This window comes from Streptosporangium sp. LJ11, assembly GCF_051918945.1.
Classification (GTDB): Bacteria; Actinomycetota; Actinomycetes; order Streptosporangiales; family Streptosporangiaceae; genus Streptosporangium.
This window is the reverse complement of sequence record NZ_JBPXMB010000017.1, coordinates 171542-229212: the sequence shown is the minus strand read 5'-3', so window position 1 is coordinate 229212 and position 57671 is coordinate 171542. Positions and strand designations below refer to the sequence as shown.

Here is a 57671-nt window from a genome sequence, read left to right as displayed (position 1 = left end):
GGTCGAGCACGTCCGCCGCCTCGCCCGGTCCCGGCGGGACCCGCCCGGCCTCCACCGCCTCCACCGCCGCGGCGGCGACCGCCGCGGTCAGCTCGTAGCCGTCGGCCGCACGCGCGAGGAGCGTGCGGGTCACGGTCGCGCCACCGGACTCCCCGGACATCTCGAAGACCAGCTGGAAGTACGGGGAACGCCCGAACGCCTCCAGCCGGGAGACCCGCACCAGTTCCGCGGCGGCCTCCTCGGCGTCCATGTCCTGGAGCCTGCCGAGCGCGGCGGCCGTGAGGTCGCCGTCGAACACGCTCGCCCACTCGACCTCGGCGAGGCCGAGTTCCCTGGCGAGCCGCTCGGTCTCGGCGGCGAGGTAGGGGTAGGTGTCGACCCTGCCGGGGAAGTGCGGCACCCGCACGCCCATGCCGGGACGCAGCGCGCGCGGGATCACCTGGTGGCCGCGCCAGGCGGCCAGCGGCGTGGCGTACCCGCCCGACAGCGAGGCCACGTAGTCGAGCGCGGCCGCCGGCGTGAACAGGTCCAGGCCCCCGGTGTACGCCCGCAGCCGCTCGGGCCGGTCGAATCCGGCGGCGAGGTGGCGGGGCAGCAGCGCCGACAGGCCGGGCATCATGCCGGCCGACAGGAGCGCGACCAGTCCCGGGCTGTCGCGGGCCGCGCGGGAGACGCCGTCGAACGCGGCGGCGTCCCCGGCGACGTCGACGTAGTGGGCGCCCGCGGCCAGGGCCGCGCGGGCGGCCGTGTCGAGAATCACGCATGACGGCCCGGCGCAGTTGAGCACCAGGCGGCAGCCGTCGCAGAACGCGGCGAGCGAGGCGGCGTCGGCGATGTCCACGGCCACGGCCTCGTCGGCGGGGCCGGAGGCGTCCCGCTCCGCCAGCTCCCCGACCCTGCCGGGATCCCTGCCGCCCAGCCGGAGCGGGCCGATGCCCGCCTCGCGGAGCCTGCGCACGGCGGAGCGGCCGACCGCCCCGTAGCAGCCGAGGATCCCGACGGCTCTCATCGCTCCCCCTGTATCCGGTCCAGCACGTCCGCCACCTGGTCGACGTTGGGCGGCTGCAGGCAGGAGAAATGGTCGCCGGGGATGTCGACCACGTCCAGGTCCCCCAGGCACAGGTCGCGCCAGAAGCCGGTCATGTCGTCGCGCAGCCACGGCAGGAACCTGGTGTCGCCGAGCTGCCGCAGGAAGGTGATGTCCCCCGCGTACGGCTGGGGGACGTGCCTGCCGACGGCGTCCAGGCTGTGCTTGACCACCCGGAAGAGGGAGTTCACGTGCCGCTCGACCTCCCGGTCGGAGTGGGCGGCGGTGGCGGCGCGGCCGATGGCGGCCAGCCTCTCCTCGGGGGCGACGGCGGCGAGCCGCCGGAAGTCGGCGGCGGCGGCCTCCACGGCCGGGTCGCCGGTGAGTTCCGCCACCCGGCCCCTGGGCACCCGCTCGGGGTTCTCGCCGAGCAGGAGCTCGAACACCCTGGACATCACGTCCTCGTCGCCGGGGTAGCCGGCGTCGGCGGGGTCGACGCCCATGACGCGGGCGAAGACGTACTCCGCGACCAGCTCGTCCTCGATGACGCGAGGCAGGGTGTAGCTGCTGATCACGGTGAGGGTCTCCACGTCGGCGCCCGCCTCGGTGAGGTGCCTGGCGACCTCGGTGGCCAGCAGCCCGCCCATGCAGTAGCCGACGATGTGGAAGCGGGTGGAGCCGCTGTCGAGCAGCGTCCTGGCGTAGCGGGCGGCGCGACGCTCGATGAGCCCCTCCGGATCCTCGGCGAGATAGGGCTCCACCTCCGTGACGGCCAGGCCCGCCAGCGGGCCTCCCTTGTCCGCCAGGCGCCGGGCGAGCGCGCGGTACGGGGCCAGTGTGCCGCCGCCCTCGTGGACCAGCACGCGCAGGGCCTCGCCGCTCTCGCCGCCGCTTTCGCTCCCGTCGTCGCCGAGGCGCACGAGCGGGGAGGCGGCCTGCCGGGTGCCCTGCTCCCCTTCGTCGTGCGAGCGGCGCAGGTGCTCGGCCAGCGCGGCCACGGTGGGCCGGTGCAGGATCTGCCGGACGAGGTCGTCCCAGAACACGTCGCGGGTGGCGGGGACCTCCTCGCGCAGGCGCGCGGCGAGCTTGGCGATGACGAGGGAGTCGCCGCCCAGCTCGAAGAAGTCGCCGTCCCTGGTGACCTCGGGCAGGCCGAGGACCTCGGCCCACACCGTGGCGAGCGCGCGTTCGAGGTCGTCGGCGGGGGGACCTCCGGCCGCGGCCCGCCCGGCGACGGCGCGGGGCAGCCAGGAGCGCAGCGTGTCGTGGTCGATCTTCCCGTTGCCGGTGAGCGGGAGGGCGTCCACGACCTGGATGTGTCCGGGGATCATGTACTCGGGGAGCCGCTCGGCCAGGTGCCGGGTGAGGCCGGGCGCGTCCAGCCGCGCGCGGTCGTTCTTGAAGCGGGCCGCGAAGACGCTCTGGCCGAGGGTGACGGTGGCGTCGCCGGGTCCCGGCAGGCAGAGGGTGGCGTCGGCGCCGGCCTCGGTGAGGAGTTCCAGCCACTGCTCGCGCCCCAGGAACGTCTGGTCGCGGCCCTTGCGGAGGTCCTCGTAGTCCCACTTGCGCGGGTCCTTCTCCGGCATCATGAACTCCATCGAGGTCATGATCTGGTAGCTGTCCTTGGTGGTGTCGATGAAGACCAGCCAGCCGCCGGGCGCCAGCATCTCCCTGAGCCTGGCCAGCACCCGGCCCGCGTGCCGCGCGTTGTGCAGCACGTTGGCGCAGAGGATGACGTCGAAGGAGCAGGCGGTGTAGCCCTGCTCGCGGTAGTCCTGGTTGATGTCGAACAGGCCGTAGCGCACCCAGGGACGGTCGCCGAAGCGCTCCCTGGCCTCGTTGAGGAAGAAGGGCGAGACGTCGCTGAACAGGTAGTCGACGTCGAAACCGGCCAGCGCGGGGATCATCTGCGCGCTGGTGCCGCCCACACCCGCCCCGACCTCGAGGACGTTCAGGCGTCCCTCGTGGCGCCCGGCGATGTCGGTGAGGATCGCGATGGCGGCGTGGTTGACGTAGCGGCTGATGATGTTCTCGCGGTAGGCGGCCTCGGATATCTCCAGGCGGCCCTCGGGGAACAGCAGCGGCAGCGGGTCCATCTCGTCACGGACGAGCTCGGGCAGGTGCTCGGTGCTGGTCCTGAAGTAGTCGATGAGCTCGGCCTTGTAGCTGTCCTCGCGCTGCAGCTCGCCGACCTGCCGCCAGGCCTGTTCCAGGTCGTCGGCACCGGCCGTGCGCAGCGCGCGGAAGCGGCCGGACTCGCGCTCCAGCAGCCCCTCGTCGACCAGGACCCGCAGCCACCTGCGGACCAGGCGGTGGTGGCGAGGCGCGGCCCCGGTCGCGGCCAGGATCTCCTCCAGGGTCGCCTCCTGCCCGGCCGTCTCGAACAGTCCCCGGCGGCGCAGCGCCCACATCATGCCGAGCACCGCGGCCCGGTCCAGGCGGCCGAAGAACTCCAGGAGCTCGGCGCGGTCGATGTGCCGGGTGTGCACGTCGCCCGCCGCCGATCCCGCGGCGGTCATCTCCGGCACCGGGTCGTCGGCGTCCGGCGTCCGTTCGAGGCGGACCGGTTCCACGAACGCGGCCAGCCGCCGGTCCAGGCCGGTGCCCTCGACGAGCACGTCCGCCGCGGCGACCGCCGGGTGGGCCTGGACGGCCGCCTCGACCTCGGCGAGCTCGATCCGGTGCCCGCGGATCTTGACCTGCCGGTCCTCGCGGCCGAGGAACTCGATGGTGCCGCCGGGGTGGTAGCGGCCCAGGTCGCCGGTGCGGTAGAGGCGCTCACCGGTGACCGGGTGCGTGACGAACCTGTGGGCGGTCTTCTCCTCGTCGCCGAGGTAGCCCAGGGCCAGCCCCGCCCCGCCGATGTACAGCTCGCCGGGGACGTGGTCGGGGCACGGGCGCATGTCCTCGTCGAGGACGTGGAAGGTCTGGTTGGCCAGGGGCGTGCCGTACGGGATGCTCCGCCAGCCCTCGGGGACCTCGCCGATGGGGTGGTGGATCGACCAGATGGCGGCCTCGGTGGCCCCGCCGAGGCTGACCAGCTCCAGCCCCGGCAGGCGGCCCCGCACCCGGCCGGGGAGGTTGACCGGGATCCAGTCGCCGCTGAGCAGCGCCAGCCGCAGCGATGTCAGGCCGGGCTCCGGCTGGGAGCTGAGGTAGTGGTCGAGCATCTGGAGCTGCGCGGGGACGGAGTTCCAGAGCGTGACACCGTGCTCGTCGATCAGCCGGGCCCAGTGCGCGGGGTCCCCGCGGCTGCCCGCGTCGGGAAGCACGAGGGTCCCGCCGAGGGCGAGCGGGCCGAAGATGTCGTAGACCGACAGGTCGAAACCCAGGCCCGCCAGGCCCAGGACCCGGTCCTCGGCCGTCACCGCGAAGCGCCGGTTGACGTCGGCGACGGTGTTGAGCGCGGCCCGGTGGGAGATCATCACACCCTTGGGGGCACCGGTGGAGCCCGACGTGTAGATCACGTACGCGAGGTCCCCCGGGTCCACGGCGGACGCGACGCCGTTCGGGCCGGACGGGGCGGAAGCGGCATCGCTCGGACCGGGCACGGAGAATCCGGCACCATTCGGACCGGACGCGATGCCGTTCTGACCGGACGCGCCGGGTCCGGCGCCGCTCGGACCGGACGCGCCGGGCAGGAGGTCGACGTCGATCGCGCCCTCCGGACGGTCGCCGATCCGCGACTGGGCGAGCACGTGGCGGACGCCCGCGTCGGTGAGGATCCTGTCCCGTCTGGCGGGTGGCTGCCCGGTGTCCACCGGCAGGTACGCGCCGCCGGCCAGCAGCGTGCCGAGCACCGCGACGACCTGTTCCCACCCCTTCTCCATCATGACCGCGGCCAGGTCGCCCCGGCCGAAGCCGCGCGAGGCCAGAACCCGCGCCACGTCCTCCGCTCTGCCGAGCAACTCGCCGTAGGTGAGGGTCCGGCCGCCGGAGACGACGGCCGGCCGCTCGGGCGTGCGGCGCGCCTGGGCGACCACCGGCTCGTGCAGCAGTCCCGAGGGCATCGGCGCGGCGGTGTCGTTGACCTTCTCGCGCTCGCGCGCCTGCGCGGCGGGCAGCTCGACCGGGCAGGTGGCGTCCCACGCCTCGTCCGTGTCGGCCAGCTCGCCGAGCAGGCCGGACAGGGCCTCGAAGGCGCCCTCCACGACCCCCTCGGGGAACACGCCGTCACGGACGTCCCACCTGACCTCCAGCGCGCCGCCCTCGACCACCGCCTGGCAGTCGATCCACACCTGCGGCGTCTGGCTCGCGCCGTACACGACCTCGGCGAGACCGCTCATCCCCTCGTGCCCGGCGGCCTCGTCGCTGAGCCCGATCGTGCTGGTGAACACCACGGGCATCAGCGCGGCACCCCGGCCCCGGCGGCGGGCGATCTCCCGCATGAGCTCCACCCCGGAGTAGAGGCGGTGATCGAGGTCCTCCCAGAGCCGGTCCTGGATCGCGCGGGCCCGGTCGCGGAACGCGGTGCCCCGCCCGCCCTCGACGGCGAGCAGGCTGACGGTGGTGAAGTCACCGACCAGCTCCCCCACCTGCGGGTGCAGCGGCTGCCGGTTGAGCAGTGTCAGGTTCAGCGAGAAGCGGGGGCGGCGGCTCCAGCGTCCGACGACCTCGGCGAAGGCGGCCAGCACCGCCGTGGACGGGGTCACGCCGTGCGCGCCCGCCCGGGCGCGGAGGCGCGCCCACCGCGGCGGGTCGAAGGTGACCTGGTGGCGGGTGAAGCGACGGCCGGCCTCGGTGGCGGCGTTCTCCCGTACGGGCAGCTCGGGCGGGCCCGGCAGGTCGTCGGCGCGTCCCTCCCAGTAGTCGCGGTCGCGCTCGTAGGCGGCTCCGTCGCGCTGCCGCCGGGCGGCGAGCAGGTAGTCGCGGAAGCCGATCTCCAGGGGGGGCAGCTCGTGGCCCGGATCGAGGTAGAGCCGCTTGAGCTGGGTCAGCAGCAGCTGGATGCTGAGGTAGTCGGCGATCAGGAAGTCGATGGACACGTGCAGCACGGCCCGGTCGCCGGCCTGGGTGACGCGCAGCTCGAACAGCGGCCAGGTGCCGGTGTCGTAGACCCGGTGGTCCATCTCGGCCCTGACGGCCTCCAGGTGGGCGTCCACCTCCCGGGCCGGGCGCCCGCGCAGGTCGGTCACGCGCACCCGGTAGGCGGGGACGTCGGGCTGGATCCGCTGGTAGCCGTCGACGTGGACGACCGCGCGGAGCATGTCGTGGTGGCCGACCAGCCGCTGCCAGGCGGCCTCCAGGCGGGGCGGGTCGAGCTCGGCGAAGGCCAGCTCGGCGTAGACCTGGCAGGCGGTGCCGCCGAAGTCGAAGGCCTCCCTGCGTCCCAGCATGTAGGCGGCCTGGACGTCGGTCAGCGGGAACGGCTCGTGCCGGTCCGCCGGTTCCGGGGTCAGTGCCCCGGCGGGCTCGCGCAGGCACTCCAGCAGGTCGTCCCGGTACGCGGAGAGCTGTGCCCTCCGCTCCTCGGTCATCACGCCCTGCGGTGCCCGGAAGCGCAGCCGCCCTGATTCCTCCCACAGGCGTACGCCCAGGTTCTCTAGTTCCGCGATGAGCTGACCGGCTGTCATACGACGCCCTCCTCGAAGGCTCCTGTCTCCTGCTGTTCGATCAGGACCGCGTGTTCGGCGACGGTCGGACCGGCGAATATCTGCCTCAGGGCGAGATCCGCGCCGAAGGCGCGGCGGATCTCCTCGGCGAGGCGGGCGGCCAGGATGCTGTCGCCGCCCAGGGTCACGAAGTTCTGGTGGCGGCCGACCCGCTCCATGCCGAGCAGCTCGCACCAGATGCGGCCGAGCCTCTCCTCGACGGGGCCGGACGGCGGCTCGTCCTCGGCCGCCGCGGGGACGTCCCGCTCGGCGAGCCTGGCCAGCGCGGCGCGGTCGACCTTGCCGTTGGCGCTGAGCGGGAACCGCTCCAGCAGGGTGACGGTGGCCGGTACGGCGTAGGCGGGCACGCGCTCGGCCAGCCATTCGGTGAGCGCCCGGGGATCCGCGTCGGCGACGACGAGGGCGGCCAGGCGGCGGGCCGGCCGGCCGACGGTGGTGACCACGGCGTGGCGTACGGCGGGGTGGGCGTGCAGGGCGGTCTCGATCTCGCCGAGTTCGATGCGGTGCCCGCGGACCTTGACCTGATGATCCACACGGCCCAGGAACTCCAACGTGCCGTCAGGCCAGTACCGGCCCATGTCACCGGTGCGATACCAGCGCACCCCACCCACCTCGACGAACTTCGCCGCCGTGGTCTCGGCATCACCCCGATACCCCTTCGCCACCCCCGCACCACCGATCCACAACTCCCCCGGCACCCAGTCCGGGCAATCACGCCCCCGCCCGTCCACCACCCGGAAACACTGGTTCGCCAACGGCGTCCCGTAGGGCACCGACCGCCACGACGACGGCACCGACGCCGGCACCTCGAAGAAGTTCGACCAGATCGCCGCCTCCGTCGCACCCCCCAACGCCACCAACCGGCACCCCGGCGCCGCCGCCCGCAACCGGCCCGGCAGATCCAGCCCCACCCAGTCACCCGACAACAACGCCAGCCGCAACCCACCCGGCAACCGCTCCGGCTCGGCCACCAGCAGCATGTCCAGCAACGCCGGGACGGTGTTCCACACCGTCACCCCGTGCGCCTCCATCAGGGCGACCCAGCGATCCGGGTCGCGTCGCTCGCCCTCGGCGGGCAGGACGACGGAGCCTCCGGCTCCCAGCAGGCCGAACAGGTCCCAGACCGACAGGTCGAAGTCCAGCGCCGACAACGCCAGCACCCGATCCGACTCCCCCACCCCGAACCGCCCGTTGACGTCCACCACCGTGTTCAACGCCGCCCGATGCGACACCTCCACACCCTTCGGCTCCCCCGTCGACCCCGACGTGAAGATCACATACGCCGACGACCCCGCGTCCACCACCACCGGCGCCTCCAACGGCACCGCACCCACCGCCACCCCCACACCGACCCGCTCGACACCACCCTCCGAACCGCCATCAGAACCGGCGGACGAGTCGTCGTCGCCGGTCAGCACCAGCCGCACCCCGGCCCGGCGATAGATCCGCTCCTTGCGGGTCTCCGGCTGGTCCACCCCCACCGGGACGTACACGCCCCCGGCGGCCAGCACGCCGAGCACGGCCACGGCCTGGTCCGGCCCCTTGGGCAGGGAGACGGCGACCGCGTCGCCCGGCGTGACGCCGTGCCCGCGCAACCACCCGGCCACCCCCAGCGCCCGCCCCGCCAGCTCCCCGTAGGAAAGCTCACCACCGTCCCACACCACCGCCGTACGACCCGGCTCCCGAGCCGCCCACCCGAAGAACCCCGAATGCAGCAACCCCTCCGGCACCGCACCCGCCGTCGCGTTCACCCCCGCCCGCACCAGCAACTGGTCCGCGGGCACCGGGCACGGCGCCGTGGAGTCCCAGCTTCCGGCCGACAGCCATTCGAGCATCCCGGCGAAGGCGCCGAACATGGCGTCGAGCACGCCGGGCGGGAAGAGCTCCTCGACCGCGTCCCAGTTGAAGAACAGGCCGCCGCCGATCTCCATCACCTGGTGGTCCAGCCACACCTGCGGCGTCTGGGACACGCCCCAGACGGGTTCGGCGAAGATCTGGGAGTCCGCGTCCCAGAGGTCACCGTCGCCGGTCACGCCGAGCGTGCTGGTGAACACCACCGGCATGGAGACCTCGGCGGAGCCGGTGCGCCTGGCCAGCTCGCGCATCACCCAGATGGCGGAGACGTCGCTGTGCTCCAGGTCGCGTACCACCTGCCGTTGCAGGCGCCGGGCGCCGTCGAGCCAGGTCTCCCCCGCGGCGGGCTCGTAGGCGACGAGCAGCAGCGAGGTGAAGTCGCCCAGGACGCGGTTGATGTCGGGGTGGACCTCCCTGCGGTCGAAGAGGGTGAGGTTGATCGTGAGGTCCTGCCGGGCGCTCCAGGCGCCGAGGACCTCGGCGAAGGCGGTGGCCAGCACCGTGGAGGGGGTGAGCCCGTGCTCCTTGGCCGTGGCCTTGACGGCTCGCCACTGCTCGGGGGACAGGCGGCCCTCCCTGCGCGTGAAGCGGGGGCGGCCGATCTGCGAGGGGTCGGCGGCGAGCGGCAGCTGCGGCCCCGGGGGCAGATCGGCGACCCGCTCCGACCAGTACCGCTGCGAGCGCTCCAGCGCGGCGGGTTCCGGGTGGACGCCGAGGACGTAGTCACGGAAGGACAGCTCCACCGGGGGCAGCTCCGCGCCGGGGTCGGCGTAGAGGGTCTCCAGTTCCCGCAGGACGATCATCGAGCTGAGCGCGTCCAGGACGATGTTGTCGAAGCTGACGCCGACGCGCGTGCGGCCGGCGCCGTAGCGCACGGCGCGCACGTCGAACAGCGGCCAGCGGGTCGCGTCGATGAGCTGGTGCGACATGTCCTCGCGCAGCCGGGCCAGCGCGGTGTCCGCGTCGTCCTCGCCGTCGGCGCCGGCGTCGACGACGGGGATCGTGAAGCGCGGCACCTCGGGCAGGATGCGCTGCCTGCCGTCGGGGAGGAACTCCGCGCGCAGCATCTCGTGCCGGCGGATGAGCGCGTTCCACGCCTCCTCCAGCCGGGGGATGTCGGTGCCGACCGTGTCGTACTCGGTGTAGAAGTGGCAGCCCACGCCGCCGAGCGCGAAGTCGTCGGTCCGCCCGACCCAGTAGGCGCGCTGCACGTCGGTCGGCGGGAAGGGGTCGTGGCGGTGTTCGAGGTCGGGGACCAGGGCGGGCAGGGGGCGCTCGGGGTCGCCGGGTTCGAGGGTCGCCGCGAACTCGGCGAGGACCGGCGTCTCGAAGAGAGTGCCGAGCTCGGCCCCGGCGATCCCGGCGGCGCGCAGCCGGGTCACCAGGCGGGTCGCGAGGAGGCTGTCGCCGCCGAGCGTGAAGAAGCTCTGGTCGCGGCCGACGGCGGGCAGCCCGAGCAGCTCGGACCAGATCTCCGCCACGGCCGTCTCCATGCCCTCCTCGGGCGGGTCGAGCCGCTCGACGCGACCGGCGAGCCGGTCTGCGAGAAGGGTCCGCACCGCGCCCCTGTCGACCTTGCCGTTGGCGCTCAGCGGCAGGCTCTCCGCGACGGTGAGCTGCTCGGGAACCATGTAGGCGGGCAGGCGCCCGGCCAGCCAGTCGTGCAGGGCCGTCTCGCCGGTCCCGTCGCGGGTGACGGCCAGCGCGGCCAGGCGCCGGGTCGGCTCCCCGACCGTGACGGCGACGGCGCTCTCCACGGCGGGGTGGGCACGCAGGGCGGTCTCGATCTCGCCGAGTTCGATGCGGTGCCCGCGGACCTTGACCTGATGATCCACACGGCCCAGGAACTCCAACGTGCCGTCAGGCCAGTACCGGCCCATGTCACCGGTGCGATACCAGCGCACCCCACCCACCTCGACGAACTTCGCCGCCGTGGTCTCGGCATCACCCCGATACCCCTTCGCCACCCCCGCACCACCGATCCACAACTCCCCCGGCACCCAGTCCGGGCAATCACGCCCCCGCCCGTCCACCACCCGGAAACACTGGTTCGCCAACGGCGTCCCGTAGGGCACCGACCGCCACGACGACGGCACCGACGCCGGCACCTCGAAGAAGTTCGACCAGATCGCCGCCTCCGTCGCACCCCCCAACGCCACCAACCGGCACCCCGGCGCCGCCGCCCGCAACCGGCCCGGCAGATCCAGCCCCACCCAGTCACCCGACAACAACGCCAGCCGCAACCCACCCGGCAACCGCTCCGGCTCGGCCACCAGCAGCATGTCCAGCAACGCCGGGACGGTGTTCCACACCGTCACCCCGTGCGCCTCCATCAGGGCGACCCAGCGATCCGGGTCGCGTCGCTCGCCCTCGGCGGGCAGGACGACGGAGCCTCCGGCTCCCAGCAGGCCGAACAGGTCCCAGACCGACAGGTCGAAGTCCAGCGCCGACAACGCCAGCACCCGATCCGACTCCCCCACCCCGAACCGCCCGTTGACGTCCACCACCGTGTTCAACGCCGCCCGATGCGACACCTCCACACCCTTCGGCTCCCCCGTCGACCCCGACGTGAAGATCACATACGCCGACGACCCCGCGTCCACCACCACCGGCGCCTCCAACGGCACCGCACCCACCGCCACCCCCACACCGACCCGCTCGACACCACCCTCCGAACCGCCATCAGAACCGGCGGACGAGTCGTCGTCGCCGGTCAGCACCAGCCGCACCCCGGCCCGGCGATAGATCCGCTCCTTGCGGGTCTCCGGCTGGTCCACCCCCACCGGGACGTACACGCCCCCGGCGGCCAGCACGCCGAGCACGGCCACGGCCTGGTCCGGCCCCTTGGGCAGGGAGACGGCGACCGCGTCGCCCGGCGTGACGCCGTGCCCGCGCAACCACCCGGCCACCCCCAGCGCCCGCCCCGCCAGCTCCCCGTAGGAAAGCTCACCACCGTCCCACACCACCGCCGTACGACCCGGCTCCCGAGCCGCCCACCCGAAGAACCCCGAATGCAGCAACCCCTCCGGCACCGCACCCGCCGTCGCGTTCACCCCCGCCCGCACCAGCAACTGGCCGGAGGGGGTGAGCGTGGGGAGCCGGCGGTCCCAGTCGCCCTCGGCGAGCCAGTCGAGCAGGCCGGCGAAGGCGCCGGACATCGCGTCCAGCATCCCGGCGGGGAAGAGCTCGTCGACCGCGTCCCAGTTGAACAGCAGCCCTCCGTCCACCTCGACCACCTGGTGGTCCAGCCACACCTGCGGCGTCTGGGAGAGCATCCAGCCGAGCGCCCCGAGGCTCCGCTGGACGTCCTGGCCCACGAGGTCGCCCATTCCGGCGGCGCTGGTGAGCACCACCGGGGCCGTGACCTGCCCGCCGCGGCGGCCCCGGTTGAGGTCGCGGAGAACCTCGACGCCCGAGTAGGCCGAGTGGGCGACGTCCGCGATGAAGCGGTTCTGCAGGGCCGTGACCCGGTCCTGGAAGGTCTCCTCCCGCGTCAGGTCGACATCGAGGAGGATCAGGTTCGTGAAGTCGGCGACCATCAGGGGCACGTCGGGGTGGAGCGTCTGCCGGTCGAACAGCGGGAGGTTGAGCAGGAAGCGCGGCTGGGCGCTCCAGGCACCGATGACCTCGGCGAAGGCCGCCGCCAGCACCATGGGCAGGGTCACCCCGCGCGTGCGGGCGTGGTCGGCGAGCAGGTGGCGCCCCTCGGGCGGCAGCCAGTGGCCGCGGCGGACGACGCGAGGCCGCTCGACGCGCTCGGGCTCGACCGCGAGCGGGAGCTGGGGCCCCTCGGGCAGGTCGGCGAGCCGCTCCCGCCAGTAGGCCCGGTCCTTCTCGCGCGCCTCGCGTCCGCGCAGCTCGTGCTCGGCGAGGTAGGTGGGGAAGCCGTACCGCAGGGGCGGCAGCGAATCGCCCCGCCCGGAGTAGAGCGCGGCCAGGTCCTCCAGGATGATCTGGATGCTGCGCACGTCGGCCACGAGCAGGTCGAAGTTGACGTGCAGCCGGTGGGCGCCACCGGGCAACAGCGAGAGCCGGATGTCGAACACCTCCCCGCGCTCGACCTCCAGGCGCCGGTGCGAGAACGTCTCGCGCAGCTCGTCGAGACGTCCGCCGTCGTCCAGGCGCAGGTCGTGTACCACGAGGCCCGGCCAGGGGCTGCGGTCCAGGATCTGCTGGGTGCCGTCGTCGAGGAACCTGGCGCGCAGCAGCGCGTGCCGCTCGAACAGGGCGCGCACGGCGCCTTCGAGGGCCTCCGCGTCGACGCCCGCGCCGTCGAACTCGGCGTAGAAGTGGCAGCCGACGCCGCCGAGCACCTGCCGGTCCTGCCGGCCGATCCAGTAGGCGTGCTGGACGGGGGTGAGCGGGAAGGGCGCGCTCTCGTCCACCTCCGGCGCCCGAGGCCCGGCCGCCGTCGCGCCGGCCGTGTCCTGGCCGGCGGAGAGCAGCTCCCACCAGTCGTCGAGCGTGGGAGCCTCGAACAGGTCGGCGAACTTGACCTCCACACCGCCGCGCCGCCACTCGTTGGCCAGCTGCATGACCCGCATGGAGTCGAGGCCGTGGCGGATCAGGTCGTCCCCGCCGTTCAGCCGGGACGCGTCCAGGCCGAGCACGGTCGCGGTGGCCTGCCGGACCGCCTCGTACGTCAGCGGCTCGGCGGGCCGCGCGCCTCCGTCGGCCGCGTCCACCGAGGACGGGAGGGAGGGTGAGGCCGGGTCCGGCGACGGGGAGGCCGGACCCGGAGACAGGGAGTGGCTGTGGCGCACGTCGAGTTCGCCGCGGCGGTACCCGTTGAGGACCGCGAGCCGGTCGTCACCGAGCCGCCGGAGCTCGCCGGGGGCCACGAGCGTGACGACGTCGGCCACCAGCCCGTGCTCCCGGATCACGGCGGCGCGCATCCGCCGGACGAGCTCGGCCGGCCCGTTCTCCGAGAGCTCCCCGGAGATCTCGGCCAGCAGCAGCAGGCCGCCGTCGAAGGGCGTCTGGAACGCGCGGCACTCCTGCCCCGTGACCTCGGCCACGGTGCTCTCCAGCGGCTCGGGGCGGCGGATGCGACCGCGAATCGACATGTCCCACATAGCGATTCACGTTGTCACGGGCCACGAAATGCGGCAATTCACGAAATCGCCTTCTGCCGGCGGAATGCTCGACGATGTAGCCGGACAGCGATTAAGTATGCCTTACCTAACTACCCATCAGGGCGGCCGTGCTCCTGCGAAGACACGCCGGAGGCACTTACCAATTGCCCGTCCGGACATTCCGGAAAATATTCAGGCACCTATTTCGAGGTGCCCGATCGGCTACTTGCCGCCCCCTGTGACCCGACCTAGCGTCGGCAGGGTCCATGGGAGAGGAGACCGCAAGTGGCCAGCACACTGGAGGTTTCGCCGGACCGTGTGATAACGGGGCCGGAGGAGGCCCGCGCGCTCGGAGACGAGTACGTCACGGCGGTGGGCAAAATCCTCAACAGTCACGTCCGCAACGAGGCCGTCGGGGCGGCCGTCTTCGACGAGCCCTCCATCGCGCTCGCGCCCACTCCACGCGATAAGTGGCTGGCCTGCAGAATGGCGATGGAGGAATACGGCCACCATTTAAAATTCAACAAACTCGCCGCCGAACTCGGCCTTGAGGACGCGAATGCCAGGGGACCTCTTTCGATATTCGAGTACGAGGTGCGGAGCTGGACCGAGTACGTGATGACCAAGGCGATCGTCGACCTCGCCGAGGTCGTGCTGATGGAGGACCTCTGCGACTGCTCCTACCTGCCCCTGCGTAAGCTCTGCCGGTCGTTGATGCCCGAGGAGCGCTTCCACGTGGGGTTCGGCGCGACGAGCGCGCGCCGGCTGGTGGCCGACCCCGCCCAGCGCGACAAGGTGCGGCGGGCCGGGCACGAGCTGCTCGCGATGACGATGCCGTTCTTCGGCCGCAGCGACTCGAAGAACAACGAGGTGTTTCGCCGCCTGGCCATCAAGCGGATGACCAACGACGAGTGCCGCGCGGAGTTCGTCCGGCGCACGCGGGAGCTCTTCGAGTCCGACCTCGGTCTCGACTACCCGGAAGTGGATGTGCGATGGTACGGCACTTCGAGCTGACCGAACCGCCCGAGGGGCTGGCCGCCGAGCTGGGGCCCGGCGGCGACAGGGTGGAGCGTCTCCTGCGCGGCATCTGCGCCGCCGGCCGGGCCCCAGCTCGGCGGCGCGCCCCGAGTCCCTCTCTCACCGTCGTGCGCGACCCGGCCGTCGCGGCCGCGGCGATGGACCGGGTCGACCCCGGCTGGCTGGAGGCGCTCGACCGGCGGCGCGGCGCGGCCCGCGAGCGGCTCGTGGCGACCGGCCGCGAGAAGCAGCTGGACACGGCCGAGCATGTGGCCATGCTCGTCGCGACGCCCCGCCTCGACCCCGCCGACCAGACCGACCCCGACGCGCGCGCCGTGTCCGGCGCCCTGCTGTGGCTGATCGGCACGGTCGTCGCGGACGCGCTCGCGGACCCCGGCGGCGCCCCCGCCGCGAACGGCGACGGCCCAGGCCACGACGAAGACGATGACAAAGACAAAGACGAAGACGAAGACGATCCGCTGTCCGGGCTCGCCGAGCTGCTGGCCTCCGGCTGGTGGCCCATCGGCCCCGTGGACGGCGCCTTCCTGATCTCCCCCTACGCGGCCGACGGAGGTGAACCGCATGCCCGATGACTCTTTCGGCACGCGCCAAGGAACCACCACGGCGCCTCCCGCGCCGGTGGCGCCCGGCGTCCCGGCTCAGAGAGCACGGATTCCCAGGACCGGCGGCGCCGGAGCGCTCCCGATCACCGGCGTGGGCCAGGCCCCCGCCCCCTCACCCGGCACGGAGAACCCGGGGACGGGGAACGTCGCCGGCGAGCTCGCCCGCCTCGCCGGAGACCGCGGCTGGAACGCGGCGCCCGCCTTCTACGAGGGCGACCGCGTCTGGACCCACGGGGAGGTGCACGACCTGGCGGCGCGGGTCACGATGGTCCTGGTCGACCTGGGCGTGCGGCCGGGCGAGCGCATCATGATCGCGCTCGAGGACTGCGTCGCGTGGGTCGCGGCCTTCCTCGGAGCCGCCCGGCTCGGCGTCACGGCGGTGCCCGTCAACCCCGAGCTGACGGAGGCCGACCACGCCTTCGTCCTCGCCGACTGCGACGCCAGGCTCGTGGTCGCCACCCGGGAGATCGCACCCCGCTTCGACGGCGTACCGCACCTGACCGGCGAGCAGTTGCTCTGCCTGGCCGGCCGCGTCCCGCCGGGGCCCGTCGCCCAGGTCGGCGCCTCGGCCCCCCTCTACGCGCAGTACACCTCGGGCACGACCGGGCGGCCCAAGGGCGCGCTGCACCGCCACGGCGACCTCGCGCTCTACCACCGCGCGGCCGGCGAGGGCGTGGTCGGCATCCGCGAGGACGACGTGACCCTGTCGGTCTCGAAGATGTTCTTCGCCTACGGCCTGGGCAACACGCTGGTGTTCCCGCTGTTCTCCGGCTCGTCCGCCGTCCTGCTCGCGGACCGGCCGACCCCGGCGCTGATCGCCGAGGCGGTCGCCCGCCACGGCGTCACCGTGCTGTACGCGGTGCCCTCCGCCTACGCCAACCTCGTCGCCGAGTGCGAGCCGGCCGCCTTCTCCTCCGTGCGGGTCGCCGTGTCGGCGGGCGAGACGCTCAACGAGACCCTGGGCGCCCGTACCCGGGAACTGCTCGGGGCTCCCGTCCTCGACCAGCTGGGTTCGACCGAGGCCGGCCACGCCTTCTGCTCCAGCACCCTGGCCCGTGACGAGCCGGGCACGATCGGCCGCGCCCTGCCCGGCTACGAGCTGCAGGTGCGTGACGAGCGTGGGGAACCGGCCACCGAGGGAGAGCTCTGGGTGCGGGGCGAGTCGCTGCTCCTGGAGTACCTCAACCAGCCCGACCAGACGGCGTACGCCCTGGTGGACGGGTGGCTGCGCACCGGCGACCGCGTCGAGCGCCTGCCCGGCGGCGCCTACGTCCACCGCGGCCGCTGTGACGACATGGAGATGGTGGGTGGCATCACGATGTCGCCGGTCGAGGTCGAGAAGGTCCTGTCGGAGCACCCGGCCGTGGCCGAGGTGGCCGTCGCCGTCATCGCCGACGAGCGCGGAGCGCGCAAGCTGCGGGCGTTCGTGGTGCCCGCCACGCCCGGCCAGAATCCGGCGCGAATCGAGAAGGAGCTGATCGAGCTGGCCCGCGGGCGGCTGGCACCGTTCAAGGTCCCGCGTAGCGTGAAGCTGTGCCAGACCCTGCCGCGGACGCACACCGGCAAGCTGCGCCGCTTCGCCGTCCGCGACGGGGACTGGTGATCGCTGGTGCGCACGCTGCTCGTCGACAACTACGACTCCTACACCTACAACCTGTTCCAGCTGGTCGCGGAGACCTACGGCGTGGAACCGGTCGTGATGAGCAATGACGACGAGGCCTGGCACGACCTGCCCCTGCACCGGTTCGACGCGCTGATCATCTCCCCCGGTCCCGGCCGGCCCCAGGTGGAGCGGGACGTCGGTGTCTCCCTCGACCTCATCCGCGCCTCCGGCCTGCCCGTACTGGGCGTGTGCCTGGGACACCAGGCGCTGGGCTGGCTGTCCGGCGCCGACGTGGTGCCGGCGCCCGCGCCGATCCACGGGCACGTCGAGCGGATCCGGCACTGCGGGCGGGACCTCTTCCGTGGTCTGCCGCAGAACTTCCATGCGGTCCGCTACCACTCGCTCTGCGTGGCCACCCCGCCACCCGACGAGCTGGAGATCACGGCGTGGACGGGCGACTCGGTCGTGATGGGCCTGCGGCACCGCACGATGCCGTGGTGGGGTGTGCAGTTCCATCCCGAGTCGATCTCCACCGAGCACGGCCCCGCGCTGCTGCGCAACTTCCGCGACCTCGCCCTGGCGGCGGGGCCGGTGCCCGGTGCGGTGCCGCCCGTCGCGCACGTCCCCTCGTGGTCGCTGGAGACGGAGCGGATCGACGGCGCCGCCGACGCCGAGGCGGTGTTCACCGGCCTCTTCCGTTCCCAGCGGTACGCCTACTGGCTGGACAGCAGCCGCGTCGAGCCCGGCGGGGCGCGTTTCTCCTTCCTCGGCGACGCGGGCGGCCCGCACGGTGAGGTGCTCTCCTGCCGTCCCGGCGCGGGCAGCGTGCGGATCCAGGACGCCTCGGGTGCGGGCATGGCGATCCATGTCCCGATCTTCGACCTGCTCGACGAGCGGGTGGCCGCCCGCGCGATGGAACCGGACCCGGCGCTCCCTTTCGACCTGGACGGCGGCTACGTCGGCTACTTCGGCTACGAGCTCAAGCGCGAGTGCGGGGCGCGGGCCGAACACCTGTCGTCGATGCCCGACGCGGTCTGGATGTCGGCGACGCGGTTCGTCGCGATCGACCACGAGACGCGCCAGACGTGGGCGGTGGCGCTCACCGACGGCGGCTCCGGCAGCCGCAAGCAGGCCAGGCGCTGGGTCGAGGAGACGGCCGCGGCGTGCCGGGGGATGGTCTCCGGGCGTGACGTCCCGGTGGTGGAGGTGGAGGGGGAGGAGTTCAATCCCGAGCCCTGGCTGGTGCGGCCCCGCGAGCGCTACCTGGCCGACATCGAGGAGTGCCTGCGGCTGCTGCGCGCCGGGGAGAGTTACGAGATCTGCCTCACCAACACCGTCGAGATCCCCTTCCACGGGTCGGCCGAGGATCTCTACCTGCGCCAGCGGCGGCTGAACCCGGCGCCGTACGCGGCCTATCTGCGGCTGGAGGAGGACCACGTCCTGTGCTCCTCCCCCGAGCGCTTCCTCAAGGTCGGCAGGGACGGGATCGCGGAGTCCAAACCGATCAAGGGCACCGCGCCGCGCGACCCCGAGCCGCGCCACGACGACGAGCTGAGGAGGGAGCTCGCGTCGTCCGGCAAGACCCGCGCGGAGAACCTCATGATCGTCGATCTGCTCCGCAACGACCTCGGCCGGATCTGCGACGTCGGCACGATCGACGTGCCGCGCTTCATGGCCGTGGAGTCCTACGCCACCGTCCACCAGCTCGTCTCCACCGTCCGCGGGCACCTGCAGGACGGTGTGAGCGCCGTGCGGGCCGCGCGCAGTTGCTTTCCCGGCGGGTCGATGACCGGCGCGCCCAAGCTGCGCACGATGGAGATCATCGACAGGCTCGAGGGCCGCGCGCGCGGCGTCTACTCCGGCACGATCGGGTTCTTCGGTCTCAGCGGCACCGCGGACCTCAACATCGTGATCCGGACCGCGGTCGCCAGGCCGGGCGGGCTGACGGTCGGCGCGGGCGGGGCGATCGTCCTCGACTCCGACCCGGCCGAGGAGTACGAGGAGATGCTGCTCAAGGCCCGCGCCCCGCTGCGGGGCCTCGGCGGGCTGTCCGGCGCGCCCGCCCCCCGACGTCTCGCCTGAGACGGCCCCGAGACCGAGCCGGCGGCCCGGCTCGGTCCAACGGCGTCTAACGGCGTCTAACGGCCGGGTTCGGGGAGCAGCCCGCGGTTGAGCGCCACCGCGGTGGCGAGCGTCCGGTTGGAGCAGTTGAGCTTGGCGAGGATGTTGGCGACGTGCCGCTTGGCCCCGTGCTCGGAGATGCCGAGGCGGCGGGCGATCTGCTTGTTGCTGAGCCCCTCCGCCATCAGGGCGAGGGCCTGCTGTTCGCGCGAGCTCAGCGGCGAGTCGACGGGGTCGCTCTCCGGGCAGGGATCGTCGTCGGGGACGGGCGTCCCCTCGAGGTCCTCCTCGTCGCGGATGCGGGACAGGAGCCGCCGGGCCAGCGGGCCGGGCATCGGCATGAGGCCGCTGCCGAGGTCCGACAGGGCACTCCTGAGCGAGGTGTGGGTCAGATCCGTCTCCAGCAGCAGGCCGTCGACCGGCAGGGCCGCGGCCTCCGCGAGCGAGGCGTCGCACACGCCGCGCAGGACCAGCAGGACGTGCGCGTCGTGCTCGGCCGCGACCGTGGCCAGCTTCTCGGTCGCGTGCGCCTTGCCGGACGGGGCGAGCAGCAGGACGTCCGGCCTCTCTGACTGCAGCAGCTCGAGAGCGCGGTCGAGGTCGCCCGCCTCGTACGTTCTCTCCACCGTGTCAACGGTCGCGAGCATGGTGCACAGCCCGCAGCGGAGCACCTCACTGCCCATGGCGACCAGAACGGCCCGGCCTAAAGGATCGAGTCGTTGTGAGCTCATGTTCATCCCGCCATCGCGTCGGACAACCGCAGTTCCACTACTTCAAGAGGGCTCCAATACCCCGAAAAACGGGGTATCCACCTGTATTTCAAGAAAGTTCGTTATAGAAGATCCACAGCCATCCTGACGGAGGAATTTCCGGCCGGCCGCCGAGCGGACCCCCTCCCGGTCGCGGCCGGTCAGGTGACTCTCGATCGCCCGCGGGCAACGTGCCCGCGCCTTCGGTGCCGCCCCCGGGGGCCGCCTCCGTACCGGCTCCCCGCCGGCTCCTTCCACCGGACCGTTTATCGCTTTCCTGCCGCTCCGCAAATTACTCAGACCGCTCGGATCGCGCGGATCCCCTATTACCTGACTACCTCGCTTTCCCCATTTCTTCAACGTCGGAAATGTCCGTTTATGTGCGTCTTCGCAGATCACGGGGCCATTTCGGCGCGTCATGTTTCACAACTTAGGTTACCCTTGCCTAATCAGATTTCCTGGTCTACCGTCGGAACCGGACTCCGGAACCGCACAGCCCTGATGATCACCGTGACGCGGAGGCGGCGAACCACGTGAGAATCCTGACCCGGAGCGACCTGGCCAGAATCGAGCTCGTCCCCTCCGAGGTGGTCTCGGTCGTGGAGGAGTCGTACCGGGCCCTGGCCTCCGGGCTGTCGGTCAATCCGAGCAGGCTGACGGCCAGGCCACCCGACGGGCACTCGGTGGGCCACACCCTCGTGGGGCGCGACGGCACTCGCGAGGTCGTCGCCTTCGAGACCTCCTACCGGTTCTACCCGCGGCGCGAGCGCCAGTACACGACCCTGTCGCTGTACGACGACGAGAGCGGGCTCCCCGTCGCGCTGATGGACTGCGCCAGGATCGGGACCATGCGGGCCCCGGCGGTGTCCGCGCTCATCGCCCGCGAGTGCGCCGCCCCCGGCAGCCGCAGCGCCCTGGTGATCGGTACGGGCGTCCAGGGGCGGCAGGCCCTGCCCTACCTGATGGCCACCATGCCCGGCCTGGAACGGCTCATGGTCTACGGCACCCACCCCGACGGGCTGCGCGCGGTGCGGGAGGCCGTGCCCGGCGAGGAGGTGGAGATCGTCGAGGATCTGCGGGCCGCGGCCGGCGAGGCCGACGTGGTGCTCGCCGCCGCCGGGCCCAAGACCCCCGCGGCGATCGAGGCCGGCTGGCTGCGGCCTGGGGCGCTGTGCGTGCTGGTCGGGTACGGGCTGGCCTCCTCGACCCTGCACCGGGCCGACCGGGTGCTCGCCACCAGCGCCGCCCGGATGGCGGTCACCGGCACCGACCTCGCCGACGCGCGTGGCAGGCTCCGCCCGGTGGACGTCGAACTACCCGAGGTGCTCGCCGGATCCGCCGGGGCGCGGCTCGACGCCGGCGAGCGGATCTTCGCGTACAACAGCGGGCTCGCCGTCACCGACATCGCGCTCGGCCACCACCTCGCCCAGAAGGCCACGGCGCGCGAGCTGGGGCAGGTGATCGACCTGTGGCGTTGAGGACGCCGGCCTCTCGCGCGCCCGAGGTGCCGTCCGGCCGCGCGCCCGCGTCACCCCGCCCCGGGCGGGGATCCCCTCCCGTGTCCGCCCCACGCCCTCCGGCCCGCCCCGCGCCGGGGTCACACCGTCTCGCGCTCCCGCTCCCCGCCGGTGACGACCTCGCCGGTGACGACCTCGCTGGTGACGACCTCGCTGGTGACCCGGCGGTCGACGACGTTCAGGGGGCCGAGGCCTGACAGGACCGTGAGGATCTCGTCCACCAGCCCGGGGGGAGCGGACCTCGCGCCGGTGAGGGCGACGGTGCCGGCCTCCCGCAGCAGGTTCGGGCAGAGGTCGGCGACGCCGGTGACGACCCGCGAGAGGACGCCGGAGTCACCGGCGAGCCCGATGACGTGACGGGCGTCGGGACAGTCGGGTCCCGCGGCGACCAGCAGGAGGTCCCCGGCGGCGGCGACGGCGGCGACGGCGGTCGCCCGGTCGGAGGCGTGGTAGCAGAAGTCGTCGGGGTCGGGGCCGCGCAGGCCGGGGAAACGGGCGCGCAGGGCCGCGACGACGGGGCGGGCGCGCTCGACGGGGATGCCGGGCTGGATGAGGTAGGAGACCGCCATGGGGTCGGCGGGCCGCAGCCGCGCCACGTCGGCCGCCGTCTCCACCAGAACGGTCGTCTCCGGGGCCTGGCCGAGGATGCCCGGGACGACGGCGTCCCCGGGCCTGCCGATCACGACGGTGAGGTCACCGCGCTCGGTGAACCGCGCCACCTCGGCGTGGGCGGCGGACACCAGGGGGCAGGTGGCGTCGACGACGGCCAGCCCCCTGGCCGCGGCCTCGGCCCGCAAGGCCCGCGGCACACCGTGGGCGGGGAGGACGACGACGGCGTGCTCGGGGAGCGTGTCGAGGCCGGTGACCGTACCGACGCCCGCGCGGGCCAGTTCCCCCGCGTGGTGGGGGACGTCGGTGACGGGACCGTAGGCGAACACGGGCCCGCCCCCGCCCCGGGTGACGCCCAGGGCGGTCTCCAGGGCACCTCGGGCGCCGGGGCAGACCGGCCGGGTGCCGGCCAGCAGCACGCGGCGGCTGCGCATGACGTCACCCCATCGCCGTATCTCCTGACCGGCCGCCTCCACCGCGGCGCGGTCATCGGGGTGGGCGGCGGCCGCGAGCCCGGTGGCGCGGCCGTGACGGTCGATACAGGAGACGGCGAACAGGTGGCCGCCGGGGAAGGTGTCGTCGGCCCGCCCGGTCACCGGCGCGTACCGCGGGCCGTCCCGCCGGGTGCCCGAACGGGGCTCCGGGTCAGTGCCCGCAAGGATGTCCGGAAAGATGTCCCGCCGGCCGCCCTGGCGGGTCTCCGGACGGGCGGTCAGCGGCGCGTAGCGCACGCGCAGCCCCCTGCGGGTGAGTGCCGCCCCCAGGACCGGCGCGGCGGGACACTCGACGGATCCCCTGTCGGGATGGTCGAAGACGGGAGCGATGACCACTTCCCCGCCGGCGACGCCCTGGCAGGCGAAACGCTCCTGGATCTTACTCCTGTTCATATCTTCGTCCCCGATCGTCAAGGAAACCGATCCCACGGCGGCGGATTCGGAGCGGGTTTCCGAGACCCGCCAGATCTCGTTTCCCTGCCCGCAAATGGATACACGGCCCGGCACACGAAAATATCGGGGCAATCGCCGGCCGCACCTTTTTTATGACAATACTTTATAGGTGATTAGGGCCGCCGATCCGGCGGACATCCCTTCGTCACCGCGAGCCGGGCCCGGCCCGTCGGATGGTTCTCTCAAATGGCCATGGCCCGCTGCAGCACCGCCCTGGCGAGGGCGTTGCGCTGGTAGGGGCGCAGCCGCGCCTTGAGCGTGGACAGGGCGGCGCGGGTCCGCCCGCTGCGAAGGTGGGGATAGTCGTCGAGGAAGGCGTGCCAGGTGAGCGCGGCCTGTTCCAGGTGCCCCTGGTCGAGGTGCAGCGCGGCCAGGGTCGCGGAGGTGAGCGCGCGGGCGCGGCGCTCGGTGGCCGGCCGGTGCCGTATGGAGGCGGCCAGGGCCTCGGCGGCGGCGGGCCTGTCGTCCAGCGCGGTCAGCACCGCGGCGTGCTGGTGGGCGAGGGACGCCTGGTGGTAGGCGCCCACCGTGTCGGCGGGGGCGCCCGTCGTGGCGACGGCGCGGTCGAGGTGGTGCTCGGCCGCCCGGAGGTGGCGGAGGGCGGCGCGCCGGCCGCCCTCCGCCGCCGCCGCGGCGACGGCGGCCTGTCCCCGCAGGAAGGCGTGGGTGCCCGGCTCGATCGCCGCGGGGGCGCTGGTCAGGGCCGCCTCGGCCAGGTCGAGAGCCTGGCCGTGGTGTCCCAGGGTGTGGGCCTGCACCGACAGCGCCCGCAGGGTGACCGCGTACCCGGCCGCGTCGCCGTTCTCGGCGGCGAGTTTCAGCGCCGCCCGGTAGTAGCTCTGGGCGACCCCGTGGAGTTGTTCGTCGAAGCACATGAAGCCGCACAGGTACGTCAGTTCGGTGGCGACCGACAGCATCCTGCGGCGCGTCCCGGGGCTCATCCGGGCCCGCAGCCACGGCACGACGTCCACGGCGAGGTATCCCGACAGCGCCCGCCGCGCCTGTCCGCCGCCGAAGGCCGTGTCCGTCTGCGAGAACACCTGGGCCATCGCCTCCGCCGCCTCCACCTGCGGTGTTCCCACCTCCGGCGCCCGCCTGCGGCCCGAGCCCGCGGTGGCCGCCGCCGCGGCGGCTTCGGCCCAGCCGGGCACGGACAGCGCGGCCAGGCTGTAGACGCAGTCCTCCAGCATCCGCCGCCTGCCCAGGCACAACCCGGTGTGCAGCTCCACCAGCCGGGCCACGGGATCCTCGTTCCGCCAGTCCTCTCCCGCGGCCCCCGGGGCGTCGCGGGGGGCCCGGCCCGGGTCCGCCAGGCCGACCGCGGCGATCTCCAGCGGGCGTCCGAGACGGCGCGACAGCGCCTCGGCCACCAGATGCGGCACGGGCGGGCGCGGGCGCATGCCCGCCAGCCAGTGGGCGACCGCCGCCCGCCCGTAGCGCAGCGCCACTCCCGCCTCGGCGCCGAGCCCGTTGACCTCGTCGGCCAGCTGCTGCCCGGTCCACCGGGCCTCTGTCAGCAACGCCCGTAATCGGACGTTGGGTCGGTGTCCTGTGCCCATCCGTTTTCTCTCACCGGACTCGTCGGCGATATTCCTCCTTCCCCTGTTTTTTCAAATTTAAATTTCACCTATCGGCGGTCCTCGCCTTTATCACGAAGGCGGTGATCGTGTCACGGACGGCTCCATGAAACACCTTCCGCAAATGAAACCGATCGCCCGGCGCCAGGGGGTTCCGGGATATGGCGGCGGCGGTCGTACTGGAAGTGGGGGAAGCGGACCGCTTTCTTCCCGGCGCACGGCGGCGCGACCCCTTTCGCGGCCGCCCGGCACCAAGGAGAACCGGAAGAGAGGTGAAGTGTGGTGACGACAGCACCGGTGCTCGGCTCCCTCGCCGGCACCGCGCGATCGGCGGGCCGGGTCCTGACCGCCGCACGGGAGCTGGTCGAGCCGGCCCACCGTGCCGCGGTGGACCGGCTGCCGCAGGAGATCCGCCACGTCGCCGGCTACCACGTGGGCTGGTGGGACGCCGACGGCCGCCCCTGCGACAGCGGCGGCAAGTCGGTCAGGCCGGCGCTGGTGCTCGCGTCGGCGTGGGCCATCGGCGGCGAGAACCCGCGGGTCTCCGAGATGGCGATCCCCGCGGCGGTCGCGGTGGAGCTGGTCCACGACTTCTCGCTGCTGCACGACGACATCATGGACGGCGACCTCACCCGAAGGCACCGGCCGGCCGCGTGGACCGTCTTCGGGACCGGCGAGGCCATCCTGGTCGGGGACGTACTGCTGGCGCTCTCCCTGGACCTGCTCGCCACCAGCCCCGGCCTGCGGGTGATGACCGGCTCGCTGCTGCGGCTGTGCTCGGGGCAGAGCGCCGACCTGGCGTTCGAGACGCGGACCGACGTCACCCTTTCCCAGTGCGTTCAGATGGCGATGGGCAAGACCGGGGCGCTGCTGGGCTGCGCCTGCGAGCTCGGCGCGCTGGCCGGCGGCGCCGATCACGCCCGCGCCCGGCTGTTCGGGCAGTTCGGGCGCCACCTCGGCCTGGCCTTCCAGCTGGCGGACGACCTCCTGGGGATCTGGGGAGATCCCGAGGTCACCGGCAAGCCCGTCTTCTCCGACCTGGCCAACCGCAAGAAGTCCCTGCCGGTGGTCGCCGCCCTCACGTCGGGCACCGCCGCGGGCGAGCGGCTGGCCTCGCTCTACCACCGCGACAGCGAACTGGACGAGCGGGACCTGGCCCGCGCCGCCGACCTGGTCGAGGCCGCCGGCGCCCGCGCCTGGGCCCGGCGGGAGGCCGAGGCCAACCTCGGTGCCGCGCTGGACTGCCTGCGCGAGGCCGGCCCCGCCCCCGGCCCGGCCGAGGACCTTCGCCTCCTGGCCCACATGATCACTCAGCGGGACCACTGACGCGCCCATCTCCCGGGCTCGGACCCGGGTTCTCCACGCTGGAGGTATTCGATGACGACACGGACCACAGGCGACCTGTCCGCGGGCCCGCCCTCACCGGCGGGCGAACCCGGCGGCGAGGAGGCGCGAAAGGTGCTGCTGGCCTCCCCCCGGTCGCTGTGCGCGGGTGTCGAGCGGGCGATCGAGACCGTGGAACGTGTGCTGGCCGACCGAGGCGCCCCTGTCTACGTGCGCAAGCAGATCGTGCACAACGTCCACGTGGTCGACGACCTGCGGCGGCGCGGCGCGGTCTTCGTCGAGGAACTCGACGAGGTCCCGCCGGGGGCGACGGTGGTGTTCTCCGCCCACGGCGTCTCACCGGCCGTACGGGAGCAGGCCGCCGCCAGGGGGCTGCGGGTGATCGACGCGACCTGCCCGCTGGTCACCAAGGTGCACGTCGAGGCGCGCCGCTTCGCCGCCCGCGGCGACACCGTCGTGCTGATCGGGCACGCCGGGCACGAGGAGGTGGAGGGCACCATGGGCGAGGCGCCGGAGCGGACCGTGCTGGTCCAGACCCCGGCCGAGGCCGCCGCGCTGGAGGTCGAGGACCCCGGCCGGGTGTCCTACCTGACCCAGACCACCCTGGCCGTCGACGAGACCGACGAGGTGGTCGAGGCGCTACGCGCCCGCTTCCCCGCGCTGTCCGGACCGGGCAGCGACGACATCTGCTACGCCACGACCAACAGGCAGCGGGCGGTCTCCGAGGTCGCCGCCGGCGCCGACCTGGTACTCGTCATCGGCTCCGCCAACTCCTCGAACTCGGTGCGGCTGGTCGAACTCGCCCGCCGCCGGGGCGTCGCGGCGCACCTGATCGACGACGTCGGCGACATCAGGCCCGAATGGCTCCGCGACGCCCGCGCCATCGGCGTGAGCGCGGGCGCCTCGGCCCCGCACCACCTGGTGGAGGAGGTCGTCGCCTTCCTGCGCGAGCTGGGGCCGATCCAGGTCACCGAGCACCGCCACACCATCGAGACCGTCCGTTTCGCCGCTCCGAAGGAAGTACGCACGCCATGAGCGCTGACACCGCCGCAACCGGCTTCCACGCCGCCGCGGTCACCGTCCCCGACCCCCCCGTGCCCCCGCGGGCCGGTGCCGCCCCCGGTGGCACGGCGGCCGTGGACGGCCTGCTGGAACGGATCGAGGATCCCGGTGACCTGCGGCGCCTGCCGTCCGCCCGGCTGCCCGCGCTGGCCGGTGAGATCCGCCGTTTCCTGGTGGACAAGGTCAGCGCGACGGGCGGCCACCTGGGCTCCAACCTGGGGGCGGTGGAGCTGAGCATCGCGCTGCACCGGGTCTTCGCCTCCCCCCAGGACACGATCGTGTTCGACACCGGCCACCAGGCCTACGTTCACAAGATCCTCACCGGCCGCCGGGACGACTTCGACGGGCTGCGCCAGCCGGAGGGCCTGTCGGGGTATCCGAGCCGGGCCGAGTCGGTCCACGACGTCGTCGAGAACTCGCACGCCTCGACCGCCCTGTCCTACGCCGACGGGCTGGCGAAAGCCGTCCGGCTCAGCGGCCGCGCCGACCGGCACGTGGTGGCGGTGATCGGGGACGGCGCGCTGACCGGGGGGCTCGCGCTCGAGGCGGTCAACAACCTGGGCGCCGCGCCGGGGCTGCCGGTCATCGTCGTGATCAACGACAACGGCCGCTCCTACGCCAGGACCGTCGGCGGGCTCGCCGCCCACCTCGCCGCCCTGCGCCGCTCCCGCCCCGGCCTCCCGGACCCGGAGTCGCGCGGCGGCGAGGAATCCCGCCGTACCCCCCGGAAGGCCGGGGACACCGGGGAGACCGGGGACATCGGGGAGGACCGGGAGACCCCGCGGCCGGCCGGGACCAACGTCTTCGAGGCCCTGGGATTCTCCTACCTCGGCCCCGTCGACGGCCACGACATCGAGGCCCTGGAGGGAGCACTGCTGCGGGCCCGCGCCCTGGGCCGTCCCGTGGTGGTGCACGCGGTCACGGTCAAGGGGAAGGGGTACGGTCCCGCGGAGGACGACGAGGCCGACCGGATGCACGGCATCGGGGTGCTGGACCCGGCCACCGGCCGCCCGCCGGCCACAGCCGCCGCGACGCCGCCCTCGTGGACGTCGGTGTTCGCCAAGGAGATCACCGCGATAGGCGCCGAGCGACCGGCCGTGATCGCGATCACGGCGGCGATGCCCGGCCCGACCGGGCTGGCGGCGTTCGCGGCCAGGTTCCCCGACCGCTTCGTGGACGTCGGCATCGCCGAGCAGCACGCGGTCACCTGCGCCGCCGGGCTCGCCATGAACGGCATGCACCCCGTCGTGGCGATGTACGCGACCTTCTGCAACCGGGCCTTCGACCAGGCGCTGATGGACGTCGCCCTGCACCGGCTGCCCGTCACGCTGGTCCTGGACCGGGCGGGGATAACCGGCCCCGACGGGCCGAGCCACCACGGCATGTGGGACCTGGTGCTGCTCGGGATGATCCCGGGGCTGCGGATCGCCGCGCCCCGCGACGCGACCCGGTTGCGCGAGGCGCTCCACGAGGCCGTCGGCTTCGACGGCGGGCCGACCGCGATCCGCTATCCGAAGGCCAGTGTCGGCCCCGACATCGTGGCGCTGCGGCGGCTCGGCGGGGCCGGCGGGATCGACGTGCTGGCGGAGAACGGCGACCGCGTGCTGCTCGTGGCCGTCGGCTCGCTGGCGGGCCCGTGCGTGGCGGCCGCCGCGCAGCTGCGCCACCACGGCGTCGGCGCCACCGTCGTGGACCCGCGGTGGGTGGACCCGGTCCATCCGGCGCTGGTGGAGCTGGCCGCCTCGCACGACCTCGTGGTCACCGTCGAGGACGGCCTGCGCACCGGCGGCGTCGGCGCGGCGGTCGCCACCGCGTGCGCCGACGCCGACCTGGACACGCCGGTCCGCGCCCTCGGCCTGCCGAGAGAGTTCATCGGGCACGGCGACCGCGCCCACCTGCTGGCCGCCGCCGGCCTGGACCACGGCTCCATCACCGCCTCGGTGCTCCGCGCCGTCCACGCCCCCACCCGCCCCGCCGCCGCCGGGCCGGGCGTGGTGGGCGGCGGTGACGGCGCGGCCTCCCAGCCGAAGTCACCGTCAAGGTCACAGGCCATGCCACAGGCCATGCCACAGCCCGCGTCACAGCCTGCGTCGAAGCCGAAGTCCCAGCGGAGGTCACAGCCGATCGGAGGCCGCCGATGAGCGCTCCCGTACTCGTGGGCATGCCCGGCGTCGGCGCCCCCGCCGAGGCTCCGCCGGCGCCCGCCCCGGCGGAGCCCGCCGTCCTGGCGCCGCGCCGGGCCACCCGCCGCCTGCGGGTGGGCGACGTCGAGGTGGGCGGGGACGCCCCGGTGTCGGTGCAGTCGATGACCACCACCGTCACCGCCGACGTCGGCGCGACGCTCCAGCAGATCGCCGAGCTGACCGCCGCGGGCTGCCAGATCGTCCGCGTCGCCGTCCCCTCCCAGGACGACGCCGACGCGCTGCCGGCCATCGCCAGGCAGTCCACCATCCCGGTGGTCGCCGACATCCACTTCCAGCCCAAGTACGTCTTCAGCGCCATCGACGCGGGATGCGCCGCGGTGCGGGTCAACCCCGGCAACATCAGGGCGTTCGACGACAAGGTCCGTGAGATCGCCCGCGCCGCCTCCGATGCGGGCATCCCGATCAGGATCGGGGTGAACGCCGGGTCGCTCGACGGGCGGCTGCTGGCCAAGTACGGCAGGGCCACCCCCGAGGCGCTCGTCGAGTCCGCCCTGTGGGAGTGCTCGCTGTTCGAGGAGCACGGCTTCGGCGACATCAAGATCTCCGTCAAGCACCACGACCCGCTCACGATGGTCGCCGCGTACCGGCTGCTGGCCGCTTCCTGCGACTATCCGCTGCACCTCGGCGTCACCGAGGCGGGTCCCGCCCTCCAGGGCACCGTCAAGTCCGCCGTCGCCTTCGGCGTCCTGCTCGCCGAGGGCATCGGGGACACCGTCCGCGTCTCCCTGTCGGCCCCTCCGGTGGAAGAGGTCAAGGCGGGGATCCAGATCCTGCAGTCCCTCGGCCTGCGGCCCCGGCGGCTGGAGATCGTCTCCTGCCCGTCCTGCGGCCGCGCCCAGGTCGACGTGTACCGGCTCACCGAACGGGTCGCCGCCGCCTTCGACGGCTTCCCCCTCCCCCTGCGGGTGGCCGTCATGGGCTGCGTGGTCAACGGCCCCGGCGAGGCCCGTGAGGCCGACCTCGGCGTGGCGAGCGGCAACGGCAAGGGCCAGATCTTCGTACGCGGCGCCGTCGTCGCCACCGTCCCCGAGTCGCGGATCGTGGAGGCCCTCCTGGAGGAGGCGATGCGCCTGGCCGAGGAGGCCGGACAGGACGAGACGGGCGACGGCCCGGAGCACACCACCCCCGGGAGGAACGGATGAGCACCACCGGCACGATACCCACCGTCGACGCCGCCCCTCGCGCCCTGCTCGCCGAGACGGCCATGGATCCGATGGGCCAGGTCACCGCGTCGGTCTACGAGACCGCCCGGCTGGTGGCCTCGGCGCCGTGGCTGGCGGGCCACCGGCAGCGGATCGAGTTCCTCGTCCGTGGCCAGAACCCGGACGGAACCTGGGGAGGGCCCGGCGCGTACGTGCTCGTCCCCACCCTCAGCGCGGTGGAGGCCCTGCTCACCGTGATGGGCGCGGATCCGCCCGGCGGGCCGCCCGCCCGGCTCGACGGCGGCGTCGTGACCGCGACGCGGCGCGGCCTGGACGCGCTGTTCGCCCGGCTCGGCCCCGGGGCCGGGGAGAGCGCCCTGCCCGACACCATCGGCGCGGAGTTCCTCATCCCCTGGCTGGTCGGCGAGGTCAACCGGCATCTGGACGCGCCGGCGGAACATCCCCTCACCGGGCTGGACGCCTGGCGGGGATCGGGCCGCCTGGTCACGCCCGACGGGTGGAGCTCGGCGCCCCTCGATCTGCTGCGCCATGTCGCCGAGCGGGGCGAGGCGCTGCCCGCGAAGGTCTGGCACTCGCTGGAGGCGCTGGGACCGGCCGCCGTCCGGGCCTCGCAGGTGCGGGTCGTCGGCGGGGCCGTGGGGTGCTCACCGGCCGCCACCGCGGCCTGGCTGGGATCCAAGGACGACGGCGAGCCGGTCTCGGACCGGCGTTCCGCGGTCCTCTACCTGCGCGCCGTGCAGGCCAGGCACGGCGGCCCCGTCCCCGGCGTGACGCCGATCGACGTCTTCGAGCGGGCCTGGGTGCTCGCGGCGCTGGCCGAGGCCTTCCCCTCCCTGACGCCGCCGCCCGAGCTGGGCGACAGCCTGGAGGCCGTCCTCGGCGACCTCGGGGCGCCCGCGGGCGCGGGGCTGCCCCCCGACTCCGACGACACCGCCGGGGTGCTCCACGCCCTGAGGCTCATCGGCCGCCCGCGCTCCACCGAATGCCTGTGGACCTACGAGAGCGACACCTACTTCCGCTGCTTCGCGGGCGAGCGCACCCCCTCCACCAGCACCAACGCCCACATCCTGACGGCCTTCGGAGACCAGGTCGGCGACGGCGCCACCCCACCGGGACAGGCCCGCATCCGGCAGGCGATCACCAAGATCTCCCACTGGCTGTGCGGGGAGCAACGCCCCGACGGCAGCTGGATCGACAAGTGGCACGCCTCCCCCTACTACGCCACCGTGTGCTGCGTCTCGGCACTCGCGCGGCACGGCGACGCCATGTGCGCCCCGGCGCTGCGCGCGGCCGTGGGATGGGTGCTCGACACCCAGCGGCCCGACGGGTCGTGGGGGCTGTGGTCCGGGACGTGCGAGGAGACGGCGTACGCCATGCAGACCCTGCTGAGGGCCTCGCGCCACGACGACGCGGTGAGCCGCGCGGTGCTGCGCGGCGACGCCTTCCTGGCCGGGCGCGGCGACCACCGGGAGCACCCGCCCCTGTGGCACGACAAGGACCTCTACGCCCCCGTCGCGGTCGTGCGGGCCGAGGCGATGGCCGCACGGGCCCTGGCCCGCACCCGCTTCCCCGGGGAGTGGCGATGAGCGCCGTGCCCGTTTCCCGGAGAACGGCTTCCCGGAGAACGACTTGCCGGAAAACGGCGGTGAGCCCCGCGGCGCCCCTTCGGGGAACGGCGACGGGCCCCGCCGGGATCGGCGGTCCCGGCACCTCGCCGGCCGGTCCGGAGGTGGCGCCGTGAGCCTGAACAAGTACCGTTTCGCCCTGCGCACCCGGTCGTTCCTGGACGCCCACGCCGCGGACCGCACCGGCATGGTCGAGCTCAGCCCGGCACCGGACCGGCAGCTGCTGGTATGGAACCCGGAGGCGGTCGGGGAGATCTTCCGCTCCGAGCAGCGGATGGTCCTGGAGGGCAGCGACACGCTGGGACCGCTGGTCGGGGAGCACTCCATGCTGTTCGCCAACGGGCAGCGGCACGCGGCGTACCGCAAGGTGGTCGGCACGGCGCTGCGCGGGCGCCGGCTGGCCGCCTACCGCGGCGTCATCGCCGAGGCGACCGACGCCGCCCTCGGCTCGCTGGCCCCGGGCACGACGTTCTCCCTGCCCGAGTGGACCCGCGCGCTGACCCTCCGGATCATCGGCAGGATCGTCCTCGGCCACGCCGAGGACGAGACGCTCGGCCCGTTCACGAAGTGGGTGGAGTACACGCTCGGATCACGGGCCCGCACCCTGGCCTACCGGCACCTGCGCGGCCTCGGCCCCCTGCCCTCGCCGTGGCGGACCTTCCAGCGGGACAGGGCCGAGATCGTCGGCGACCTCCTGCGGGCCTCGCGGGCCGGGGGATCCCGGCAGGGGCGCGAGCCCGGTGGAAAGGCCGCGGAAAGGACCGGCGAACCGCCGACGATCGCCGGCCTGCTGACCTCGGGGGAGGAACCCCTCGGCCCGATGGGCGACGAGGAACTCTCCGACCAGCTGATCTCCCTGCTGTTCGCGGGCCACGAGACGACCGCGTCCGCGATCGCCTGGACCCTGTTCTGGCTGCACCGCGACGAGCGCGTCCGCCACGACGTGCTGGCGGAGCTGGAGGCGACGACCGACGACGGCTCCACCACCGAGGCCGTGCCCCTGCTGAACGCGGTGTGCCAGGAGGCGCTGCGGATCTCCCCTCCCGCCACGGTCGCCGGCAACCGGATGCTCACCTCGGACTGGCGGCTGCTCGACCGGCCCGAGCCCGCGGGCACCCGCCTCACGCCGTGCATCGCCCTCGCCCACCGCAGCCCCGAGATCTACCCGGATCCGGGGCGCTTCGACCCCGGGCGGTTCCTGGGCGCCCCCCGGCACGCCCAGGAGTACCTTCCCTTCGGCGGCGGGACCCGCCGCTGCCTCGGCGCGAACCTGGCCATGCTGGAGATGCGGATGGTCGTCGCGGCGGTGCTGCGCCGGCACGACCTGCGCTGCCTCAATCCCGAAGCCGCCGTGCCGCACCTGCGCGGGCCCGCCATGGGACCGGGACCGCTCAGGATGGCGGTCGGCGGCTGCCCCATGCGGGCGGGACGGCCGCGCCCCGCGCCACCGGCCGGTGAGGGCGAGGTGCGGGCATGACCGGGACGACCACGCCGGTCCGGCCGATGACCCGGGGACGGGCGGCGCTCCGCATCCACCGGCTCGAATATCCCTTCCCCGCCGTGTACGCCTGCCACGTGCTGTGGGGCGCCTGCTTCGCGATGACCTCCCCCGGACAGTTGCTCGCCGTTCCGGTGCTGGTCACGCTGCTGGCCAACCTGCTCGGCATCATCTCGCAGAACCCGCTGAACGCGGCGCTGGACGTCCGCGCGGACACCAGCACGGAGGGCAAGGGCGGCATCGCCGACGCGACGCGACTGCTCGGCCCGCGCGCCGCCTTCCGGTGGGCCGCCGCGGAGATGGCCCTCGCGCTGGGGCTGTCGGCGGCGGTCTCGGTGTGGCTCGCCCGCCCCGCCGTGGTGATCGGCGTGGCGCTGGCGATCGTCCTGCACCTGCTCTACAACCTCGAGCCCGTCCGGTTGAAGAGCAGGGGCTACGCCAACCCGGCCTACTTCGGCCTGACCTTCGCCCTGCTGCCCTGCGTGTCGACGTACTCGGCGATCCGCCCGGACATCCCGGTGCCGGTCTGGCTGGTGTTCGCCGGTCTGGCGGTGCTGCTCTTCGGGCGCTCGCTGTGGTGGTCGATCCCCGACCGGACCGGGGACGCCATCGCGGGCGACCGCCCGCCGGCCGTGCGGCACGGCGCCCGCGTCGCGCTGCTGGTGGCCTGCGCGGGTACGGCGACGGCGCTGGCACTGATCGGCTGGGGACTGCTCTGGCTCTACGGACCCGCCTGGGCGCTGCTGGGCGTCGCCGCCTGCGGCGCCTTCCTCGTCGACAAGCTGGGCCTGCTGCGTGGCATCTCCGACGAGAACCTTCCCAACGAGACGTCGATGCGAAGGCGCAGCCTGTCGCTGGTCCTCGCGGCCGACCTGCTGCTGGTGGTGATCCCCGTCATCCTCGTCGTCGCCCGATGAGCACCTCCCTCACCCCTTGACCGCGCCCACGAGCCCGTTGACGAAGTAGCGCTGCAGAAGGAGGAAGAGCGCGATGACCGGGATGACGATGATCAACGACGCGGCCATCACCTCGTTGTAGTGCGGCACGTCGCCCGACAGCAGGGTCTCCAGGCCGAGCGGCAGGGTGTAGAGGGAGGGGTCGTTGAGGGACACCCGCGTGAGGACGTACTCGTTCCAGGTCGGCACCGCGGTCAGCACGGCGACCGTGATGAGGGTGGGACGGGCGAGCGGCAGGTAGACCGACCAGAAGATCCGGAACTCCCGCGCCCCGTCCGCGCGGGCGGCCTCGCGCAGCTCCTTGGGGATCCCGCTGAAGCCGTTGGTGAGCAGCAGCACCGTCAGCGGGGCGGTGCCGTTGACGAACGGCAGGACCAGGCCCAGGTGCGAGCCCAGGATGCCGAGGTTCTTCTCCAGGATCACCACGGGGAGCAGCACCGTGATGCCCGGCACGAACAGCAGCGAGACGAAGAACCAGAACAGCACCTTCCTGCCGGGGAAGTCCAGCACCGCGAAGGCGTAGGAGGCGAGGCTGTAGACCACCAGCACGCCGGCGACGGTCATCGCGGTGACCTGGAGGCTGTTGAGGAAGTAGTCGAAGAAGTTCAGGCGGCTCCACGTGTCCACCAGGGTGTCCAGGGTGGGGTTCGCGGGGATGAGGTTGCCGCCCCGCAGGATCTCCTCCCTGGTCTTGAAGGCTCCCGACAGCATCCACAGGAACGGGTACAAACTGATGAGCGCGTACGCCACCAGGGCGGTGCGGGCGACGGTCCGCACGATGCGCGACCCGATCATCGAATCCTCCTGAGCAGCCGCGCGTTGACCAGGGTCAGCAGCAGGGCACCGGCGAAGAGCAGCCAGCCCAGCGCGCTGGCCATCCCCAGGGTCTGGGCGAGGCCCTTCATGAACGAGAGCCGGTAGACCTGCAGGCCGAGCACGTCGGTGTGCCCGCCGGGCCCGCCGTTCGTGACGATCAGGAAGATCTGGAAGCCGTGCAGCGCGTCCCGCACGCCGAGCAGCACGATGGCCGCGGTGAGGGGCGTCAGCAGCGGCCAGACGATCCGGCGCATCACCTGGCGCGGCGCGGCCCCGTCGATCTGGGCCGCCTCGATCACGTTGGGGTCGATGGCCTGCAGCCCGCTGAGGTAGAGCAGGGTGGCGACGGGGACGCTCGACCAGACCAGCACCAGGATCAGCGTGGGAAGCGCGGTGTCCGGATTGCCGAGGAAGCCCTGTGGCTGCGACAGGCCGCCCAGGCCGGCCGACCGCAGGAGCACGTTGATCGCCCCGTCGGGCTCCAGCACGTAGCGCCAGGCGTAGTAGACCGCGATGCCGGTGGTGACGTAGGGCAGGAAGTACACCGAGCGGAGCACCCCGCGCAGCCGCCGGACGGAGTTCAGCGCGACCGCGAGCGGGAGCGAGACGGCCACCGTGAGCGCCGGGACGGCCACCATGACCTGGAAGGTGTTCCAGGCCGCCCGGCGCAGCTCGGGGGCGAGCGCCGGGTCGGCGTACAGCAGGTCGAGGTAGTTCTGGAGGCCGACCCACTTCCACTCGGGGGTGAACCCGTTCCACTTGGCGAAGCTCAGCGCGAAGCCGGTGCCGATCGTGTAGACGCCCATCAGCAGGAACAGCGCCACCGCGGGCAGGACGAAGGCCCACCCGGTCAGCCACCGCCCCCAGCGGCTCCGGGCGCGCCCGCGGCCGGGCGACTCCACGGGGAGCCGCCCGGCACGATCCTCAATGAGGGTGCTCACCAGACATCCAGGGCGAATGCCCTGTTCTTCAGTGCGGGAACGGAGAGCTTCCCGTTTTTCCTCTCATCGCGTGGGCGCGGCTCGGTAGGGTCGGGACGTTCCGCGATAGCCAAGTGGGACATGTTTCTCCAAACGCGGCAGGGCGTGCCGTGTCTGCGCGGGGAGGCTTCGGGGTTGCCCGGGCCGCTGAACCGCGAACCGACAGACCTGGCTGGAAGACCGGGTGCTGGAATCCTCGGCTTTCGAGCCGGGGAGGACGTCAATTGGTGGACTTCCACATGGAGCCCATGATCTTGTCCATCTCCGGCCCTGCCTGCTGCGGGGTGACCTCCTTGAGCGGCGTCAGCCTGACCATCAGGTTCCCGGGCTTGACCTGGTCGTAGTCGGAGGGGAAGAAGGTGGTGTCGCCGGCCTCGTAGGTGGCCTCCGGGGCGCCGGTGAAGTACTTCTGCAGCGACGCGAGGTCGGGCCCGAGCAGGGTCTCGGCCTCCGTGCCGAGGTCGGTCGCCGGCAGGTCGAGCGAGGTCTTGGCGACGATGCCCGCTCCCTTGGGCGAGGTCACGAAGTCCAGCCACTTGACCGCCGCCTCCCGGTTCTTGCTGGTGGCGGTGACGCCGAGGGAGGTGAGCGCCAGGGGCGCCATCACGATCTCCTTGTTGAGCCCTTCCGAGGACGGCGGGATCGGGAAGGCGAGCACCTTGTCGGGGGTCATCCCGTTCTGCGCGAGGAACGCCAGGGTGAAGGTGCCGCCGATGTTGAAGGCGGACTTGCCCTGCGCGAAGGCGACGTCCGCCTCGTCGATGCCGAGCGACGTCGTCCCGGGCATCCAGTACGGGGTGAGCTTGCCGTACAGCTCCAGCGTCTTGATCCCGTCGGGCGAGCCGAAGCCCTGCGTGGTGCCCTTGGCGAACAGCGCCTGGAACCTCTCCTTGCCCAGGTAGGAGTGGGCCAGCGGCTGGTAGGCCCAGTTGAAGCCGGTCTGGGTGACCTTCAGCCCCAGGGAGAGGCCGCCCTGCTTGGGGTCCTCGTCCGTGGTCGCCTTGAGCGCGGCGAGGAAGTCCTCCCACGTCTTCGGCGGCGTGTCCGGGTCGAGTCCGGCGGCCTTCAGCTTCTCCTTGTTGGCGTAGACGATGCCGAACGCGCCGGCCGTGAACGGCACGCTGAACAGGGTGCCCGCCTTGACCTGCTTGAACGGCGAGTCGTTGGCCGCGAGGTCGATCCTCTTCTGGGTCATCAGCCCGGCCTCGCGGGTGGTCGGCAGAAGCCGCTGCTTCCAGGTGTCGGAGACGTCGGCGGTCAGGTCGACCAGGAGGCCCGAGGAGCCCATCTCAAGGTCCTCGCCGCCCGCGTGCATCTCCAGCACGTCCGGCAGGTCGCCGGTCTGCGCGGAGCTCTGCACCTTGCTGACGAACACGTCGTCGGGGGTGATCGCCTCGATGGTGACGGCGATGCCCGTCTCGGTCTTGAACTGCTCGGCGGCCTTGGCCAGGGCGTCGGCGTGGGTCCGCTTGAACGTCCACATCTTCAGCGTCTGGCCGGCGGCCGCCTGCCCGCCGCCCTGGTCACCACTCTGGCCACCGCTCTGCCCCCCGCCCGCGCAGGCGGCCGCGGTGAGACCCACCGCGAGCGCCAGACCGGCGGCGAGAACCCGCTTGCCTGCCTTCATGTCGCTTCCTTCCCCACTGCTGCGGTGCGTGCGGCACGGTCCGCACATGACGGTCCGGTGCTCCCGCGTCTGGCGGGCTCCGGCACCCGGCGGGCGCGGTCAGGTGATCGGTGTGGGCCGGTTGGCATCGGCATCGTCACTTCCTCGGGGGGTCGCGGAGGATGAGTCCGGGCTCTCGCCCGTGCCCCGGGGGGATCCGGATCACGAGGCGACATCCGCGCAAATCGTTAAGATTGGTTCCGAAACTTACACGCAACACAGCGCGTGTCAAGGGTCACGCCGACCGGCGGCGGACCAGCCTGGCCGGGATGACCGTCTCGGCGGAGGGCTGTGCGGTCCCGCCCCGCAGCCGTTCCAGCAGGCGGCGGGCACACGCCTGGCCGATCTCCCTGGCCGGGTTGGCCATGGTGGTCAGTCCCGGCGAGACGAGGCTCGCCGCCTCGATGTCGTCGAACCCCATGACGGCCAGGTCCGCGGGAACGCGCAGCCCCCGCTCCTCGGCCGTGTCGAGCGCGCCGATGGCCATGATGTCGTTGGCGCACAGCACGGCGTCCGGAGGTTCGGGCAGGTCGAGCAGGCGGGCGGTGCCCGAGGACCCGCCCGCCCGGCTGAAGTGCGTGTGCGCCACGAGGCGGGGGTCGGCGTCCGCGCCGGCGGCCAGCAGCGCGGAACGGTAGCCCGCGACGCGCTCGGCCGCGGGTCCCTCCGCGTGCGGGCCGCAGACGAAGCCGATCCTGCGGTAGCCGCGTTCCAGCAGGTAGCGGGTGGCCTCGGCGGCCCCGCCCTCGTCGTCGCTGTGCACGACGTCGACACCGGCCTGGACCAGGCGGCCCCCGAGCCGCACGACGGGGATGCCCGCCCCGATGACGGGCAGCAGGTCCTCGGCGTGCGTGTGGAAGACAGCGAAGGCGAGGCCGTCCACCTGACGGGCGATCATCTGCTCGATGGCGGCGCGCTCCAGCTCCCGGTCGCCGTCGGTGTTGCTGATGATCTCGTCGTAGCCCGCCGGTCTCAGCACGTCCTGGAGCCCGCGCGCCAGCGCCGGGTAGAAGGGGTTGGTGATGTCCGGGATGATCAGCCCGATCGTCTGGCTCCTGCTCGTGCGCAGCCCGCGGGCGAGGACGTTGGGCCGGTATCCCAGCTGGTCGATCGCGGCCAGCACGCGCCGCCGCGTCTCGTCGGCCACCGGGCGGCGCCCGTTCAGCGCGTGCGACACCGTGGTCGCGCTCACCCCCGCGAGCTGCGCCACCCTGGTGATGCTGGGACGGTCACCGCGGACCGGCCCGCGGACGTCCCGGCCCGCGGCGCCGGCCTCCCCGCCTCCGGCCCGAGCACGTCCCTCCGCCCCCTGACCTTCCCGCGCCTCCCGTGCCTGCCGCGCTCCCTGCGCGGGCTCGTCCGCCGGGGGCCGCGCGGCCCCGGCGGGCGGGACCTCCCGCGGGCCGCCACGCGCGGGGTCCCGCGGGTCACGGTCCGGCGAGTCAGGGTCGAGCGGGCCCTGGTCCGGCAGGTCACGGCCCGACAGGTCACGACCGAGCAGGTCGCGGCCGGACGGGTCGCGGGAGAGGAGGTCGAGTGCCGCGTCCAGCTCGCGGCGCCCGAGGTCGGCGGCGTCCTCGAAGGCGGCACCGGCGGCGATCCTGAGCAGGGTGGACTCCCAGACCTCGCGGACGGCGGCCAGGACGAGCGCGGCCACGACCCCGGCCCCGAGGCCTCCTCCCGCGCCGGGGCCTCCCGTGCCGGACTCGATCGCCTCGCGCAGCGCGTGCTCCTGTCCCGCGAACATCTCCCGGGAGTACGACCGCAGCGCCGGGCTGTCCCGGTAGATCCGCGCGTGGACGGCGACCGTCCCGGCGTCATCCGCGCCGGTCGCGTCCTCCCCGGCACCGGCCGCCGAGGTCCTGGCCATGACGCGGCGGATCGCGTCGACGGGCCGCTCCCCCGCCGCGCGCTCCCGCAGGGCCAGCTCGGGAGCGGGCCACCCGAGCGGATCCGCCTCGAAGAAGATCTGCTCCTTGACCGGGAAGTGGTTGAAGACCGTCTTGGTCGAGACGTCGGCCACCGCCGCTATCTCGGCCACCGTCACGGTCTCGAAGCCGCGCTCGGCGAACAGGCGGCGCGCCGTGCCCGCGATGGCGCGCCGCGTCTCCCCTTTCCTCCGCTCACGCCGCGTGGGGGGTCGCTCCTCGGAGGGTGCCGGGACCATGGGCAGATCTTACATCGACACACTCCTTACACCCACTATAAGTTTCTCAGGGCGGCTCGATGCCGCCGTCGGGCCGGCGCACCCGGGCCGACCAGCGCTCGTGGAGGTGCTCCAGCGGCGGATACTTCGCCGCCAGTGCCTCGTCCAAGTCGATCCCCCAGCCGGGCGCGTCGTTCGGGTAGAGGTATCCGTTGACGGGGCCGATCGTGCCGGGGAAGACCTCGTGGACGGCCTCGGGATAGAGGTGCCCCTCCTGGATCTGGAAGGCGGGGGTGGTCACGTCGAGCGCCACGTTGGCGGCGGCGCCCACCGGCGAGACGTCCGCGGGCGAGTGCCAGGCGGTGCCCACGCCGGTCAGCTCGCAGAGCGCGACCAGCTTGCGCGCGGGGGTGAGCCCGCCCACCGACGAAACGTGCAGCCGCAGCAGGTCGACGCCGCCCTCGCGGACGATCCTGGCCGCGTCGGCGACGGAGCTGAGCTGCTCGCCCGCCGCGATGGGCATCGGGGCGGCCTCGCGGACCTCGGGCAGGCGGTCGTAGAACTCCGGCGCTATCGGATCCTCCAGGAAGAAGAGCCGGTACGGTTCGAGCGCCCGCGCGAGGGCGATCGCCTGCTTGGGAGTGAGCCGGGAGTGCACGTCGTGCATCAGGCCCGGCTCCTCCCCCAGCTCCCGGCGGGCGCGCTCGAACAGCTTCGGGGTGTCGCGCAGGTAGCGCTGCACGTCCCACCCGTCGGGGTACGGGGAGCCGGGGTAGCCGCCCGGCGAGCCCGGCGAGCCGTAGTGGCCGAGCCCGGGCGCGCCCGCCTGGAGCCGCACGTGGCGGTACCCGGACGCCAGGATCGCCTGGGCCTCCTCGATCGTCTCCTCCACGGTGGCCGCGCCCGCGTGCAGGTAGGTGTCGGCCGCGGCGCGCACCCGGCCGCCGAGGAGCTCGTACACGGGCATGCCCGCGCGCTTGCCCGCGATGTCCCAGAGCGCCTGGTCCACCCCTGACAGGGCGCTGTTCAGGACCGGGCCGCCCCTCCAGTAGGAGGAGAAGTGCACCATCCTGGTGATGTCCTCGATGTCGGCGGGGTGGCGGCCGACCAGAAGGGGGCCGACGTGGTGCTCCACCGCGGCGGCCACGGCGTGGAAGCGCTGGGTGAAGGTCGCGCAGCCCAGGCCGTACAGGCCGGGGTCGCTGGTGTCGACCCGGACCACCACGAGGGGCACGCCCTCGGGGGCGGTGACGATCGGCCGCACCCCCGTGACGCGGAGGGCGTCCCTGGCGGGCCAGGGTGCCTGGGTCTCGGGCATGGGAAGGGATGTCACGCGGCCTCCGCGGCGTTCGGTACGGGAAGGGCGGTCACGCGGTCTCCGCCGTGTCCGGCACCGGGAAGGGGTACCGGACGGTGAGGCCGAGCAGGCGCCGGGCCTCCCCCAGGTCGACGGGGACGGCCCTGCCCGGCAGCGGGGCCCGCCGCTCGACCCCGGGGTGAAAGCGGTCGAGCAGTTCCTCGGTGGGCTGCGGGGCCAGCGTGTCCTCGGCCGTCACGAAGATCGCGCGGTAGCCCTCGATCGGCCGGGTGAGCGCCTGCCAGGTGGCGAGGGCGGCGTCCCTGCCGTCGAGGTAGGTCCACAGCTCGGCGGCGCCGGAGCCGGGGTCCTCCGCGTACTCCCGCGCACGCTTGTCGAGCTTGTCGCCCGGCCCGCCGAGCAGGGGGAAGCGCAGCGCGACGACCGTCATGCCGTAGCGGCGCGCCATCATCGCCGCGGTCGCCTCGTCGGCCTGCTTCGACAGCCCGTACGGGTCCTCGACCTGCAGGGGCAGCGCCTCGTCGATCGGAAGGTAGGCCGGGTGCAGCGGGCGCGAGGCCCAGGGGAGGCCGAGCACGGAGTAACTGCTCGCGATGGCGGCCCGCCGCACCCCCGCCCGGCCCGCCTCCTCCAGGACCACGAAGGTCGCCCGGGTGTTGCCGCAGAAGACCTCCTCGGGCGTGCCGAGGACCGGGGCCGGGATCGCGGCGAAGTGCGCGACGGCGTCCACGCCGTCGAGCGCGTCGCGCACCGTCGCCGGGTCTCCCACGTCCCCGACGACCACCCGGCCCGCCACCGGCCCGCCCGGTTCGCGGAGGTCGAGGGCGGTGACGGCCACGCCCCGGTGCGCGAGCAGGTCGAGCATGAGCCGCCCCAGCCTGCCCGCGGCCCCGGTCACCAGGACCCGCCCGGGAACCTCACTCATGCGTCACCACCTGCGGTCGGGAAAGACGCGCTGGTTTCGCAAATCGATTTGTACATATGGAGTCAGCTTGCTACCCCGCCATTGCCGTGTCAATAGCGGTGCGCCCCGGGCGCGTCCGAAGCACGCCCGGGCCGACGTCACCCGCTCCTGGTGTCCGTCGGTCACGACGTCCACCCGGTGCGACAGCCGGGCTCCGACCTGTCCGCCGTCGCCCGGCAAGCTGAAAACCGGATCGACCAACGGACCGTCCCGAGAGATCGAGGCTGACCCGCGGCGCGTTCTGCGAACGGACGCCGCCCGGCGCATGCCGGCACCGTCCACGTGAGGCTTATGGGCAGGGAGGACTGTAGGGCACACCGGGAACGTACGTCCGCCATTCCTCCGGGGTGATCCCGCTTCCGCTGGTCGCGCAGATCCTGGAGGCGATCCTGTCCTTGTTCGTGTCCCAGAGCCGCACGGTGTTGTCCTCCGCCGCGGTCGCGATGGAGTCGTCAGCCGGGTTGAAGGCGACACTTCGGATGGCCGCGGTGTGTCCCTGGAGGGTGGCGAGAAGCAGGGGGCTGCGCGGATCCGTCGTCCGGTACAGCCGGACCAGCCGGTCATCACCGACAGTGGCCAGCGTGGTACCGGTACGGTCGAAGGCCAGACGAGAGACATTCCCGTTGGCGTCGTTCAGCGAGGACGACAGCGTGAGCCGGACACCACCGGAGACGTCCCAGAGCCGGACCGTCCCGTTGGAGGACGCGGTGGCGAGCACCTCGCCGCCGCGAGCGAAGGCGATGCTGTTTATCTGTGTCTCTCCCGTCCTGACGTACGCGACGTCCCGAGGGTGCGCCGGATCCCGCACGTCCCATACGCGGATCGCCCCATCATTGGTCCCCGCGACCAGGGTTTGCCCTGCGGGGTCGAACGCCAGGCAGAGCGGCGTCGAACGCTCGTCGCCGCGCGCCAGCGACCAAGCGGACATCACAGCCTTCCGGCGCCCTTGGCCGTCAAGCGACCACAGTTCGATCCGGGGATCATCGACGACCGCCTCTCCGGTGTTGCGCTGCGGCCCTATGGTCACCGCGAGCAGGCGCGCGTCGCCGCGAAGCGCCATCCCCGAGGTGGACTCTCCCACCCAGCCGCGGCTTCCCTTGGCGAGGGGAACCTCGGCGGGCACGAGACGCCGGTCGAGGCGGTAGGGCGTTCCGTCCTGCATCTGGTCGGAGGTGAACAGCGTTCTACCGTCCGGGCCGAAGGTGAGCGTCGCCCAGGGGTTGGTCGACTGCCCCTCACCCTCTGATGCTTTCCGCAACGCGGTCCCTCCGGGGACGTTCCATACCCGCACGGCGTCTATGCCCGAGGACGCCAGAAGTTTCCCGTCCGGGGAGAAGGAGACGGCGTTCACCATGTTCGTGTGGACTCCGATGGGCCACGCGTCGAGTGGCCAGATCCTGACGATCCCATCGTTCCCCCCGGTGACGATCGAGTTCCCCACGGGGGCGAAGTCAACGGCCAGGACATTGCCGACGTGGGGCAGGGAGAAGACGACCCGCTTCGTGGCCACGTCCCAGATCCTGACCATGTTGTCGGACAGATTGGCGGCCCCGAGAAGGGATCCGTCCGCGTTGAAGGAGAGGCTCACGGCGAGGTTGGTGTCCTGGGCGAGTTTCAGATTCGCGATCTTCCGCGTCTTCTCGGTGTTCTTGATGTCGAAGACGCTGAGCTGCTGGGGAAAGCCCGAGATCGCCAGCCGGCGGCTGTCTCTCGAGAAGGCCGCGGCGTGAGCGGCGTAGGAGTCCGGGACTATGACTGTCAACTCCGGCTTCCGAGGGTCGGCCACGTCCCACAGTCCCGCGTACGAGATGATCGGCGCCTCCAGCAGGGTCCGCCCATTGGGTGCGAAAGCGAGCAGATCGGCGGCACCTCCCAGATTCCCTTTCAGGACGGCCACCGGGCGCCCCTTGAAGATGTCGGTCCACAAGATGGTGGGGCCTTCGGTGCCGGAGGTCGCGAGCACCCTTCCGTCGGGTCTGACGGCGGCCGTCCATGCCCGCGCCGTCAGCGTCAGCGGGCCGATCAGGCGGGGATCGCCGGGATTCTTGACGTCCCAGAGCTGCCAGGGGGCCTCTCCCATGGATCCCACGAGCATCATCGCCCCGTCGGGCGACCAGAGGACCTGGCCCGGCCCCCCCTTCGGGAGCCGCGCCCCCGGCAGCACGGTGACCTGCCGTCGCAAAGACACGTCCCACAGGCGGACGGTGTCATCGGCTCCGACGCTTGCGAGAACCTGGGCATCCGGCCGGAAGGCCACGTTCCTCACCGGTCCGTCGTGACCGAGCAGTCGTGTCGCGGCCGGAGTTCCTGGAACGGACAGCAGGCTGTTGCCCGCCTCCTCGGTGGGAGAGATGTGATAAGCGACGAGACTGAGCCCCATGGCCAGGGACGGGTCGAGGCTGCGCAGCGCGTCCGCACGGGCGGCGACCTGCCTGGAGAGGGCGAAGACGCGGTCCCTGTCCGCGTCCGAGCGTGCCTTGACGGCGACCCCCCCGCCGGTCACCGCCAAGACCAGCAAGGCCACGAGCGAGACGATCGCCTGACGGCGGAGCTTGGCGCGGCGCCTTTCCGCCTCCTTCTCAAGCGAATGGGCGCGAACACCGGCCCGCAGGAACTCCGACGCGAGCGGGCCCAATTCCTCCGTGCGGGTCTCTGCCCACGCCATGGCCTCGTTCAGGCGCGGGCCGCGGTCAAGGAAGCTCGTGTGTCTTCCGTTCGCGTCCCATGTCAAGGCGGCGTCCTCGATGCGCTGGCGCACCAGTACGCCGCTCCGGTCCTCGTCGATCCAGGACCGTAACCTCGGCCAGTGCCGGATCAGCGCCTCATGGGTGAGCTCGGCGAAGCCCCCGTCGACGGAAACGAGCCGGGCGTCGACGAACTTGCCGAGGAGGTCGCCCGCCTCGGCCCGCTGTTCCCGTTCCAGGTGCGCTTGCAGGTCGGTGAGCGGTACGCGGCGCCTGGTGTCCTCCAGGCCGTCCTCCAGACGCACCATGCGAATGAACATGCGCCGGGCGAGCGACTCGGCCGTCGGGGGGAAGCCGTCGAGGGTGACATCAGCGGTCTGGGACAGGGATTTCGCGATGCCTCCCGTGGCGCGGTATCCCGCCAGGGTGAGGACACCGTTCTGCCTGCGCTGCCAGGTCTGCAGAAGGGCGTGCGACAAGAGGGGGAGAACACCTCCAGGTCCCCTGGCCGCTATCTCGCTGTCACTGCCGCACTCCTCCAGCAGCAGATCGGCCAGGCCCGTCTCCAAGGTCAGCCCGGCCAGTTCGGCCGGTTTCTCGATGACCTCTCGGAGCTCCGCCGCGGTCATGGGAGGAACCACATCGGCGTGCCGGAGAGCAGGCAGCAGCTCCGGGTGATCGGCGCAGTGACCGAAGAAGTCGGATCGCAGACCCATCACCACCGTCATGGTCCGGGACTCGCACACGCTTCCCAGCGCCCTGATGAAGAGGAGCCGCTGGGCGATGTCATCGCACTCGGTGAATATCTGCTCGAACTGGTCGACCACCAGCACCACGCGAGATGGTGCGGCCGCTGGATCCGCCGCTCCCTCTCCGGGCCGACCCAGGTCTTTACGGAGCGAGGCCGCGTGCTCCAGCCGGGCGCGCAGGACATCGCCGGCGATTCCCATGGCGGCGGACATCTTCCGTACGAGCTGCTCGAAGGGGTCGTTTCCAGGAGTCAGGTAGACGCACGACCAGCGCTCTCCGTCCGACGGCCCCGGCTCTGAGGACAGAGCCGGAATCAACCCGGCGCGCAGGAGGGACGATTTACCCGAGCCGGAAGGCCCGGTCACCAGCCATGGCCGACCGGGGAACGTATGTTCTCTTATCCGTTGGGCCAGTGAGAATGTCAGCTGCTCGCGCCCGAAGAAGTACGCCGTGTCATCAGGCCCGAAGGAGGACAAGCCCTGGTACGGGCTGTGCTGGCCGTCGTCGATCGAAGGAGGGGCTTCAGGGGGCGGCGGAAAGGCGTAGGAGGCGTTGTCCACGAGTGGTTCCCGGTCCAGCTCGTCGGCCGCCTGGCGACGCGCCGGAGGGAGCCTCCGCTGTTTCAGGACCCGGTTGAGAACACGGTAGACATCGTCCAGGGTGAGCAGGCGGGGTGCGAGGGGGTCGCCCTCTGTCATGATCCGGATGAGTTCCCCGGAGAAGGCGGTGTGCCGTTCGTCCCGCGGCGCCCAGGCGAGCTCGTCCCGGCTCGTAGAGGTCAGCAGGTACGAGCCTATCCACCTGGTGTTGTCGAACGCGTCGTCGGCCGCGCTCCCGGATATCCCCTGCGCGCGGCCGGCGAAACAGCAGTCGAGAACGACCACGACGGTCCGGGCATGGCTCCGGGTGAGAACCTCGCGGACCACGGAGTAGGGAAGGGCCTGATAGCCCGCGACTCTGTCCGTCAGGTCCACGGTGGCGGCCGTCGCCAGGTGCAGCTCGCCGTCGATGCTCACCAGTCCGTGGCCGACGTAGTAGAAGACGAGGGCTCTGGACGCCTCCCGCGCGCTTCGCTCGAGAGCTTCGGCGATCTGCTGTGGCGCGTCGGCGTCCACCAGCGTTTCCAGGTTCGCGGGATCGAGTCCCGCGCGCTCCACCAGGCACGCCCCCAGATCGGTCACCGTCCTTCCGACCGAGGGAATCGGGCTGAGTCGTGATTCCCTCCGGTAGGCCCCGGAGCCCACGATCAATACTTTGACCCCTTCACCGGAGAGCAGCCGCCTAGCGCCTGGAGCCGCCACGCGGGGGCTCTCCTTCCAGGCTCTCGGCGAGTTGCCTCGTCAGTTCACTGACCCCTTCGGCGGTCAGTGACTTCACACCCTTACTTGTTACTTCAAGCTGATTTTTTCCTTTCGTGATTTTGACGGAAATCTCGCCAGGACGTGACCGCAGCCAGGCGATCACCACACCGGACAACGCGGCCAACGCTCCACCCGAACCGAGAGCCAACTGAAGGCCCTCCGCCATCGGACCGAGACCTCCCGGTGGTGGGAGCCGCTCGATCACACGCATTCGCCCACGGATCTCCGCCTCCTCGGCGAGCCATGCGTAGAGCTCACGAAGCCGATCGGCACCGGAATCCGTGGTCACGACGATATCCATGGGCCCTCACCTGGTAATCGGGGTATCGCTTTCATGACGAAGTAAGCATTGCAAAGGAGGGCAGCCATAAGGTCTCAATTTCACAACCCTGAAGTCCGATATAAGCCATATGAGAACTATTTCCGATTAATCATGGTTTAGCGGACGGAAGCAACCGTTACCTAAACGCGGTGAATCGACAACGTCGGTCGGCTTGCATCAGGGACGACGGAGGCCGGGGCGACGGATCGCGCGTCGCCGGCACAGCGACAGGGGGCGGCAATGTGTCCGGGACCCGTCGAGGCCCGGATCACGAGACCGCGGATTCGCCCGCACGGCACGGTCCGACCCCGGCGAAGCGCGGGACACGGGATGCATGGACCCATCGCGCCTCTACCCGCTCACCTCGGATCCACGTCACCGCCCGTCGGCCGCCAAGGGTCCCACAGAGCTCGGGCACCCCAGAGGAGAGCACCATAAGGGTCTCCGATAAGACCTTTAAATGTTAGGAAACTTTCCTAAGGACATTGACGGATCACTGTCGAGATCGGTTGGATGGGCGGTCATCGAGGCCCCCGGCCGAGACCTCTCGCCACCCCCTTGGCCTGTCAGGCCAGCGAGGAGCTCCACATGCTCAGACGCATCCGAACGACGGCAGCCGCGATCCTGGGTGCCGCCGCTCTCGCCGTCACCACTCTCTCCGCCCCCGCGGCCGGCGCCACACCGCCGCCGAACCTTCCGGCCGCGCGGGCGCAGGCCGCCCCCGCGACCTTCACCCACCCCGGAGTCCTGGTCAGCAAGCCACAGCTCGACTTCATCCGAGCGAAGGTCAACGCCGGCGCCCAGCCGTGGAAGGGCGCCTTCGACCAGATGATGGGGCATTCCCTGGCGTCGCTGTCGCGGACCCCCAAGCCGCGCGCGATCGTGGAATGCGGCTCCTACTCCAACCCCAACAACGGCTGCACCGACGAGCGCCAGGACGCGCTCGCCGCGTACACCATGGCGCTGGCCTGGTACGTCACGCAGGACAGCAGGTACGCCCAGAAGGCCATCCAGATCATGGACGCCTGGTCCGCGGTGATCAGGGACCACACCAACAGCAACGCCCCGCTGCAGACCGGATGGGCCGGGTCCTCGTGGCCCAGGGCCGCCGAGATCATCCGCTACACCTACACCGGCTGGTCCGCCGCCTCCGTCAGCCGCTTCTCCACCATGCTGCGCACCGTCTACCTGCCGAAGATCATCAACGGTTCCAACAGCAACGGCAACTGGGAACTGAGCATGATGGAGGCCGCGCTCGGCATCTCCGTCTTCCTCGAGGACCGGGTGAGCTACGACAAGGCCGTGGCCAAGTTCCGCGGGCGGGTGCCGGCCTTCATCTACATCTCGTCCGACGGCGCGCTCCCCAAGGCGCCTCCGGGAAGCGGCATCGACACCCGCGCCGAGATCATCAACTACTGGCAGGGTCAGTCCACCTTCATGGACGGCCTCACCCAGGAGACCTGCCGCGACTTCACCCACACCGGGTACGGGCTGTCGGCCATCTCGCACTTCGCCGAGACCACCCGGATCCAGGGGCAGGATCTCTACCCGGAGATCAGCGAGCGGCTGCGCCACGCGCTGGGCATGCAGGCGAAGTACCAGCTCGGCGCCGCCGTGCCGTCCTCGCTGTGCGGAGGCACCCTCCACCTCGGGCTGGGCCCGATCACCGAGGTCGGCTTCAACGCCCTGGGCAACCGGATGGGCATCGCGATGACGAACACCCAGCGTCTCACCGAGCAGCAGCGCCCGGCCGGGACGAACGTCCTCTTCGTCGCCTGGGAGACCCTGACCCACGCCGCCAACCCCAACTGACACCGACTCCCCGGAGGGGCCGGCCCGCTCGACCGGGCCGGCCCCTCCCGCGCGTGGGGCCTCGCGGCGGACGCGTCACGCCTCGCGCACCTCGCCCGCTCCCGGACGGCGTGCCGCCCCGGCCCGCTCGCGGGAACCCCCGACGAGCACCTCCAGCCCGTCCAGCAGCAGCCGCAGCCCGAACTCGAACAACGTGTCCAGGTCGAGGGAGTCGCGAGGGATCCTCGACAGCAGCGGGAACTCGTCCATGCGCGGGAGCACCACCGAGTCGATCCACTCCTGGTCGGTCATGCCGGTCTCCTGCCGGGCGTCGGTCTCGGCCTCCAGGCCGACGGCGGTCCCCCGCACGTAGTTGGCCACGGTGACGTACATGTGGACCATCGTCACCGGGTCGAGGCCGAGACCGTCCACGGCGCGCATCGCCCACTCGGCCTGGGCCATCGCGTTGGGCGTGGGCAGGGGGCGGGTGAAGGAGGTGACCTGCGCCAGCCAGGGATGGCGGTGGTAGAGGGCCCACTGCGTCCGGGCGGCCAGCTCCATCCGGGCCCGCCACCCCGGCGGCGGCTCGAGGAACGCGACCTCGGCCAGCACGGCGTCGGCCATGAGCGCGAGCAGTTCCTCCTTGCCCGCCACGTGCCGGTAGAGCGACATCACCGCCACCCCCATGCCGGTCGCGATCCTGCGCATGGACAGGGCCGCCACCCCCTCCGCGTCGGCGATCCCGATCGCGGCGCGCACCACCCGTTCCCGGGTGAGGTCGGGTCCGCGGGCGGGGGCCGCCCCACGGGGCGCGGCGGTGCCGATGCCGATGTCGGTGCCGGTGCCGGTGCCGGTGCCGATGTCGGTACAGGTGTCGGTGCCGATGTCGATGTCGGTACAGGTGTCGGCGACGACGGTGCCGACCCCCGGCACGACCCGCACGATCCCCTCCTCGCGCAGGGTCGCCAGCACCTTGCTGGCGGTCGCCATCGCCACCCCCCACTCCCGGACGATCTGCCGGGTCGAGGGCACCCGGTCGCCCGGCCGCAGCCGGCCCGTCGTGACGCGCCGCCGCAACTCGGCGGCGATCCGCAGATACAGGGGTTCGGCCCCGTCCACCGCCCACGCTCCCACCGCTCTAGTGCACCAGGCTCCGTACCACCCGGCGCGCACCGCGCGAACTTGGTGCACTAGTGCTTTGTTTACAGTGTACGCATCCCGTGGGTACGGTGCACGCACGCCACCGAACAGGGAGCCCGTCGTGAAGAAAGTCCTGATCTCCGGTGCCGGTATCGCCGGCCCCGCCCTGGCCTACTGGCTGCGCCGTCACGGCTTCACCCCGGTCGTGGTCGAGAGGGCCCCGGCCATCCGCCCCGGCGGCCACACGGTCGACCTGCGCGGCGTCTCCGTCGACGTCATGAGGCGTGCGGGACTCCTGGAGGAGATCTGGCGCGCGGCCGTCGACTCCAAGGGGATGTCCTACGTGGACGCCGCGGGCAGGCGCGTCGCCGACATGCCCGCCTCCTTCCTCGGCGGGCACGGCGTGGTCGGCGAGGTGGAGATCCTCCGCGGCGACCTGGCCGGCATCCTCCACCGGGCGAACGGGGACGAGGTGGAGTACGTCTTCGACGACACGATCACCTCGCTGGACCAGACCGCCGACGGCGTGCGGGTCACCTTCGAGCGGTCCGCGCCGCGCGTCTTCGACCTGGTGGTGGGCGCGGACGGCGCGCACTCGGTGACGCGGTCCCTGGCCTTCGGTGAGGAGTCGCGCTTCGTCCGCGAGCTGGGCTGCCACCTGGCGTACTTCACCGCGCCCAACGTCTTCGGCGTCCAGGACTGGGAGCTGTTCCACAACATGCCGGGCGGGAAGGTGGCGGCCCTGCGCCCGTCCCGGCGCCCGGGGGAGGCCAAGGTCCTGTTCGGCTTCGCCTCGGGAACGCTCGACTACGACCGCGACGACGCGGAGAGGCAGAGGCGGATCGTGGCCGAGGTCTTCGCCGGAGCGGGCTGGCAGGTGCCCGCGATGCTCCGGGCGATGGGGACGGCCACCGACTTCTACTTCGACTCGGCCACCCAGATCGTCATGGACGGCTGGTCCCGCGGCAGGGTCGTGCTGCTCGGTGACGCCGGATACAGCCCGTCGCCGCTGGGCGGTGGCGGCACGGGGCTGGCGGTGGTCGCCGCCTACGTGCTGGCCGGGGAGCTCGCCGAGGCCGGCGGGGATCATGCGGCCGCCTTCGCCGCCTACGAACGGGAGATGCGCGACTTCGTCCGGCAGAGCCGGAGACTCCCGCCGGGCGGCGTCAAGGGTTTCGTCCCCCGATCGCGGACGGCCATCCGGATGCGCGACCTGTCGGTCAGGCTGCTGCCGCACATGCCGTGGGCCGGCCTGGTCCGGAAGGCGGCCGGCAGGCCCGACGCCATCACGCTCAAGGACTACGGCCTCCCGGCCTCCCCTCGCCCCTGAGGGCGGATGGTCCCGCCGCCGCCCGCCGGCATCCCGGCCGTCGAGGCCCCGGGCCGTCGCTCGGCGGCGCCGGTGACCCGCCGCCGGGGGCCGGCCGTGCGCGCCCGCGGACCCGCACAGCCGGTCAGTCCGGTCAGTCCGCACAGGCCGCACAGCCGGTGAGTCCGGTCGGTCCGGTCAGTCCGTGAGCCGCACGCGGATGCCGTGGGCGTCGGCCCGCTGGACACCGCCGGCGTCCACGTTGGAGATCCGGATCAGGCCCTCGACCGTGCCCTTCTTGCCGTTGCCGGTCAGCTTGAGGATCAGCATTCCCGGGTCGCTCCCGTGGGAGGAGTGCGGGTCGCCGGACAGCGGGTTCGGCCCTCGCGTCGAGGCGAAGGCCCACTTGTGGTCGGGAGAGACCGCGAAGAGGTCGACCGTCGGGTCCGCGCTGAACGGGGAGACGAGGTCGACGGTGTCGACGTGGGCGCCGCTCGCCCCGTCGAAGACCTCGGCGACGTTGGCGTCACGGTCACCGGCCCACACGTGGCGCTCCCCGGCGGACACGAGGACGCCGTGGGCGTCGCGCTCGGGCGAATCGTCGTTGAAGAGCAGTTGGACCGCCGGGGTGTTGGGCGGGTTCGCGGGCGAGTAGCCGCTCATCGGCAGCCGGAAGACGGTGAACTGGTCGAGGTTGCTGTGCGTGCCCCCGCCCCCGTTGCCGAAGACGGTTCCCTTGGCCTCGATGAATCCGCACCCGTTCGCCGGGATCCTGGTCGTGTCGTACTCTCCCACGATCGACATCGGCGTCGTGTGCCAGTCGACCACGAGCATCCCGCCGCCCCGCAGGCTGACGAAGACCGGGCCGTTGTCCGAGGCGATGAACGGGCAGATCGGCGCGTTGTCCGGCCGGAGCCCGGGTGACTGGCACGGCGCGCCGTTCGGAGTGGTGCAACCGGCCAGGTCGATCGTCGCGGCCGGCTGCTGGACGAAGGTGTTCGAGGCGTAGTCGGTGCTGACGCGCTCCAGTTTCTTGCCGTTCTGGTTGGCGATGATCAGGTACCTGTCGTCCTCGGTGGGCCAGAGGGCGTGAGCCTGCCGTACGCCTCCCGCTCCCGCCTCGGTGAGGAGGCAGGTGAGCGGCTGCCGGGTGCGGGCGTCGAAGACGACCACGTGGCCGCTGGCGACGAAGGCGAGCGCGGCGTGGGTGTCGGCCTTGTTGAAAACGATCATGTGCGGGCGCACGGGCACGCTTCCGGTCCTCGCCAGGCAGAGGGACGAGGTCGCGCCGCCCAGGTCTATGACGTGGACGGGCTGCGCGGCCGACAGCCGGTGGGTGACGTCCTGTCCGGAGTAGACGCTGACGGTGCCGCCGTGCGCGAGCCCGTTGGTATTGGACTGGTCGACCAGCCACACCTCGTACGATTTCTCGGCCGCCACGTGAAACGGCACCCCCGCACCCAGAACGAACAGCGCCAGTACCGCGACGATCACGGCCCGCCACTTCCCCATGAGCCCTCCAGAACCGCTCCGGCCGGAGTATCTCCCCGTATCCCTGTGGAGTCGGCTGTTTTCTACTTTTAGTCTTATGTCTCCATAAGTCCAGAAATTGTATGATTTGTAAAGAAAGCAAGTCAAGGCCCCCTCACCGCGAGCAAGGAAGCGACTTCCGAGAGGTGGTCAAACCTCCACTGGAGAAAAAAGAAAACATAAAACTGTTTCGATATACGAAGGCATGAGAGGTCCCGGCGATGGTAGCCATCGCCGGCACGACATGGTGCGGCGGGGTGACGCCGATCGGTGGCACGGAGCGGCGTAGCGTGGCGCGGTACGCGCGGCGTAGATCATGGACCTTCCCACGGCCGGACGCCCGGGAACGGTCCCGAACATTCCCGGGCGCCGTGATCGCTATATTGGCGGCATGAACGCGCTGGTCCGACGCCCGCTGGGCCAGACCGCCCTGTCCGTGACACCGCTCGGCCTGGGACTGGCGGCCCTCGGCCGTCCCGCCTACATCACGCTCGGCCGTGCCGAGGACCTCGGCGACGACCGGGACGTCGCCGCGATGCGGTCGCGCACCTGGGCCGTGCTCGACGCGGCGTGGGCGGCCGGCGTGCGCTACCTCGACACGGCGCGCTCGTACGGGCGGGCGGAGGAGTTCCTCGCCGGGTGGCTGCGCGAGCGCGGGATCGCCCCGGGGGCCGTCACGGTCGGCTCGAAGTGGGGATACGCCTACGTCGGCGACTGGCGGCTGGACGCCGAGCGGCACGAGGTGAAGGAGCTCACCGCCGACCGGTTCCGCGTCCAGCTGGAACAGACACGCGCGCTGCTCGGCGAGCATCTGTCGCTCTACCAGATCCACTCGGCGACGGTCGAGAGCGGCGTGCTCGACGACGAGGACGTGCTCGACGGGCTGCGCGCGTTGCGGGCGGAGGGGGTCGCGGTCGGGCTGTCGACGAGCGGGCCGCGCCAGGCGGACACCATCGGGCGGGCGATCGAAGCCGAGCTGTTCGACACGGTGCAGTCGACGTGGAACCTGCTGGAGCGCTCGGCAGGTGAGGCGCTCGGGCGAGCGCACGAGGCGGGGATGGGCGTGATCGTCAAGGAGGGGGTGGCGAACGGCCGGTTGACCGTTCGCGCGGCCCCCGCCGCGCTCGTGGCCGCCGCGCGCGAGCGGGACACCACGCCGGACGCGCTCGCCCTCGCGGCCGTACTGGCCAGGCCGTGGGCGGGAGTGGTGCTGAGCGGCGCGGTCTCGGCCGGGCAACTGCGCGACAACCTCGCCGCGGCCGGGGTCGGTTGGGACGCGGAGCTCGACGAGCGGCTCGCCGGGCTGGCGGAGGAGCCCGAAGGCTACTGGGCGAAGCGCGGCACGCTGCCCTGGAGCTGACCGCGCCGGACCGGTGGCCACACGGCCAGGGCCACGCGGCCCGGGACCTCACGGCCCAGGACCTCACCAGGCCCGGATCGCACCAGGCCGGAACCGCGACGGGCACAGGAGCACGCCGGGCACAGGAGCACGCCGGGCACAGGGCCGCGCCGGGCCCGGAATCTCCCTTCTCAGGGAGGTGCGCGCAGCGGGGTGCGGCCGAGATTGCCGATCAGCTCGGGAAGGGAGTCGAAGACGTGGCCGGCCCCGGCCTCGCGAAGCTCCTCGGGCGAGAAGCCTCCGGTGCGGACCCCGATACCGGGGATGTCCGCCCTGCGGGCGGCGAGGAAGTCCCAGGTGGAGTCTCCCACCGTGACACCCGACGCGCCCTCGACCTTGGCGAGTGCCACCTGGAGCAGGTCGGGCGCGGGCTTGGTCGCCTCGACGTCCTCCGACGTGGTCCACGCCCGGCAGCGTGACCGGCCGTCGATGAGGTCGAGGAAGTGCTCGACGTGCTGGGGTTTGCCCGACGAGGCCAGCACGATGGTGAACCCGCGCCCGCCGAGCTCGTCCAGGAGTTCGGTGGCTCCCTCGAAGGGCCGTATGTCGTCGAGGAACACGTCGAACTCCTCCACCCACGCGTCGCGCAGCGCGCCGCCGTGCCGCCGCTCGACGTCGTCGCCGGCGAGGGCGGCCACCAGCTGGTCCCCGCCCATGCCGATGTGCCGGTGGATGCGCCACACCGGCAGCCACACGTCGTAGCGCCCGAACGCCCTGAACCAGGCGAGCGCGTGCTGGTAGTTGGTGTCGACCAGGGTGCCGTCGATGTCGAGGATGGCGGTGTCGGCCATGTGGGGGATGTGCCCCCGCCCGTACGGCGCCATTCGGAACGGTGTTCCCGGGATTGGGGAAAGAACCTGCCTGCCGCGCTTTGCGAAGAAAGCGGCGCGGGTCTCTTCCGCGGCCCCAAGGCGGAGGCGTTCTCGATTGGTGAGACGGTTGTAGCCCTGTACCTGGCCGATGGTTGAGGGCACCCCGATGCGTAGTGCGACGTTCCTCATTGGAAGTACGGATCCCCCCACTGACCTCGGAACACCGAGTGCTAGAAAGGCCGCTCTGACAGCCTCGGGTTCTCGACCGCGTGTTCGCGGCCTCCATTGAGGAATGCAGCAGTAGACGACAAACGCGACCCCTGATGATCGTCGGTGTCTAGCCAGTCGATCAAGAACAGGGGTCGCGTTCGCGTGCCATCATCCCCGATCGACGTGCTCGCCCGCCACTTCGAGCACGCCGCAGTCTCCGACCCATGGACCGATCTGCCCGCACTGGCCGAGGTCCTGGACACCCTGCCCGACCCGCGCAGCCGCCGCGGACGCCGCTACCGGCTCGGCCCGCTCCTGGCCCTGACCCTGCTCGCCGTACTCGGCGGAGCCACCTCGATCGCGGCGATCACCCGATCCATCAGCGGATACGACCCCAGCGTCCTGTCTCGCGCCGGACTGCCCGCCACCTACCGTTTGGCCACCAGCACCCTGCGCAGGCTGCTCACCCGCCTGGACGGCGACGCCTTCGACACCGCGATCGGCACCTACCTGACCGCCCTCACCTCCGACGGTCCGCCCGCAGACCCGCCCCCGCTGATCGGCCTGGCCATCGACGGCAAGGCCCTGCGCGGCAGCCGCACCGACCACGCAACCATGATCCATCTCCTGGCCGCCGTCCGCCACGACACCCAGACCGTCCTGGCCCAGCGGCAGATCGCGACCCACAGCAACGAGATCGGCGCGTTCACACCCCTGCCGGCCGGCCTGGAGTTGTCGAACGCGGTGCTCACCGCCGATGCCCTGCACACCCAGACCGAGCACGCCCGCCAGATCATCGCCGCGGGCGGTCACTACATTTTCCTCGTCAAGGGCAACCAGCCCACCCTGCACCGCCGCCTCAAGGCCCTGCCCTGGCGGGCGGCGTTCCTCAACGACCGCACCGACGAGCACGGCCACGGCCGCCGCGAGATCCGCCGCATGAAGATCTGTACCGTCCGGCCCGGCCTGCCCTTCCCCCACGCCGCCCAGGCCATCCAGATCAAACGCCGCCGCACCGATCAGAAAACCGGCAAGACCACCATCGTCACGATCTACGCGATCACCAGCCTGCCGCCCGGCCTCCTCCCCCACGCCCGCCTCGCCGCGTTGATCCGCGGCCACTGGAGCATCGAGGCCCTGCACCACATCCGCGACGTCACCTACCGCGAGGACGCCTCCAAGGTCCGCACCGGCGCCGCCCCACGGGTCATGGCGAGCCTGCGCAACCTGGCCATCGGCCTGGCCCGCCTGATCGGCTGGACCAACATCGCCGCCGCCACCGACCACTACCGCAGCCACCCCGCAGACGGACTCCAGTTACTCGGTCTCACAACGTGAGAACGCTTCGGCCCTGCCCGCGGCCCGGACGGCGTCGCCCTCACCGCCGCGACCATCCATCCCGGCGACTCACCCTCTCAATCACCAAGGCCAGAAATGGTGTAAAACAATGAGACAGCAGATTCTCCATCCGGCACCGGTGTCCGGCCCTCGGCGGGCCTTTCCGCACCGCACGGGACGGTCCTCGAAGCGTGCTCGGGGGGCGGGCTCGGCGGGGCCGACCCGCCCCCGGTTGCGTACGCCGCCCCGATCGCTAGGATTCTCGGTCATGACGTACTCGTTCTTCTTCAACCTGCGTTAAGCCCCCGTCGGCGAAGCGAGGCACACCCCGTCGTCGACGACGCGGGACGGCGTAGCGCCGTCCCGGGCTGACGTGGGAGAAGAACGATCACTATGCGCATTCGCGCGAGTTTTCTCACCGCACCGCGTCCCAGCGCCCTCGCCGTCTCGTGACGGCGGCGCGCCTGGTAGCGCGGTGCGTTCACGGGCTGGAGTCGACGGTCGCGGCCGAGATCCTCCAGCTCGGACTCGGAACGGTCACCCATCTGGGGCATCGAGAGGTCCACTTCCGCACGTCCCGGCCGGGACCGGGAGTGCTCGGGCTGAGCACCGCGGACGACGTGTTCCTGCTCGCCGCGCAGCGGCCCGACATCGGCACGACCAAGCGTGATCTCACCCTGCTCGCCCAGCTCGCCGGCACCGCCGACGTCGGCACGCTGATGCGGCTGCGGGAGGAGCAGGGAGGTTCCGGCGCGGTCACCGGGGTCGAGGTGTCGGCGTCGTTCCTGGGCCGGCGCACCTTCAACCGGTACGACGCCGAGGACGCCGTCGGCCAGGTCCTGGCGCGGCGGCTGGGGATCGGCTACCACTCGCGGCGGGCGGGCGTCGGTCCCCCACCCGCGCACAGCGGGTGGCGGCTGACCCTCGACGGCACGCGGGCCACCCTCATGCT

Annotated in this window: 34 protein-coding genes (2 of these 34 running past the window's edge); 17 read left to right on the top strand and 17 right to left on the bottom strand. The window is 72.3% G+C overall.

All coding sequences use genetic code 11. The features are described 5' to 3' along the window. The 3 genes in view from ACTOQ3_RS25275 to ACTOQ3_RS25265 are tightly spaced (each overlapping or abutting the next) and all read right to left on the bottom strand, a layout consistent with a single transcriptional unit that may run on beyond the window. Positions 1 to 1009: the 5' portion of a saccharopine dehydrogenase NADP-binding domain-containing protein gene (locus tag ACTOQ3_RS25275; RefSeq protein WP_440085826.1), read on the bottom strand. It extends 104 nt beyond the left edge of the window; only the first 1009 of its 1113 coding nucleotides appear in the window; the start codon lies at positions 1007 to 1009; its stop codon lies off the left edge, out of view. Beyond that, complete coding sequence (locus ACTOQ3_RS25270) at positions 1006 to 6600, bottom strand: amino acid adenylation domain-containing protein (protein ID WP_440085825.1); 5595 nt, start codon at positions 6598 to 6600, stop codon at positions 1006 to 1008. Before ACTOQ3_RS25270 ends, ACTOQ3_RS25275 begins: the two co-directional genes overlap by 4 nt. After that, entirely contained in the window at positions 6597 to 13559 is a 6963-nt protein-coding gene (locus ACTOQ3_RS25265) for an amino acid adenylation domain-containing protein (protein ID WP_440085824.1), read from the bottom strand. The genes ACTOQ3_RS25270 and ACTOQ3_RS25265 overlap by 4 nt, the downstream gene beginning before the upstream one ends. Positions 13560 to 13853: 294 nt before the next feature. On the opposite strand from ACTOQ3_RS25265, the gene ACTOQ3_RS25260 reads away from it, so the two are divergent. Genes ACTOQ3_RS25260 through pabB form a run of 4 tightly spaced genes read left to right on the top strand, consistent with a single transcriptional unit; the run spans position 13854 to position 18893 of the window. Further along, a complete protein-coding gene (locus ACTOQ3_RS25260) occupies positions 13854 to 14582 on the top strand; it encodes a Phenylacetic acid catabolic protein (RefSeq protein ID WP_440085823.1) in 729 nt (242 codons plus the stop codon). Further along, on the top strand, positions 14561 to 15178 hold the full coding sequence (locus tag ACTOQ3_RS25255; RefSeq protein ID WP_440085822.1) for a hypothetical protein: 618 nt from the start codon (positions 14561 to 14563) through the stop codon (positions 15176 to 15178). Before ACTOQ3_RS25260 ends, ACTOQ3_RS25255 begins: the two co-directional genes overlap by 22 nt. Next, a complete protein-coding gene (locus ACTOQ3_RS25250) occupies positions 15168 to 16811 on the top strand; it encodes an AMP-binding protein (RefSeq protein WP_440085821.1) in 1644 nt (547 codons plus the stop codon). Before ACTOQ3_RS25255 ends, ACTOQ3_RS25250 begins: the two co-directional genes overlap by 11 nt. A 6-nt stretch (positions 16812 to 16817) precedes the next feature. Next, positions 16818 to 18893: an aminodeoxychorismate synthase component I gene (gene pabB / locus ACTOQ3_RS25245; RefSeq protein ID WP_440085820.1), complete on the top strand. Its 2076-nt coding sequence runs from the start codon at positions 16818 to 16820 to the stop codon at positions 18891 to 18893. A gap of 56 nt (positions 18894 to 18949) precedes the next feature. Here pabB and ACTOQ3_RS25240 read toward each other — a convergent pair whose 3' ends face one another. Continuing rightward, positions 18950 to 19663 (bottom strand): response regulator transcription factor, encoded by a 714-nt coding sequence (locus tag ACTOQ3_RS25240; RefSeq protein ID WP_440085819.1) that lies wholly within the window; start codon positions 19661 to 19663, stop codon positions 18950 to 18952. A 551-nt stretch (positions 19664 to 20214) separates the two neighbouring features. Here ACTOQ3_RS25240 and ACTOQ3_RS25235 point away from each other — a divergent pair. Then, a complete protein-coding gene (locus ACTOQ3_RS25235) occupies positions 20215 to 21159 on the top strand; it encodes an ornithine cyclodeaminase family protein (protein ID WP_440085818.1) in 945 nt (314 codons plus the stop codon). A 119-nt stretch (positions 21160 to 21278) separates the two neighbouring features. On the opposite strand, the gene ACTOQ3_RS25230 is transcribed toward ACTOQ3_RS25235, so the two are convergent. Together ACTOQ3_RS25230 and ACTOQ3_RS25225 are read right to left on the bottom strand one after the other, a co-directional pair. Beyond that, positions 21279 to 22694, bottom strand: coding sequence for a hypothetical protein (locus ACTOQ3_RS25230; RefSeq protein ID WP_440085817.1), 1416 nt, complete (start codon positions 22692 to 22694; stop codon positions 21279 to 21281). A 242-nt stretch (positions 22695 to 22936) separates the two neighbouring features. Then, positions 22937 to 24274, bottom strand: a complete 1338-nt coding sequence (locus ACTOQ3_RS25225) for a hypothetical protein (RefSeq protein WP_440085816.1) — start codon at positions 24272 to 24274, stop codon at positions 22937 to 22939. 339 nt (positions 24275 to 24613) lie between these two features. On the opposite strand from ACTOQ3_RS25225, the gene ACTOQ3_RS25220 reads away from it, so the two are divergent. The 7 genes from ACTOQ3_RS25220 to ACTOQ3_RS25190 all read left to right on the top strand — a co-directional run bounded on the left by ACTOQ3_RS25220 (position 24614) and on the right by ACTOQ3_RS25190 (position 34144). Further along, entirely contained in the window at positions 24614 to 25657 is a 1044-nt protein-coding gene (locus ACTOQ3_RS25220) for a polyprenyl synthetase family protein (protein ID WP_440085815.1), read from the top strand. Positions 25658 to 25708: 51 nt separating this feature from the next. After that, complete coding sequence (ispH, locus tag ACTOQ3_RS25215) at positions 25709 to 26710, top strand: 4-hydroxy-3-methylbut-2-enyl diphosphate reductase (protein WP_440085814.1); 1002 nt, start codon at positions 25709 to 25711, stop codon at positions 26708 to 26710. Then, complete coding sequence (dxs, locus tag ACTOQ3_RS25210; protein WP_440085813.1) at positions 26707 to 28878, top strand: 1-deoxy-D-xylulose-5-phosphate synthase; 2172 nt, start codon at positions 26707 to 26709, stop codon at positions 28876 to 28878. The genes ispH and dxs overlap by 4 nt, the downstream gene beginning before the upstream one ends. A 20-nt stretch (positions 28879 to 28898) precedes the next feature. Continuing rightward, positions 28899 to 30083: a flavodoxin-dependent (E)-4-hydroxy-3-methylbut-2-enyl-diphosphate synthase gene (gene ispG / locus ACTOQ3_RS25205; protein ID WP_440085845.1), complete on the top strand. Its 1185-nt coding sequence runs from the start codon at positions 28899 to 28901 to the stop codon at positions 30081 to 30083. Continuing rightward, the gene (locus ACTOQ3_RS25200; RefSeq protein WP_440085812.1) at positions 30080 to 31690 is read left to right on the top strand and encodes a prenyltransferase/squalene oxidase repeat-containing protein; all 1611 of its coding nucleotides are present in this window, start codon (positions 30080 to 30082) and stop codon (positions 31688 to 31690) included. The genes ispG and ACTOQ3_RS25200 overlap by 4 nt, the downstream gene beginning before the upstream one ends. 151 nt (positions 31691 to 31841) lie before the next feature. Continuing rightward, positions 31842 to 33206, top strand: a complete 1365-nt coding sequence (locus ACTOQ3_RS25195) for a cytochrome P450 (RefSeq protein ID WP_440085811.1) — start codon at positions 31842 to 31844, stop codon at positions 33204 to 33206. Continuing rightward, positions 33203 to 34144 carry a UbiA prenyltransferase family protein gene (locus ACTOQ3_RS25190; RefSeq protein ID WP_440085810.1) on the top strand — a complete coding sequence of 314 codons (942 nt, stop codon included), beginning with the start codon at positions 33203 to 33205 and terminating at the stop codon, positions 34142 to 34144. The genes ACTOQ3_RS25195 and ACTOQ3_RS25190 overlap by 4 nt, the downstream gene beginning before the upstream one ends. Before the next feature lie 9 nt (positions 34145 to 34153). On the opposite strand, the gene ACTOQ3_RS25185 is transcribed toward ACTOQ3_RS25190, so the two are convergent. The 8 genes from ACTOQ3_RS25185 to ACTOQ3_RS25150 all read right to left on the bottom strand — a co-directional run bounded on the left by ACTOQ3_RS25185 (position 34154) and on the right by ACTOQ3_RS25150 (position 47169). After that, the gene (locus ACTOQ3_RS25185) at positions 34154 to 34978 is read right to left on the bottom strand and encodes a carbohydrate ABC transporter permease (RefSeq protein WP_440085808.1); all 825 of its coding nucleotides are present in this window, start codon (positions 34976 to 34978) and stop codon (positions 34154 to 34156) included. Further along, positions 34975 to 35940 carry a carbohydrate ABC transporter permease gene (locus tag ACTOQ3_RS25180; RefSeq protein ID WP_440085807.1) on the bottom strand — a complete coding sequence of 322 codons (966 nt, stop codon included), beginning with the start codon at positions 35938 to 35940 and terminating at the stop codon, positions 34975 to 34977. The genes ACTOQ3_RS25185 and ACTOQ3_RS25180 overlap by 4 nt, the downstream gene beginning before the upstream one ends. A gap of 259 nt (positions 35941 to 36199) precedes the next feature. Then, positions 36200 to 37606, bottom strand: a complete 1407-nt coding sequence (locus tag ACTOQ3_RS25175; protein ID WP_440085806.1) for an ABC transporter substrate-binding protein — start codon at positions 37604 to 37606, stop codon at positions 36200 to 36202. Positions 37607 to 37880: 274 nt separating this feature from the next. Next, the gene (locus ACTOQ3_RS25170) at positions 37881 to 39812 is read right to left on the bottom strand and encodes a substrate-binding domain-containing protein (protein WP_440085804.1); all 1932 of its coding nucleotides are present in this window, start codon (positions 39810 to 39812) and stop codon (positions 37881 to 37883) included. Between the two features lie 46 nt (positions 39813 to 39858). Continuing rightward, on the bottom strand, positions 39859 to 41124 hold the full coding sequence (locus ACTOQ3_RS25165; protein ID WP_440085803.1) for an enolase C-terminal domain-like protein: 1266 nt from the start codon (positions 41122 to 41124) through the stop codon (positions 39859 to 39861). A gap of 34 nt (positions 41125 to 41158) precedes the next feature. Continuing rightward, the gene (locus ACTOQ3_RS25160) at positions 41159 to 42034 is read right to left on the bottom strand and encodes an NAD-dependent epimerase/dehydratase family protein (protein WP_440085801.1); all 876 of its coding nucleotides are present in this window, start codon (positions 42032 to 42034) and stop codon (positions 41159 to 41161) included. 328 nt (positions 42035 to 42362) lie between these two features. Then, on the bottom strand, positions 42363 to 46751 hold the full coding sequence (locus tag ACTOQ3_RS25155) for a caspase, EACC1-associated type (RefSeq protein ID WP_440085800.1): 4389 nt from the start codon (positions 46749 to 46751) through the stop codon (positions 42363 to 42365). Positions 46752 to 46788: 37 nt separating this feature from the next. Further along, complete coding sequence (locus ACTOQ3_RS25150) at positions 46789 to 47169, bottom strand: effector-associated constant component EACC1 (RefSeq protein WP_440085799.1); 381 nt, start codon at positions 47167 to 47169, stop codon at positions 46789 to 46791. A 609-nt stretch (positions 47170 to 47778) separates the two neighbouring features. Between ACTOQ3_RS25150 and ACTOQ3_RS25145 the strand changes: the two genes are divergently transcribed. Beyond that, the gene (locus tag ACTOQ3_RS25145) at positions 47779 to 49002 is read left to right on the top strand and encodes an alginate lyase family protein (RefSeq protein ID WP_440085798.1); all 1224 of its coding nucleotides are present in this window, start codon (positions 47779 to 47781) and stop codon (positions 49000 to 49002) included. Between the two features lie 75 nt (positions 49003 to 49077). On the opposite strand, the gene ACTOQ3_RS25140 is transcribed toward ACTOQ3_RS25145, so the two are convergent. Further along, complete coding sequence (locus tag ACTOQ3_RS25140) at positions 49078 to 50115, bottom strand: TetR/AcrR family transcriptional regulator C-terminal domain-containing protein (protein WP_440085797.1); 1038 nt, start codon at positions 50113 to 50115, stop codon at positions 49078 to 49080. 127 nt (positions 50116 to 50242) lie between these two features. On the opposite strand from ACTOQ3_RS25140, the gene ACTOQ3_RS25135 reads away from it, so the two are divergent. Further along, positions 50243 to 51451 carry an FAD-dependent monooxygenase gene (locus tag ACTOQ3_RS25135; protein WP_440085796.1) on the top strand — a complete coding sequence of 403 codons (1209 nt, stop codon included), beginning with the start codon at positions 50243 to 50245 and terminating at the stop codon, positions 51449 to 51451. A gap of 177 nt (positions 51452 to 51628) precedes the next feature. Here the strand turns inward: ACTOQ3_RS25135 and ACTOQ3_RS25130 are convergent, their stop codons facing one another. Beyond that, positions 51629 to 52942 (bottom strand): hypothetical protein, encoded by a 1314-nt coding sequence (locus tag ACTOQ3_RS25130; protein ID WP_440085795.1) that lies wholly within the window; start codon positions 52940 to 52942, stop codon positions 51629 to 51631. A 409-nt stretch (positions 52943 to 53351) separates the two neighbouring features. Between ACTOQ3_RS25130 and ACTOQ3_RS25125 the strand changes: the two genes are divergently transcribed. Beyond that, the gene (locus tag ACTOQ3_RS25125; protein ID WP_440085794.1) at positions 53352 to 54320 is read left to right on the top strand and encodes an aldo/keto reductase; all 969 of its coding nucleotides are present in this window, start codon (positions 53352 to 53354) and stop codon (positions 54318 to 54320) included. A gap of 170 nt (positions 54321 to 54490) precedes the next feature. Here ACTOQ3_RS25125 and ACTOQ3_RS25120 read toward each other — a convergent pair whose 3' ends face one another. Next, complete coding sequence (locus tag ACTOQ3_RS25120) at positions 54491 to 55150, bottom strand: HAD family hydrolase (RefSeq protein ID WP_440085793.1); 660 nt, start codon at positions 55148 to 55150, stop codon at positions 54491 to 54493. 393 nt (positions 55151 to 55543) lie between these two features. Here ACTOQ3_RS25120 and ACTOQ3_RS25115 point away from each other — a divergent pair, with 393 nt between their 5' ends. Together ACTOQ3_RS25115 and ACTOQ3_RS25110 are read left to right on the top strand one after the other, a co-directional pair. Further along, positions 55544 to 56719 carry an ISAs1 family transposase gene (locus ACTOQ3_RS25115; protein WP_440085792.1) on the top strand — a complete coding sequence of 392 codons (1176 nt, stop codon included), beginning with the start codon at positions 55544 to 55546 and terminating at the stop codon, positions 56717 to 56719. A 449-nt stretch (positions 56720 to 57168) separates the two neighbouring features. Beyond that, positions 57169 to 57671, top strand: the 5' portion of a protein-coding gene (locus ACTOQ3_RS25110; protein ID WP_440085791.1) for a TRM11 family SAM-dependent methyltransferase. Its footprint extends 574 nt past the window's final position; the window shows 503 of its 1077 coding nt (coding positions 1-503); its start codon is at positions 57169 to 57171; its stop codon lies beyond the right edge, outside the window.

Bases quoted from the DNA above. Each gene is read 5' to 3' on its own strand.
- ACTOQ3_RS25270 (WP_440085825.1), bottom strand. From the start codon at position 6,600: ATGACAGCCGGTCAGCTCATCGCGGAACTAGAGAACCTGGGCGTACGC.
- ACTOQ3_RS25250 (WP_440085821.1), top strand. From the start codon at position 15,168: ATGCCCGATGACTCTTTCGGCACGCGCCAAGGAACCACCACGGCGCCT.
- ACTOQ3_RS25200 (WP_440085812.1), top strand. From the start codon at position 30,080: ATGAGCACCACCGGCACGATACCCACCGTCGACGCCGCCCCTCGCGCC.
- ACTOQ3_RS25185 (WP_440085808.1), bottom strand. From the start codon at position 34,978: ATGATCGGGTCGCGCATCGTGCGGACCGTCGCCCGCACCGCCCTGGTG.
- ACTOQ3_RS25190 (WP_440085810.1), top strand. From the start codon at position 33,203: ATGACCGGGACGACCACGCCGGTCCGGCCGATGACCCGGGGACGGGCG.
- ispG (WP_440085845.1), top strand. From the start codon at position 28,899: ATGCCCGGCGTCGGCGCCCCCGCCGAGGCTCCGCCGGCGCCCGCCCCG.
- ACTOQ3_RS25130 (WP_440085795.1), bottom strand. From the start codon at position 52,942: ATGGGGAAGTGGCGGGCCGTGATCGTCGCGGTACTGGCGCTGTTCGTT.
- ACTOQ3_RS25240 (WP_440085819.1), bottom strand. From the start codon at position 19,663: ATGAGCTCACAACGACTCGATCCTTTAGGCCGGGCCGTTCTGGTCGCC.
- ispH (WP_440085814.1), top strand. From the start codon at position 25,709: ATGACGACACGGACCACAGGCGACCTGTCCGCGGGCCCGCCCTCACCG.
- ACTOQ3_RS25265 (WP_440085824.1), bottom strand. From the start codon at position 13,559: ATGTCGATTCGCGGTCGCATCCGCCGCCCCGAGCCGCTGGAGAGCACC.
- ACTOQ3_RS25160 (WP_440085801.1), bottom strand. From the start codon at position 42,034: ATGAGTGAGGTTCCCGGGCGGGTCCTGGTGACCGGGGCCGCGGGCAGG.
- ACTOQ3_RS25125 (WP_440085794.1), top strand. From the start codon at position 53,352: ATGAACGCGCTGGTCCGACGCCCGCTGGGCCAGACCGCCCTGTCCGTG.
- ACTOQ3_RS25230 (WP_440085817.1), bottom strand. From the start codon at position 22,694: ATGAACAGGAGTAAGATCCAGGAGCGTTTCGCCTGCCAGGGCGTCGCC.
- ACTOQ3_RS25150 (WP_440085799.1), bottom strand. From the start codon at position 47,169: ATGGATATCGTCGTGACCACGGATTCCGGTGCCGATCGGCTTCGTGAG.
- ACTOQ3_RS25255 (WP_440085822.1), top strand. From the start codon at position 14,561: ATGGTACGGCACTTCGAGCTGACCGAACCGCCCGAGGGGCTGGCCGCC.
- ACTOQ3_RS25120 (WP_440085793.1), bottom strand. From the start codon at position 55,150: ATGGCCGACACCGCCATCCTCGACATCGACGGCACCCTGGTCGACACC.
- ACTOQ3_RS25175 (WP_440085806.1), bottom strand. From the start codon at position 37,606: ATGAAGGCAGGCAAGCGGGTTCTCGCCGCCGGTCTGGCGCTCGCGGTG.
- ACTOQ3_RS25145 (WP_440085798.1), top strand. From the start codon at position 47,779: ATGCTCAGACGCATCCGAACGACGGCAGCCGCGATCCTGGGTGCCGCC.
- dxs (WP_440085813.1), top strand. From the start codon at position 26,707: ATGAGCGCTGACACCGCCGCAACCGGCTTCCACGCCGCCGCGGTCACC.
- ACTOQ3_RS25170 (WP_440085804.1), bottom strand. From the start codon at position 39,812: ATGGTCCCGGCACCCTCCGAGGAGCGACCCCCCACGCGGCGTGAGCGG.